Origin of the sequence: Ornithinibacillus halophilus (genome assembly GCF_900129485.1) — a bacterium.
In the GTDB taxonomy this organism is placed as follows: domain Bacteria; phylum Bacillota; class Bacilli; order Bacillales; family Amphibacillaceae; genus Ornithinibacillus; species Ornithinibacillus halophilus.
In genome coordinates, this window is the sequence record NZ_FQVW01000020.1 from 1 (window position 1) to 52,337 (window position 52,337).

At 35.9% G+C, this 52,337-nt stretch carries 46 protein-coding genes, 1 tRNA gene and 1 pseudogene; 35 read left to right on the forward strand and 13 right to left on the reverse strand.

The window, feature by feature from the left end:
- Positions 1 to 80: 80 nt before the first annotated feature.
- The 10 genes and pseudogenes from BUB12_RS09430 (at position 81) to BUB12_RS09475 (ending at position 12,595) form a co-directional block, all read left to right on the forward strand.
- Positions 81 to 154: transfer RNA gene (locus BUB12_RS09430), tRNA-Gly, on the forward strand.
- A 171-nt stretch (positions 155 to 325) separates the two neighbouring features.
- Positions 326 to 2,029 (forward strand): ABC-ATPase domain-containing protein, encoded by a 1,704-nt coding sequence (locus BUB12_RS09435; protein ID WP_072890348.1) that lies wholly within the window; start codon positions 326 to 328, stop codon positions 2,027 to 2,029.
- Between the two features lie 16 nt (positions 2,030 to 2,045).
- Complete coding sequence (queG, locus tag BUB12_RS09440) at positions 2,046 to 3,194, forward strand: tRNA epoxyqueuosine(34) reductase QueG (protein WP_072890350.1); 1,149 nt, start codon at positions 2,046 to 2,048, stop codon at positions 3,192 to 3,194.
- A gap of 11 nt (positions 3,195 to 3,205) precedes the next feature.
- A complete protein-coding gene (locus BUB12_RS09445) occupies positions 3,206 to 3,718 on the forward strand; it encodes a methylated-DNA--[protein]-cysteine S-methyltransferase (RefSeq protein WP_072890352.1) in 513 nt (170 codons plus the stop codon).
- A 58-nt stretch (positions 3,719 to 3,776) separates the two neighbouring features.
- Positions 3,777 to 4,616: an amidase domain-containing protein gene (locus BUB12_RS09450; RefSeq protein WP_072890353.1), complete on the forward strand. Its 840-nt coding sequence runs from the start codon at positions 3,777 to 3,779 to the stop codon at positions 4,614 to 4,616.
- Between the two features lie 47 nt (positions 4,617 to 4,663).
- Positions 4,664 to 5,137, forward strand: a complete 474-nt coding sequence (gene trmL / locus BUB12_RS09455; RefSeq protein ID WP_072890355.1) for a tRNA (uridine(34)/cytosine(34)/5-carboxymethylaminomethyluridine(34)-2'-O)-methyltransferase TrmL — start codon at positions 4,664 to 4,666, stop codon at positions 5,135 to 5,137.
- Positions 5,138 to 5,599: 462 nt separating this feature from the next.
- Positions 5,600 to 8,460: pseudogene (locus BUB12_RS09460) on the forward strand (2-oxoglutarate dehydrogenase E1 component).
- A complete protein-coding gene (odhB, locus tag BUB12_RS09465) occupies positions 8,447 to 9,700 on the forward strand; it encodes a 2-oxoglutarate dehydrogenase complex dihydrolipoyllysine-residue succinyltransferase (protein WP_072890358.1) in 1,254 nt (417 codons plus the stop codon). Before BUB12_RS09460 ends, odhB begins: the two are co-directional and overlap by 14 nt.
- A 274-nt stretch (positions 9,701 to 9,974) precedes the next feature.
- Positions 9,975 to 11,267, forward strand: a complete 1,293-nt coding sequence (locus BUB12_RS09470) for an NCS2 family permease (RefSeq protein WP_200801045.1) — start codon at positions 9,975 to 9,977, stop codon at positions 11,265 to 11,267.
- A 140-nt stretch (positions 11,268 to 11,407) separates the two neighbouring features.
- Positions 11,408 to 12,595: a NupC/NupG family nucleoside CNT transporter gene (locus tag BUB12_RS09475; protein WP_072890360.1), complete on the forward strand. Its 1,188-nt coding sequence runs from the start codon at positions 11,408 to 11,410 to the stop codon at positions 12,593 to 12,595.
- Between the two features lie 714 nt (positions 12,596 to 13,309).
- Here BUB12_RS09475 and BUB12_RS09480 read toward each other — a convergent pair.
- Complete coding sequence (locus tag BUB12_RS09480; RefSeq protein ID WP_072890363.1) at positions 13,310 to 14,653, reverse strand: MATE family efflux transporter; 1,344 nt, start codon at positions 14,651 to 14,653, stop codon at positions 13,310 to 13,312.
- Between the two features lie 91 nt (positions 14,654 to 14,744).
- On the opposite strand from BUB12_RS09480, the gene BUB12_RS09485 reads away from it, so the two are divergent.
- The 4 genes from BUB12_RS09485 (at position 14,745) to BUB12_RS09500 (ending at position 19,404) form a co-directional block, all read left to right on the forward strand.
- Positions 14,745 to 15,815: an undecaprenyldiphospho-muramoylpentapeptide beta-N-acetylglucosaminyltransferase gene (locus tag BUB12_RS09485; protein ID WP_072890365.1), complete on the forward strand. Its 1,071-nt coding sequence runs from the start codon at positions 14,745 to 14,747 to the stop codon at positions 15,813 to 15,815.
- A gap of 423 nt (positions 15,816 to 16,238) precedes the next feature.
- Positions 16,239 to 17,249 carry an ABC transporter substrate-binding protein gene (locus tag BUB12_RS09490; RefSeq protein WP_072890367.1) on the forward strand — a complete coding sequence of 337 codons (1,011 nt, stop codon included), beginning with the start codon at positions 16,239 to 16,241 and terminating at the stop codon, positions 17,247 to 17,249.
- 89 nt (positions 17,250 to 17,338) lie between these two features.
- Positions 17,339 to 18,196, forward strand: a complete 858-nt coding sequence (locus BUB12_RS09495) for an ABC transporter permease (RefSeq protein WP_072890369.1) — start codon at positions 17,339 to 17,341, stop codon at positions 18,194 to 18,196.
- The gene (locus BUB12_RS09500) at positions 18,196 to 19,404 is read left to right on the forward strand and encodes a quaternary amine ABC transporter ATP-binding protein (RefSeq protein WP_072890370.1); all 1,209 of its coding nucleotides are present in this window, start codon (positions 18,196 to 18,198) and stop codon (positions 19,402 to 19,404) included. The genes BUB12_RS09495 and BUB12_RS09500 overlap by 1 nt, the downstream gene beginning before the upstream one ends.
- 53 nt (positions 19,405 to 19,457) lie before the next feature.
- Here BUB12_RS09500 and BUB12_RS09505 read toward each other — a convergent pair whose 3' ends face one another.
- The 4 genes from BUB12_RS09505 to BUB12_RS09520 form a co-directional block, all read right to left on the reverse strand.
- On the reverse strand, positions 19,458 to 20,588 hold the full coding sequence (locus tag BUB12_RS09505) for a Ger(x)C family spore germination protein (protein ID WP_072890372.1): 1,131 nt from the start codon (positions 20,586 to 20,588) through the stop codon (positions 19,458 to 19,460).
- On the reverse strand, positions 20,585 to 21,706 hold the full coding sequence (locus BUB12_RS09510) for a GerAB/ArcD/ProY family transporter (RefSeq protein ID WP_072890373.1): 1,122 nt from the start codon (positions 21,704 to 21,706) through the stop codon (positions 20,585 to 20,587). Before BUB12_RS09510 ends, BUB12_RS09505 begins: the two co-directional genes overlap by 4 nt.
- 8 nt (positions 21,707 to 21,714) lie before the next feature.
- Positions 21,715 to 23,217 carry a spore germination protein gene (locus tag BUB12_RS09515; RefSeq protein ID WP_072890376.1) on the reverse strand — a complete coding sequence of 501 codons (1,503 nt, stop codon included), beginning with the start codon at positions 23,215 to 23,217 and terminating at the stop codon, positions 21,715 to 21,717.
- Positions 23,218 to 23,375: 158 nt separating this feature from the next.
- A complete protein-coding gene (locus tag BUB12_RS09520; protein WP_072890378.1) occupies positions 23,376 to 23,930 on the reverse strand; it encodes a beta-class carbonic anhydrase in 555 nt (184 codons plus the stop codon).
- 919 nt (positions 23,931 to 24,849) lie between these two features.
- Here BUB12_RS09520 and BUB12_RS09525 point away from each other — a divergent pair.
- From BUB12_RS09525 to BUB12_RS09535, 3 genes are read left to right on the forward strand one after another with little or no spacing between them, the layout of a single operon-like run.
- The gene (locus tag BUB12_RS09525; protein WP_072890380.1) at positions 24,850 to 26,598 is read left to right on the forward strand and encodes an ABC transporter ATP-binding protein; all 1,749 of its coding nucleotides are present in this window, start codon (positions 24,850 to 24,852) and stop codon (positions 26,596 to 26,598) included.
- On the forward strand, positions 26,598 to 28,631 hold the full coding sequence (locus tag BUB12_RS09530; protein ID WP_072890383.1) for an ABC transporter ATP-binding protein: 2,034 nt from the start codon (positions 26,598 to 26,600) through the stop codon (positions 28,629 to 28,631). The genes BUB12_RS09525 and BUB12_RS09530 overlap by 1 nt, the downstream gene beginning before the upstream one ends.
- 49 nt (positions 28,632 to 28,680) lie before the next feature.
- Positions 28,681 to 29,502, forward strand: a complete 822-nt coding sequence (locus BUB12_RS09535; RefSeq protein WP_072890385.1) for a S1C family serine protease — start codon at positions 28,681 to 28,683, stop codon at positions 29,500 to 29,502.
- A 262-nt stretch (positions 29,503 to 29,764) separates the two neighbouring features.
- On the opposite strand, the gene BUB12_RS09540 is transcribed toward BUB12_RS09535, so the two are convergent.
- The gene (locus BUB12_RS09540; protein ID WP_072890388.1) at positions 29,765 to 30,004 is read right to left on the reverse strand and encodes a YhdB family protein; all 240 of its coding nucleotides are present in this window, start codon (positions 30,002 to 30,004) and stop codon (positions 29,765 to 29,767) included.
- 171 nt (positions 30,005 to 30,175) lie between these two features.
- Between BUB12_RS09540 and BUB12_RS09545 the strand changes: the two genes are divergently transcribed.
- The 7 genes from BUB12_RS09545 (at position 30,176) to BUB12_RS09575 (ending at position 36,741) form a co-directional block, all read left to right on the forward strand.
- Positions 30,176 to 30,829 carry a YhcN/YlaJ family sporulation lipoprotein gene (locus tag BUB12_RS09545; protein WP_072890390.1) on the forward strand — a complete coding sequence of 218 codons (654 nt, stop codon included), beginning with the start codon at positions 30,176 to 30,178 and terminating at the stop codon, positions 30,827 to 30,829.
- Positions 30,830 to 30,963: 134 nt separating this feature from the next.
- Positions 30,964 to 31,602 (forward strand): class I SAM-dependent methyltransferase, encoded by a 639-nt coding sequence (locus tag BUB12_RS09550; protein WP_072890392.1) that lies wholly within the window; start codon positions 30,964 to 30,966, stop codon positions 31,600 to 31,602.
- Positions 31,603 to 31,626: 24 nt separating this feature from the next.
- Positions 31,627 to 32,088, forward strand: a complete 462-nt coding sequence (locus BUB12_RS09555; RefSeq protein WP_072890393.1) for an S-ribosylhomocysteine lyase — start codon at positions 31,627 to 31,629, stop codon at positions 32,086 to 32,088.
- Positions 32,089 to 32,135: 47 nt separating this feature from the next.
- Positions 32,136 to 33,071, forward strand: coding sequence for a PLP-dependent cysteine synthase family protein (locus tag BUB12_RS09560; protein WP_072890395.1), 936 nt, complete (start codon positions 32,136 to 32,138; stop codon positions 33,069 to 33,071).
- A gap of 2 nt (positions 33,072 to 33,073) precedes the next feature.
- The gene (locus BUB12_RS09565; protein ID WP_072890397.1) at positions 33,074 to 34,207 is read left to right on the forward strand and encodes a bifunctional cystathionine gamma-lyase/homocysteine desulfhydrase; all 1,134 of its coding nucleotides are present in this window, start codon (positions 33,074 to 33,076) and stop codon (positions 34,205 to 34,207) included.
- A gap of 309 nt (positions 34,208 to 34,516) precedes the next feature.
- The gene (locus tag BUB12_RS09570; RefSeq protein ID WP_072890399.1) at positions 34,517 to 35,884 is read left to right on the forward strand and encodes a dipeptidase; all 1,368 of its coding nucleotides are present in this window, start codon (positions 34,517 to 34,519) and stop codon (positions 35,882 to 35,884) included.
- A 35-nt stretch (positions 35,885 to 35,919) separates the two neighbouring features.
- A complete protein-coding gene (locus tag BUB12_RS09575) occupies positions 35,920 to 36,741 on the forward strand; it encodes a (S)-benzoin forming benzil reductase (RefSeq protein WP_234982639.1) in 822 nt (273 codons plus the stop codon).
- 46 nt (positions 36,742 to 36,787) lie between these two features.
- On the opposite strand, the gene BUB12_RS09580 is transcribed toward BUB12_RS09575, so the two are convergent.
- The 4 genes from BUB12_RS09580 to BUB12_RS09595 all read right to left on the reverse strand — a co-directional run bounded on the left by BUB12_RS09580 (position 36,788) and on the right by BUB12_RS09595 (position 39,605).
- Positions 36,788 to 36,892 carry a YjcZ family sporulation protein gene (locus tag BUB12_RS09580; protein ID WP_072890401.1) on the reverse strand — a complete coding sequence of 35 codons (105 nt, stop codon included), beginning with the start codon at positions 36,890 to 36,892 and terminating at the stop codon, positions 36,788 to 36,790.
- Positions 36,893 to 36,943: 51 nt separating this feature from the next.
- The gene (locus tag BUB12_RS09585) at positions 36,944 to 37,078 is read right to left on the reverse strand and encodes a YjcZ family sporulation protein (protein WP_072890402.1); all 135 of its coding nucleotides are present in this window, start codon (positions 37,076 to 37,078) and stop codon (positions 36,944 to 36,946) included.
- Positions 37,079 to 37,252: 174 nt separating this feature from the next.
- Complete coding sequence (locus tag BUB12_RS09590) at positions 37,253 to 38,887, reverse strand: putative ABC transporter permease subunit (protein WP_072890404.1); 1,635 nt, start codon at positions 38,885 to 38,887, stop codon at positions 37,253 to 37,255.
- A complete protein-coding gene (locus BUB12_RS09595) occupies positions 38,880 to 39,605 on the reverse strand; it encodes an ABC transporter ATP-binding protein (RefSeq protein WP_072890405.1) in 726 nt (241 codons plus the stop codon). The genes BUB12_RS09590 and BUB12_RS09595 overlap by 8 nt, the downstream gene beginning before the upstream one ends.
- 190 nt (positions 39,606 to 39,795) lie before the next feature.
- Between BUB12_RS09595 and map the strand changes: the two genes are divergently transcribed.
- The 4 genes from map (at position 39,796) to BUB12_RS09615 (ending at position 42,373) form a co-directional block, all read left to right on the forward strand.
- Positions 39,796 to 40,548 (forward strand): type I methionyl aminopeptidase, encoded by a 753-nt coding sequence (map, locus tag BUB12_RS09600; protein WP_072890407.1) that lies wholly within the window; start codon positions 39,796 to 39,798, stop codon positions 40,546 to 40,548.
- A gap of 251 nt (positions 40,549 to 40,799) precedes the next feature.
- Entirely contained in the window at positions 40,800 to 41,486 is a 687-nt protein-coding gene (locus tag BUB12_RS09605) for an AzlC family ABC transporter permease (protein WP_072890429.1), read from the forward strand.
- Complete coding sequence (locus BUB12_RS09610) at positions 41,483 to 41,782, forward strand: AzlD domain-containing protein (RefSeq protein ID WP_072890408.1); 300 nt, start codon at positions 41,483 to 41,485, stop codon at positions 41,780 to 41,782. The genes BUB12_RS09605 and BUB12_RS09610 overlap by 4 nt, the downstream gene beginning before the upstream one ends.
- Before the next feature lie 57 nt (positions 41,783 to 41,839).
- The gene (locus BUB12_RS09615) at positions 41,840 to 42,373 is read left to right on the forward strand and encodes a GNAT family N-acetyltransferase (RefSeq protein WP_072890410.1); all 534 of its coding nucleotides are present in this window, start codon (positions 41,840 to 41,842) and stop codon (positions 42,371 to 42,373) included.
- Positions 42,374 to 42,407: 34 nt separating this feature from the next.
- Here BUB12_RS09615 and BUB12_RS09620 read toward each other — a convergent pair whose 3' ends face one another.
- Both BUB12_RS09620 and BUB12_RS09625 read right to left on the reverse strand, forming a co-directional pair.
- Positions 42,408 to 43,124, reverse strand: coding sequence for an anti-sigma factor (locus BUB12_RS09620; RefSeq protein WP_072890411.1), 717 nt, complete (start codon positions 43,122 to 43,124; stop codon positions 42,408 to 42,410).
- A 5-nt stretch (positions 43,125 to 43,129) separates the two neighbouring features.
- Positions 43,130 to 43,699, reverse strand: a complete 570-nt coding sequence (locus BUB12_RS09625) for an RNA polymerase sigma factor (protein WP_072890413.1) — start codon at positions 43,697 to 43,699, stop codon at positions 43,130 to 43,132.
- A gap of 120 nt (positions 43,700 to 43,819) precedes the next feature.
- Here BUB12_RS09625 and BUB12_RS09630 point away from each other — a divergent pair, with 120 nt between their 5' ends.
- From BUB12_RS09630 to BUB12_RS09640, 3 genes are read left to right on the forward strand one after another with little or no spacing between them, the layout of a single operon-like run.
- A complete protein-coding gene (locus BUB12_RS09630; RefSeq protein ID WP_072890415.1) occupies positions 43,820 to 44,971 on the forward strand; it encodes a COG1470 family protein in 1,152 nt (383 codons plus the stop codon).
- 3 nt (positions 44,972 to 44,974) lie between these two features.
- Entirely contained in the window at positions 44,975 to 45,931 is a 957-nt protein-coding gene (locus BUB12_RS09635) for an ABC transporter ATP-binding protein (protein ID WP_072890417.1), read from the forward strand.
- Positions 45,932 to 45,944: 13 nt separating this feature from the next.
- The gene (locus BUB12_RS09640) at positions 45,945 to 46,940 is read left to right on the forward strand and encodes an ABC transporter permease (RefSeq protein WP_072890431.1); all 996 of its coding nucleotides are present in this window, start codon (positions 45,945 to 45,947) and stop codon (positions 46,938 to 46,940) included.
- A 765-nt stretch (positions 46,941 to 47,705) separates the two neighbouring features.
- Here the strand turns inward: BUB12_RS09640 and BUB12_RS09645 are convergent.
- Positions 47,706 to 48,572 carry a cation diffusion facilitator family transporter gene (locus BUB12_RS09645; RefSeq protein WP_072890419.1) on the reverse strand — a complete coding sequence of 289 codons (867 nt, stop codon included), beginning with the start codon at positions 48,570 to 48,572 and terminating at the stop codon, positions 47,706 to 47,708.
- Between the two features lie 217 nt (positions 48,573 to 48,789).
- Between BUB12_RS09645 and BUB12_RS09650 the strand changes: the two genes are divergently transcribed.
- The 4 genes from BUB12_RS09650 to BUB12_RS17850 all read left to right on the forward strand — a co-directional run bounded on the left by BUB12_RS09650 (position 48,790) and on the right by BUB12_RS17850 (position 52,187).
- Entirely contained in the window at positions 48,790 to 49,023 is a 234-nt protein-coding gene (locus BUB12_RS09650; protein WP_072890421.1) for an IDEAL domain-containing protein, read from the forward strand.
- A gap of 98 nt (positions 49,024 to 49,121) precedes the next feature.
- The gene (locus BUB12_RS09655) at positions 49,122 to 50,582 is read left to right on the forward strand and encodes a methyl-accepting chemotaxis protein (RefSeq protein WP_072890422.1); all 1,461 of its coding nucleotides are present in this window, start codon (positions 49,122 to 49,124) and stop codon (positions 50,580 to 50,582) included.
- A 151-nt stretch (positions 50,583 to 50,733) separates the two neighbouring features.
- Complete coding sequence (locus tag BUB12_RS09660; protein WP_072890424.1) at positions 50,734 to 52,014, forward strand: MFS transporter; 1,281 nt, start codon at positions 50,734 to 50,736, stop codon at positions 52,012 to 52,014.
- Positions 52,015 to 52,034: 20 nt separating this feature from the next.
- Entirely contained in the window at positions 52,035 to 52,187 is a 153-nt protein-coding gene (locus tag BUB12_RS17850; RefSeq protein WP_200801047.1) for a hypothetical protein, read from the forward strand.
- Positions 52,188 to 52,337: the final 150 nt, after the last annotated feature.

Consider the following 52,337-nt stretch of genomic DNA (forward strand, 5'->3'; position numbering starts at 1 on the left):
ATGAACATCTGAGAATAAGCTAGTAGATGCAGGGACATGATTGAGCGTAAATTAAAACTTAATAATTTTCTATATACCATGCGGGTGTAGTTTAGTGGTAAAACCTCAGCCTTCCAAGCTGATGTCGAGGGTTCGATTCCCTTCACCCGCTCCATAATACATATGTCTTAACGCAGTATTTCGTAATGAGCTTACGAAGTATTGCGTTTTTATTTTCTGATTAATCCCACCCCAAAAGTAACTCATTTCTTTGTTCAACACTTGAACTCACCAAAACTTCAATAGTATGCTATATTTAACAATAAATTAATTTGAGGGATTATCGATGAATCGTTTAATACAACAGTTAAAGCAATTAGATGGAAAAGGCTATAAAGGATACAAAAGTGTTCAAGGTCACTACAAATTTCCAAAATATGATTTATATATAGATTATGTCCAAGGAGATCCATTTGCATCTCCATCCAAAATCAGAGTAGTTATTTCAAAGGAAAAGCGCGCAATCCATTCTGAATGGTTGCTAAACAAGTACCGTAAAGTAGCAACAGAAGACCGACTAGCTAGGGAAGTAGGGAAAGCGGTTCTTCAAAATCGCACGTTCATAAAAGGATCTGGAAAAAGTGGGGCTGTACTTTTTGATACACCTGGACAAGAAATATTAGAAAGAACAGCTGTTCAAATAACTTCATCACAGATTACTATTTGTTTGTCTGTTGGTTTCCCGGCAAATGGTCGACGAATAAATGGGAAGGAAGCAATAAAATTATTGGCAGAAGTTATTCCTTCCATTATTGAGAACTCGATTTTTTCTATTAGTAATGATGAAATTGAAAAAGCAGTAAAGCTACAGGATCAGCAGCAAGCAATTAGAAAAGAAATGGCTGATAAAAACTGGGTGGCTTTTATTGCCAATGGTTCCATTCTGCCTAGAGAAAGTGGAGTAAGCAATCGAACATTGAAAGGTGCTATTCCATTTCAGAGCCCACCAGAAAATGAAGTTTCCATTACAATACCTCATCAACAGGAGCCAATTGTTGGTATGGCGATACCTAAAGGCATTACATTAATTGTTGGTGGAGGATATCATGGGAAGAGTACCTTCCTTGAAGCATTGGAACGTGGTGTCTATACTCATACAAAAGAGGACGGACGAGAATTTGTCTTAACGGATCCAGAAGCAGTTAAAATCCGTGCAGAAGATGGCAGGAAAATAACGGGTGTCAACATTTCGCCCTTTATTAAAAATTTGCCACACGGACAAAATACGGTGAATTTTTCAACAGAAAATGCTAGTGGTAGTACGTCACAAGCAGCAAATGTTATAGAAGCATTGGAAGTAGGTGCATCAACTTTATTGATTGATGAAGATACAAGTGCAACTAACTTTATGATTAGAGATTATCGAATGCAAAAGCTAGTTACACAGGATAAAGAGCCTATCACCCCATTTATTGATAAAATAACACAACTTAAAAGAGACTTGGGAACCTCAACGATACTAGTTATGGGCGGTTCAGGTGATTACTTTGATACAGCCGATACGGTCATCATGATGGATGAGTATGTTCCACGTAATGTTACGGAAAAGGCAAGGGAAATTACACAACAATTTCCTAGTGAAAGAAAGTCTGAAAAAGAGTCTACTTTTGGTGAGATTGTACACCGACAATTTCAACAAAATTCTTTACAAACACAAAAAGGAAAACGATCGAAAACCCAAGCAAAAGGGTTAACAACGATATTAATGGGGAAAACAGAAATTTCCTTTAATCATACGGAACAATTGGTAGATTCTTCACAAACACGAATGATTGCAGAGATGATACAATACTTAGATAGAAAGAAAAACTTAGAGAAGCAATCTCTACATGAATTACTGAATCTAATAGATGATCAAATAGATAAGCATGGATTAGCATCATTTACGGTGAACCGGGATCAACACCCTGGCGATTTAGCAAGGCCAAGACGATATGAAATTGCATCTGTTATTAATCGGATGCGAACAGCAAAAGTGAAACAACTATAGAAAGGGGGCAACCTCTATGAAAATAGAAGACTTAAAGCAAGAAATCATTGAGTATAGTAAAGAAATTGGAATTGACAAAATAGGGTTTGCTTCTGCAGATGTATTTAGTGAATTAAAAGAACGGTTAAGAAGACAACAGGAATTAGGCTATCAATCAGGCTTTGAAAAAGGTTCTATTGAAGAACGGACAGAACCAAAAAGGCTATTACCACAGGCACAATCGATTATTTCTATCGCTATTGCATACCCATCAAGGATGAAAGATGCTCCAAAAGGAACTAAAGAAAATAGACGAGGGATTTTTTGCAGAGCATCATGGGGTGTGGATTACCACCACGTTTTAAAGGAACGTCTTGAAAAATTAGAAGCCTTCATTAAAGACAAGGTAGCTGAAGCTTCTACAAAAATTATGGTTGATACAGGTGAATTGTCAGACCGTGCTGTTGCAGAAAGAGCAGGTATTGGTTTTAGTGGAAAAAATGCATCGATTATTACTCCGGAGTTTGGTTCATTTGTCTACTTAGGAGAGATGATTACAAATATCCCATTTATACCAGATTCACCCGTTGAGGATAGCTGTGGGGACTGTCGCAAATGTCTTGATGCTTGCCCAACAACTGCATTAGTTGATGGTGGTCAGTTGAATGCACAGCGTTGTATTGCCTTTTTAACTCAAACAAAAGATTTTCTACCAGAAGAATTTCGGTCAAAAATTGGCAACCGTGTATATGGTTGCGATACTTGTCAGCAAGTTTGTCCTAAGAATAAAGGGATAGATTTTCATATTCATCCAGAGTTTGAACCTGAACCAGAAGTTGCAAAACCAAAATTAAAACCGATGCTTCGTATGTCGAATCGTGAATTTAAGGAAACATTTGGTCATATCTCTGGCTTCTGGAGAGGGAAAAAGCCGCTACAACGAAATGCTATTATTGGCCTTGGGCATTTTAAGGATAAAACAGCAGTAGAAGAGTTAATTGCTGTTCTTCAACATGATCCACGCCCTGTTATTCGTGGAACTGCAGCATGGTCATTGGGTAAAATCGGTACAGAAGAAGCAATCGATGCAATTAAAGAAGCAATGGAAAAAGAAAAAGATGAGCAAGTATTATATGAAATGGAAAAAGGGTTAGCTTTTCAAGAATCGACTAGTACTCTGAATTAAAGGGGAATTTGATGGTGTTATTTTTTGATGAATTCGAAACACCCGTAGGAACAATGATGGCAATGAGTAATGGAGAACATGTGGTACGATTGGAATATGGTACCTTGGAACAGTTTAAGAAAAGTCGAATGAATTGGCTTGATCAGTATTTTAAAAACTCGGAAATTACACATGACCCTAGTTATTTAGAACAAGTAACAAGGGAAGTGAATGAATATTTTCAGATGAAGCGAAAAGAATTTTCTTTTGATTTTATGTTATACGGCACATCCTTTCAAAAAAAGGTCTGGCAAGCACTATTCGATACAATACGATTTGGCGATACCAAATCATATAAGGACATAGCAAATACTATTGAAAACCCGAAAGCAGTTAGGGCTGTTGGTGGAGCAGTAAATAAAAACCCGATTTCTATCGCTGTTCCATGCCACCGTGTAATCGGAGCCAATGGAAAATTAGTTGGGTATAATGGTGGTCTAGATAAGAAAACATTCTTATTAGAACATGAATCTATGAAACTTTAAAACTAACTATCTTTATACAAGCATCCTCTCCATATAAATATAGTGGAGGGGATTTTACATGGAAAAATTAAAACAATTGTGGTTTGATTTTTTAGAATCTGATCGTAATGATACATGGTGGAAACGTAAAAAAGAACTTTGCTCAAAGAGAGATGTTGAAATCATACAAATCAAAGGAAAAGGGAATATATTCCGTAGAACAAAATACGACCATAAAGAAGAAGTGCATTATTTAATGCATCTTTCTTTTTTAATGAAACAAGGCAAACATTTTTATCTGGAAGAAAAGGTTAGTCCATATCGTTTTTTACTGGATGGGGATACGATATCTAAGCACCAAGAAATACCCGCACAATATTTGACAGATAAGAAATTGGGAACAATAGAGCCAGATACGAAACGAACCGGTGAAAGATTTGATTATAATCGGATGGCTGCCGTACGATATGCAGAACGATGGTGGAATAGTTACAATCCAGAGTTCAGACAATTCGATGTAGATTGTACCAATTATATTTCACAGTGCCTCTATGCTGGTGGTGCACCAATGCGTGGCGCACCAAATCGAAATCAGGGTTGGTGGTATCAAGGAGATAATTGGAGCTTCAGTTGGGCCGTAGCCCACTCTCTAAGGTGGTATTTAAGTGGTTCAACTCAAGGATTAAAGGGAAGAGAAATGAATTCTCCGGAAGAATTAACATTAGGAGATGTAATTTGTTATGATTTTGAAGGAGATGGACGTTGGGATCATACAACTATTGTTGTAGCAAAGGATGCGTACGGGATGCCGCTAGTGAATGCCCACACTGACAATAGTCGCCATCGATATTGGTCATATGAAGATTCAACAGCATGGACAGAAAATATTCAATATAAGTATTTTAAAATTGGTGAGTAATGGTATAATAAATAAGTTCTTAAGATATTTTAAAAGGAGAATGAAAAGTGGGTTTACATGTAGTACTATTTCAACCAGAAATTCCTGCCAATACTGGCAATATTGCTAGAACTTGTTTAGCAACAGATGTAACATTACATTTAATTCATCCATTAGGTTTTTCAACCGATGATAAAATGGTTCGACGTGCAGGGTTAGATTACTGGAAGCATGTTGATATACAAGAGTATAACTCCATTCAAGAATTATATGACCGTTATCCTGAAGGGGATTTTTATTATATCGAAAACTTTGGAACAAAACATTATACAGACTATGATTTTAGTGATGTAGATGAGGAAATCTTCTTTGTATTCGGTCGAGAAACGAATGGAATACCTAAAGAATTACTAGTTGGAAAAGAAGACAAGTGCCTTCGCATTCATATGAATGACAAAGTGCGATCGTTAAACCTTTCCAACACGGCTGCTATTATCATCTACGAAGCAATGCGTCAACAAGGATTTCCTAATTTAACTTAAAAAAAACGTCATGCTGGGTGCATGACGTTTTTTTTATTGATTATGTTTAGGTACTCCTGGTTTTGCTTCGTATCCTGAGGTTAAGCAAGATACTATGAATGTAATTACTACACCAATGATAAGAGCTAGTTTCATGTGTATGTCCTCCTTGTATGTAACGATAGCTTAATTATTATATATATTATTCTCCCCCTATTATAGCGAATATCATTCGTAATGTGAACTGTAAGTATGTAAATTTATTGAACATTTCATAGCACAAGGACATGTAGATAAATTTTCCTAATTAATAGAATATATTATAAATACAATAATTTGCATAAATCGACTAACATATATTGTTCTCCTACATAAAATAAGGTATATTAGTTGATGTAGTAACAGTTGAGTTCTATAATGAAAGATGAATTTGAAAACACCGTTATCAACGGAGAAAGTTCACTTCAAATGGGGGTATAAAACGTGGCACAGAATGATGAATCTGCAGAAAGATTCTGGGGAGAATTTCATGGTCCGAACATGGGGTATGTAGAAGAACAATATGAGTTGTACAAAGAGGACCCTCAAACTGTTGATCCTTCTATTAAGGAATTATTTGATCAACACGGGGCTCCGACTTGGATTTCCCAACCAACTAATATTTCAGAAGGATCTGTCTCTACATCTATCGATAATGTAGAAAAGCTTACCTCAGCAATCAAACTTGTTGAGGCTATTCGTCGTTTCGGACATTTGGAAGCAGACATTTATGCTGTTGGTTTGCATAAGGAACGAAAATCAGAGCTTTTAGATCCAAAAACATATGGATTAAGTGAACAGGACTTGAAAAATATTCCTGCATCATGGCTATGGAAGAAAGCGCCAGCTGGTGTTGACAATGGTTATGATGTTGTAAAAGAACTAAAGAAATATTATACAGGAACAATCACATTTGAATTTGACCATGTCGATGATGAGAAAGAAAGACAGTGGTTATTAGATAGAATTGAGTCAGGTAATGCTAGACTTGATTTATCAAATGATGAGAAAAAAGAATTATTGAATCGCCTGGCTGAAGTAGAAGGGTTTGAAGGATTTTTACAGAAAACGTTCGTAGGGCAAAAACGTTTCTCCATTGAAGGTTTGGAAACGATGGTTCCAATGCTAGATGGAATTGTAAAAAGTGCGGTTCAAGATAAGGTAGAAAACATTATGATGGGGATGGCACACCGTGGTCGTTTAAGTGTACTAGCACACGTACTAGGAAAGCCATTGGATAAAATTTTCTCTGAGTTCCATCATTCACCGAACAAAGAACTAATTCCTTCAGAAGGATCAAGAGGAATTAATTATGGTTGGACTGGTGATGTTAAATACCATTTTGGTGCAGTGAAAGATGTTGATGAATCAGAAACTAGAACACGTATTACATTGGCACATAACCCGTCCCATCTTGAATTTGTAAATCCAGTTGTAGAAGGGTTTGCTCGTGCAGCACAAGAAGACCGTTCCGAACCAGGATATCCAAAACAAGATGTAAATAAAGCGATTCCAGTGCTAATCCATGGGGATGCAGCTTTTATTGGTGAAGGTGTTGTTGCTGAAACATTAAACCTTGCAAACTTACCAGGCTACCGAACTGGAGGTACTCTGCACATCATAGCAAACAACCTTGTTGGTTATACAACTGATCAACAAGAAGGTCGTTCAACTCGTTATGCTAGTGATTTAGCAAAAGGATTTGAAATTCCAATTATGCATGTTAATGCAGATGACCCAATCGCATGTATATCTGCTGTACGTGTGGCATATGAGTATCGACAAACATTTAATAAAGATATTCTAATTGATTTGGTTGGTTACCGTCGTTATGGTCATAACGAAATGGATGAACCACGAGTTACTCAGCCATTGTTATATAAAGAAATTGACAATCATCCAACAGTAGCTAACGTTTTTGCAAAACAGCTTGAAGAAAAAGGCGTTATTACTACAGATGAATTTAATAGTATGAAAGAAAATATCAATAATAACCTTCAAGAAATCTATGATGGAATGAAGGAAAATGATTCAGACAAAGTAACATGTCAACCGATGCCAGAGGCGTTGAATGAGGACCTAGGCAAGTTTAAAACAGCGGTTCCACTAGAAGATTTAAAATCTCTTAATGATGGGTTATTAAAACGTCCTGAAGGGTTTAATGAAAACAAAAAATTAAGCCGTATTCTAAAACGTCGTAAAAATGCTTTAGAGGAAGGCAATAAAGCGGACTGGGGTGCAGGGGAAGCATTAACTTATGCATCAATTCTCCAAGATGGTATTCCGATTCGTTTAACAGGTCAAGATTCCGAACGTGGTACTTTTGCTCATCGTCACGCTGTCTTAAAGGATGTAGAGACGAATGAAAAATATTGTATTATGCATGGATTAGATGAAGCAGAAGCTTCTTTTGATATTCGAAATAGTCCATTATCGGAAGCAGGAGTATTAGGATTTGAATACGGATACAGTGTTCAATCTCCAGAGACTTTAGTACTATGGGAAGCGCAATTTGGTGACTTTGCGAATGCTGGTCAGGTTGTATTTGACCAATTTATTTCTGCTGCTCGTGCTAAATGGGGAGAAAAATCGAATATGGTAATGTTGCTTCCTCATGGATATGAGGGACAAGGGCCAGAGCATTCTAGTGCAAGATTAGAGCGCTTCTTACAAATGGCTGCCGAAAATAATTGGATTGTTGCTTATGTAACATCATCTGCACAATTCTTCCATATCGTTCGTAGACAGGCAGCATTGAATGGTCGTGAAGAAGCTCGTCCATTGGTATTAATGACACCAAAAAGTAGTTTATTACGTAATCAAATCATCGCTTCAGAAGCAAAAGAATTTACAGATGGGAAGTTCGAAGCATTACGTAATCAACCAAACTTAAAAGTTAGCAAAAAGAATGCTAAACGTCTACTAATTGGTAGTGGAAAAATAATGGTAGATATCGAAGAAGCAATAGGTGAATCAGATGAGAAATTTGATTGGCTTCGTGCAGTTAGACTAGAGCAAATATATCCTTTCCCTACTAAAGAACTGGAAAAGGTAATTAAAGACCTACCAAACCTAGAAGAGATTGTTTGGGTTCAAGAAGAGCCTAAAAATATGGGTGCATGGGATTTCGTAGATGATTATTTAAGAGAGGCTTTACCAGAAGGTGTTGAGCTACGCTATATCGGTCGTCCAGATCGTTCTGCACCTGCAGTTGGTGAACCAAATATTCATAAACACGAACAACAACAAATTATACAACAAGCACTTAACTTAGCTTAGGAGGAGATTCTAGTGAAAGAAATTAAAGTACCGGAACTTGCCGAATCAATTACAGAAGGAACTATCGCCGAATGGTTAGTAAAAGTAGGGGACAAAATCGAAAAAGGTGACCCAATTGTTGAATTAGAAACTGACAAAGTAAATGTAGAAGTTAACTCCGAGGTATCCGGTGTTTTAACGGAAATTGTTAGTGACGAAGGCGAGGACGTTGAAGTAGGAGACATTATCGGAAAAGTTGATGAAGCTGGAGTCGCTGGTGGCGATAACTCTGCACCAGCAGAAGCACCGAAAGAAGAACCTAAAGCAGAAGAAAAAGTAGAAGAAGCAGCACCACAAGTACAAGAACAGGAAGAAACTAGCAAACATGATGTTATTGCAACACCTGCAGCTAGAAAACGTGCACGCGAATTAGGTATTGATTTAAGTGCAGTGGCTCCTCGTGATCCACTAGGTCGTGTTCGTCCTGAAGATGTGGATGCAACAGCTAAAGCAGCTAGTCAACCAAAATCAGAATCAAAACCTGCTAAAAAAGAAGCAGCTAACCCAGAAAAAACAGAATTTGATAAGCCGGTAGAGCGTGTGAAAATGACACGTCGTCGTCAAACAATTGCAAGTCGTCTAGTGGAAGCACAGCAAACAGCTGCAATGCTAACTACGTTTAACGAAGTAGATTTGACAAATGTAATGAAGCTTCGCAGTGAACGTAAAGAGAAGTTCATCGATAAACACGGTGTAAAACTAGGATTTATGTCATTCTTCACTAAGGCAGTTGTAGGTGCTCTTAAAGACTTCCCACTGTTAAATGCAGAAATCCAAGGTAATGAACTAGTAATTAAGAAATTCTATGACATTGGAATTGCTGTATCTACAGATGATGGTCTAGTTGTTCCAGTTGTTCGTGATGCTGACCGTTTAGATTTTGCAGGAGTAGAACGTGAAATTTCCAATCTAGGTAAAAAAGCACGTAATAAAGAATTAGGATTAAGTGATTTACAAGGTGGTTCATTTACAATCACTAATGGTGGAACATTTGGTTCAATGCTTTCAACTCCAATCCTAAATGCACCACAAGTTGGAATTTTAGGAATGCATAACATCCAAAAACGTGCGATGGTTATGCCAGATGATACAATTGAAGTACGTCCGATGATGTATTTAGCATTATCTTATGACCACCGTATTGTTGACGGAAAAGAAGCTGTTCAATTCTTAGTAAGAGTAAAACAGTTACTAGAAGATCCATATGATCTTTTACTAGAAGGTTAATAGAAGAATACCAAAGCCTCGTTATGTGGATACTCATAACGAGGCTTTTTCTTGGTAATTAATAACTATAGTTTTCCCTAGAGTCAGTAGATAAAAAATGTTATACTCTGTAAGTGCTGTTTTAGGAAACTATAGTTTATCCATCATGAAACGTGGATTAGACGAGGCCTATCCAATAAGGATAAGTGGAAGAAGCTAGGCCCTTACGAATACCTCTGTAATATATGTGCTCGTAAATTTAACTGAAATTCAAATCTTTTGGAAGGTGTGCATCATGGAACGATTATTTAAATTTAATCAAAATAATACTACGATAAAAACGGAAGTTACAGCTGGTATTACAACTTTTTTAACAATGGTATACATCATTGTTGTAAACCCTGCCATTTTATCATCAGCAGGGATTCCGTTTGAACAGGTGTTTATGGCTACGGTAATTGCTGCTGTGGTTGGTACACTAATTATGGCTTTATTTGCAAACTATCCAATTGCAATAGCACCAGGTATGGGATTAAATGCATACTTTGCTAGTGTAGTAGGTTCTCAAGGGTTATCCTATCAAGTGGTATTGGGATGTGTATTTTTAGCAGGTCTGTTATTTATATTATTAAGTTTAACTAAGCTAAGAGAAACGTTAATCTCTGCTATTCCAGCCTCATTAAAATATGGGATCACATCAGGAATCGGTTTATTTATTGCATATGTTGGTTTAAGAAATGCTGGTATCGTTGAAGCTAACCCTGAGACGATTGTTGGCCTTGGTGATCTGCATAATTCAATGACCCTTTTAACGATTGTAGGTCTATTAATTACTGTTATATTGTATGTTTTACATATTAAGGGAGCACTTTTCTTTGGAATGCTAATCACAGGAATTATTGCTTATTTCACGGGACATTTAGAGTTTACAAATGGTTTCATATCAACACCACCATCACCAGTGTTTTTTGATATGGATATTGGTGGAGTCATTACGAATGGATTGTATACAGTTGTATTTGCATTCTTACTAGTAACGATATTTGATACTACCGGTACCTTAATCGGTGTTGCTGAACAAGCAGGCTTTATGAAAAAAGGAAATCTACCGCGGGCGAAACAAGCGCTTTTAGCTGATGCTACTGCAACAACAGTTGGTTCAATGTTTGGGACAAGCCCATCAACTGCATATATCGAATCTACTTCGGGTGTAGCTGCTGGTGGTAGAACAGGATTAACGTCATTAGTCGTTGCTGGTCTATTTTTCTTTTCAATTTTCTTTACTCCAGTTATTGGTGCAATTGCAGGTATTCCGGCAATTACTGCACCTGTATTAATTATTGTTGGTACATTTATGATGGAGGGGCTTTCGCGAATTGATTGGAAATCGTTTGATGAGGCTTTTCCTGCTTTTGCCATTATTTTAGTAATGCCATTTACTTCTAGTATTGCAACTGGAATCGCAATTGGATTTATCACATACCCAATTCTTAAGTTAGTAAAAGGTAAAGGAAAAGAAGTACATTGGATTCTGTATCTATTTGGACTTATCTTTTTATTACAGATGATTTTTATTCCTACTCATTAACCTAGACGCAGGTCTTACACCTGCGTCTTCGATATTCCTATTGGATTTTTATAGTAAAATATGTCGTTTAGGGCATAACTAAAACTCGATAAACTAATAAACAGTACATAACTTTTTTGAAATATAAGGAGGACTTTTCCGTGGATATACTTCTAGGAATTTTAGCTATCATCGCACTCTTCGGAATAGCTTATTTGATGTCAAATGATCGACGCAATATTAATTTTACTGGGATTGGAATTATGCTCTTAGCCCAGTTATTGACTACTTGGTTTATGTTTTCGACAAGAATTGGTCAGATGATTATAAATGCCATTTCTGATGCTTTTAATAAATTAATCGAATTTGGTACAGAAGGTGTTAATTTTGTTGTAGGAGGAATTGTCAGTTCAGAAGGTGGAGTTTTCTTCTTTAACGTATTATTACTGATTATCTTTTTTGCAACGATTCTCTCTGTTCTTACGTACTTAAGGATTTTACCAACGATAATAAAATATGTTGGTGGATTAATTTCAAAAATTACTGGTTTGCCTAAAGTAGAATCGTTTAACGCAGTAAATAGTATCTTTTTCGGTCAATCAGAAGCCTTACTTGCAATAAAAACACAGTTCCATCATTTGAATGCGAATCGTCTGTACATTGTTAGTGCTTCAGCAATGGGGTCTGTTTCTGCATCAATTGTTGGTGCTTACTTACAAATGTTGCCACCACAATATGTATTAGTAGCATTGCCTCTAAATATGTTCAGCGCCTTAATCTTGGCATCAATTATTGCTCCAGTGAAAGTGCCAAAAGAAGAAGATCACGTTGATATTAAAGATGTTTCAGAAGATAATAGTATTTTTGAAGCGATGGCCAATGGAGCATTAGAAGGTGGTAAAATTGCACTTATCGTTGCAGCTATGCTAATTGCATTCATTGCCTCACTTGAATTAGTGAACTGGATTATTCAATTAGTATTTGCTGGATTAACTCTTCAAGAAATATTAGGATACATCCTTTCTCCAATTGGTATCCTCATGGGAATTCCAACTAGTGAAGTTGTGGAAGCTGGAGGAATAATGGGAACTAAAATCGTTACTAATGAATTTGTTGCGATGCTTGATTTCCAGAAAGTGATGCATGAGATGTCAGAAAAAACAGTGGCTGTCGTTTCTGTATTTTTAACTAGCTTTGCTAATTTCTCTTCAATTGGTATCATTGCAGGAACTGTTCAAGGTATCGACGCTAAAAAAGCTGGTGCAGTTTCTGGGTTCGGTCTAAAATTATTAATCGGAGCGACACTTGCATCTATCCTGTCTGCAACGGTTGTTGGATTGTTTGTATAATCTTTAAAGTAAAAAACTCATTAGCAATAATTGCTAGTGAGTTTTTTGTTATGTCATGTGCTTTTATAGGTGGTCTCGATGCCGGAAGAGGAAGAAGAGAGTAATTTACGGTAATCGAGAGAGTGTGTCGATGCCGGAAGAGTAAGGTGAGAGGATTCTACGGTAATCGAGGAGTAGTCTCGGTGCCGGAAGAGAAGGAAGAGAGGATTCTACGGTAATCGAGAAGGAGTCTCGATGCCGGAAGAGAAGGAAGAGAGGATTGTACGGTAATCGAGAAGTGGTCTCGATGCCGGAAGAGAAGGAAGAGAGGATTCTACGGTAATCGAGAGCGGGTTTCGATGCCGGAAGAGGAGGAAGAGAGGATTGTACGGTAATCGAGAAGTGGTCTCGATGCCGGAAGAGGAGGAAGAGAGGATTGTACGGTAATCGAGGAGTGGTCTCGATGCCGGAAGAGAAGGAAGAGAGGATTGTACGGTAATCGAGGAGTAGTCTCGCTGTCCGTAGAGGAGGGAGCAAGGGTTGTACGGTAATCGAGGAGTAGTCTCGCTGTCCGTAGAGGAGGGAGCAAGGGTTGTACGGTAATCGAGAAGTCGTATCAATGCCCTTTGAGAAAGAACGAAGAGTTAAAAGGTGATCGAGCATGTACCCTCAACCCCTTTAGAGAAAATAAAAAAATCTAAGGTAACTGATCCAGCTACCTTAGAAAAAAAAGAATTAGTTATATTTTTTCTGTAATTGAAGAAGCCTGAATAATAATGCAATCGCGCCACTACTTAGACCAACTATTATTCCGACCCAATACCCAAATGGTTCGAGTGAGGTATAATTTGCTAAAATCCAACCAGTAGGCAACCCTATAAACCAATAAGAAACTAGTGCAATAACAAGTGTCATGTTAACATCTTTATAGCCTCGAAGTGCCCCTTGAATTGGTGCACCAAAAGCATCAGCTAACTGATAAAAGATAGCAAAATAAATAAATTGCTTCGTTAACTCAATTACAGCTGGGTCACCGTTATATAATCTCGCTACGGCATCATCAAATATAAACAGAATAATGCCATTAAAGATGGCAATAAATAATCCACCACTAATTCCTATTAATCCATAAGTTTTCGCATCATTTAGACGCCGTGCACCAACCTCAAATCCAACAGCAATGGTTAATGCCATACCGACACTTAGCGGAATCATGTATAGTAGTGATGCAAAGTTCATTGCAGCTTGGTGTGCGGCAATTGTATTTGTGCTATAGACACTCATTAGTAGGGTGACTGCTGAGAAAATACTAGTCTCAAAGAAAATAGCAAAACCAATTGGGATACCTATTTTTAACTGTTCCCACCACTCACTAAAAGCTGGCTTAACCCAATTGGAGAAAATGCGATAGTTACGCAATGGTCGTACTTTGTAAATAACAGCAATCGTTATAATACATACGAGCCAATAGGTTAAAGCTGTTGCAATTCCAGAACCAATACCTCCAAAGGCTGGAACACCGAATTTACCAAAGATAAAAATATAATTAAAAAGAATATTAATTGGTAAGGATATTAAAATAATGAACATGGAAATTCTTGTTTGACCGAGTGCATCGATGAAACAGCGCAATGTATTAAAAATAAATAATGGGATAATTCCAGTACTTACTGCTACTAAATAATAAAAAGCAATGTTGCGTACTTCTGATTCTAAGTCCATTAAATTCAATATGGGTTTAAGCACGATAATACCTAATAAAACAATGGCAACTGCTAATGCAATAGCCAAATAAATAGCTTGTTGCACTTTTCTAGGAACGTCATCATTTGCTTTAGCCCCAGTAAGGTGAGCTATAATAGGAGTAATTGCTAACAAGATTCCATTGATTCCTGTGAAGATTGGCACCCATAAGCTTGAACCGATCGCAACACCTGCCAAATCTTCTGCACCTGCTTGACCAGACATCACCGTGTCGAAGAAGTTCATCAAATACATACCGACTTGGGTAATTAAAATAGGCAACATAATAATCGTAAATAATTTTATTTTTTCTCTAATTGTTTTTGTTTCGTACATAAAACTCTTCCTTTTTTTATATTTTTCTAATAGGATAGAGAAGGAAATCACAAATTTAAAATAGGTATTTGTAAGAAAGGATTCCTAAATAATGACAAATAAACGTATTCTTTTTACCGGTGGTGGTACTGCCGGCCATGTAATTGTTAATTTAGCTCTAATTCCTATGTTCCAAAAAGCTGGCTGGGAAATTGATTATATTGGATCCAAAGATGGCATTGAAAAAAAATTAATTGAACCATTAGATAATGTAACATACTATCCGATTTCAACTGGAAAGTTAAGAAGGTATATGTCAAAAGAAAACTTTAAGGATCCGTTTAAAGTAATGAAAGGTACAATGCAGGCAGCACGAATTATCGGTAAACGAAAGCCTACCGTTATTTTTTCAAAAGGTGGGTTTGTATCTGTTCCCGTAATTTTTGCTGCGAAGATGCGCCGAGTACCGGCGATAATCCATGAATCTGATTATACTCCAGGTCTGGCGAATAAGCTAGCTATCCCTTTTGCGAAAAAGGTATTGGCAACATTTCCCGAAACGATGAAATATTTACCTGAACAAAAAGCCGAATATGTTGGGGCTGTTATTCGTGATGAATTATTTGAGGGACGTAAAGAAGATGGATTAGCCCTGTGTGGATTTACAAAAGAAAAACCTGTCCTATTAATTATGGGAGGAAGTGGTGGAGCACAGAAAATTAATGAAACGGTTAGAGCTAGTTTAGATGAGCTGCTCCCGCATTTTCAAATCGCCCATATATGTGGACATGGTAAAACTGATGAGAACGTTAAAAGAGAAGGTTACGTCCAGTTCGAATATGTAAACGAAGAACTAAAGGATATTTTCGCTTGTACAGACTTTGTTTTGTCTCGTGCAGGCTCGAATGCAATCTTTGAGTTTTTAGCTCTACAGATTCCGATGTTGCTTATCCCACTTTCAAGAAGTGCGAGTAGGGGTGACCAGATTATCAATGCTAATTCCTTTAAAGAGAAAAGTTATGCACGAGTGCTAGAGGAAGAGGATCTAACCCAAGAAAGATTAGTAGAAGAATTAGAAAAACTAAAGAATCAAGCTCCTGTGATTACAGATAATATGAAGAAATATAGTAGTGAGAAATCAAGAGATCGTGTGATTGAGTTAATAAAAGAAATAGCAAAATGATGGGAAGCGGAATAAGGATTTCAACTGAAAATGTTGAGTTTCCTTATTCCGCTTTTTGTTGGTGGGACAAAGGGAAGGCAACTTGTCTCACCAACAAATCTTTAGTATATCCGAGTTATGTAGAGTATAATGCGCAATCTATCTATTATCGTTAAATTATCGTAGTTTAAATAATAATATTCATAAATAATCAAGAAATATCCGAGTTTATCCAGTTTGATTATATCTTGTGGGTTTTATAACATTATAAGTGTTGCTTATTACTATCCTTTCTACTTTCCGCATTCACTATTTTATTTTCCGTTTACTAATCGATTAATTTTTCAACTTAATATACTTAATATGCTAAAGGGTAGCAAATTTAGTGTGCGTATTTTCTGAAATGGATAGGCCAATTTAACTAAACAAAAAAGGGGATTTTTCATGAAGAAAGTAATAATATTTCTAGCAGCCACTTTGTTAGTTGTACTAGCTGCTTGTGGTTCAGAAACAGGATCAAACAATGATTCAGATAAAGGAATAGATACTATCACTCTTGCAGATGCTGGTTGGGACAGTATTCGAGTACATAACAGCATTGCACAAACAATTTTGGAAGAAGGCTATGGATATGATACTGAAGTCACTTCCGGTTCAACAGCTGCAACTGTACAAGGTTTACGCGATGGAGATATAAATGTCTACATGGAAATTTGGACAGATAATATTAAAGAAGTATATGAAGAAGCAACGGAAGCGGGAGACTTTGAGACTGTTTCAGTAAACTTTAATGATAATGTACAAGGTTTATATGTACCAACTTATGTAATTGAAGGTGATGAAGAACGTGGCATTGAACCTTATGCACCTGAATTAAGAACAGTAGAAGATTTAAAAAAATATCCGGAAGTATTTGAAGACCCAGAAGACCCTGGTCGTGGACGTGTCATCAATGCACCAAGTGGTTGGGCAGTAAATGAGGCTATTACTGAAAAGTTTGAAGTATATGGATTAGAAGAAACAATGAATAACTTTATGCCTGGTTCTGATGCAGCAGCAGTTGCTGACTTAGTAGACTCTTATGAGGCTGGTGAACCATGGGTAGGGTATTATTGGTCGCCTACACTAATTACTGCAAAGTATGATTTAACTCTATTAGAAGAGCCAGAATATGATGAAGCAACTTGGAATGAAACAAAAGCAACAGAATTCCCACCGAATGATGTAGTAGTTGCTGTTCATAAGGACTTCCCTGAACAAGCTCCTGAAGTATATGAGTTTCTACAAAACTATGAAACTAGTAGTGAGCTAACGGGTGAAGCATTAGTCTACATGGACGAGAATGGTGTAGAGCCAGACGAAGCAGCTAAATGGTGGATGACACAACATGAAGATTTATGGACTAGTTGGGTACCAGAAGATATTGCTGAAAAAGTGAAAGATGCTCTACAGTAAGTAAAAAAGAGCAGCTAGCCTTTTGGTTGGCTGCTTTTCTACATTAATAAAAAAAGAGAGGTGAATGGGCTGCATATGCAGTCTGACCTATGGGAAGTTTTCCAGATATAAGTACAGAGATAGGATTATATGTTAAAAATATAGTTGATTTCTTAGATGATTCATTAGAGGGTTTATTTGATTTTATAGCATTGATGTCGTCAAGAACCATTAATGGAATAGAAGACTTTTTAGTTTGGATGCCATGGTGGAGCTTTATTTTAGTTATCTTTTTATTGGGATGGTATTTCAAAACAGTATTTGCTGGAGTACTTTATGGATTTTTTATTTTCTTAATCGGTACATTTGGTTTATGGGAAGATATGATGACTACCATAGCCATCATTCTAACAGCAGTACTTATTTGTTTAATCATCGGAATACCATTGGGTGTCTGGATGGCTTTTAGTAAAGGATTCTCAACCGTCATGAGACCACTACTAGATGCGATGCAGACGATGCCAAGTTTTGTTTATTTAATACCTGCAATTTTCTTCTTCGGTTTAGGAAATGTTTCCGCTATTTTTGCTACATTAATCTATGCATTACCTCCAGTGATTCGTCTAACCGAACTCGCTATACGTGGTGTGGATAAAGAAGTAATTGAATCTGCACAGTCCTTTGGTTCTTCTAGATGGCAAATGCTAAGAAAAGTACAGCTTCCACAGGCATTACCTACAATTATGGCTGGGGTAAACCAGACAACGATGATGGCATTAGCTATGGTTGTTATTGCTTCAATGGTAGGTGCACAAGGGTTAGGAGAACAAGTACTCGTTTCAATTAACCGTATTGATATTGCCTTAGGATTTGAAGCCGGAATTAGTATTGTATTTTTGGCCATCATTATTGACCGAATTACGAATGGTGTTGCTGGGAAATTTCAAAAGCATCGGGGGGTAAACTAATGACTACAAAGATTAAAATTGAACATGTATCTAAAATATTTGGGCCAAAACCAAAGACAGTTATTCCTATGGTTGAATCTGGTAAGTCAAAAGAAGAAATCCTATCGGAAACAAATCATACCGTTGGTGTATATGATGCATCATTGGAGATAAAAAAAGGTGAAGTGTTTGTCATCATGGGTTTATCCGGTAGTGGGAAATCTACATTGATACGTTGTTTCAATTTATTAAACAAACCGACAGCTGGGTCAATTTATATTGATGATGAGGATATTGTTAAATATGATAAAGAACAACTTAAAAAAGTTAGGCAAGAAAAGATTGCCATGGTGTTCCAACATTTTGGTTTATTTAGTCACCGTACGATACTGGCAAATGTGGAATATGGACTAGAAATTCGTAATATTCCTAAAGAGGAACGCCGAGAAATTGCCTTGAAAAATATTGAAATTGTTGGTTTAAAAGGCTATGAAGATAAATATCCAGATGAACTCTCTGGGGGAATGCAGCAACGTGTAGGGCTAGCTCGTGCTCTAGCAAATGATCCTGACATATTATTAATGGATGAACCGTTTAGTGCCCTTGATCCATTGATAAGACGGGAAATGCAATTAGAATTGTTAGACATACAAGATCGTTTACAAAAAACAATCGTCTTTATTACCCACGATGTAAATGAAGCATTCCAAATTGGAGATCGAGTTGCAGTGATGAAAGATGGGCACGTCGTACAAGTTGGTACACCAGAAGAAATAATCGATGCACCAGCTAATGATTATATCTCTGAGTTTATTAAAGACATCGATCGTTCTAAAGTTGTTCAAGCAGAACATATTATGATTAAACCTAATGCGCTAGTCTCCGAAAAAGATGGACCTAAAGTAGCAATTAGAGAGATGGAAGAAAACGGGATATCTAGTGTGTTTGTTGTTGATCGGGGACGACGTGTAAAAGGAATTGTCACCATTGACGATGCCATTGAAGCAGTAAAAGAGAAAAAGGGACTACAGGATATTTTACGGAATGATTATTCTATCGTTCACAAAGATGAGTATATTAGTGATCTGATTCCTAAAGCACTCGAGTCAAAATATCCACTAGCTGTAGTGAATGAAGAGGATAAGTTAGTAGGATTCATATTAAGAGTTCACGTACTTTCTGGATTAGTTTCAGATGATGTTACAGAAAGTGATGAATATATTGTATAAGGATGATAAAACGGTATGGTGGAGCTTCTACCATACCGTTTACTTTGCTTCTCTTAATTTGTTATTCCATGTCTAATGATGTTAGTTTTAATTTTGAAATCCACTTTTATGTCTGGGTATATTTCACTCCATTCTTCAGTTGTTAATTTGCCGTCTTTCTTTTTAATTCGATAGAGTACTCCGTAATCAAAAGGATCTGCATTTAATTCTTGAAGCGTTGAAAAAATTCTTTCATAATCACTTTGAATCTTTTTATTAACTTCTTCTTCCAATTTTTTACGTACTTCTTCATTATCTAATGGAATCTCGGCTGATATTTCAAACAAATTTACATCCATCATAACTTCAGTCTCGTACTTCAGAGACTTTTTTTCTTTTAACTTAGACTTACTATCACCTTTTATGATATTAAAGGCTAGATGTAATTCTTCCTCATCTTTAGGCTCGTTTTTTAGAAACTCTTTAAATGGTTCCATTGATAAGGATATTTCTAACCATCTATCCTTTATATTGCCTTCCATTAGATTTATATACAAGAGGTCTCCATTTGGTAATTCCCCAACTAACTTATCCTCTTTAAAGACACCAATCCCAGCTATAAATGGTTTGTTATCCTGTAAATCGATTATTGGCAATAGAGGATCTTGGCCATCATCATAAAAAGTGGTGATAAAATCCTGTAATGATACATTTGGGAACTTCTGACCAGTACCATTTTCTTGAATTAAATCATGAAGAAATTGACCAATGTTCATCGAGATATTCTGTTCTTGGATATTAATCATGTCTTTAGCAGGGGTATTACTGACAGCAAGCAACATCGTATCGGGAATGTTCGCATCTCTTTTAGCCGTGTCAAGATAAGGAAGTATACCTTTTTCTGCAGTCTCTTTACCAAAAAGATCTAATTGAATTTTTCCGGGTGCAAGAATGAAATTGGTTTCTAATCCTGCATTTACAACTGCCCCTTTAATGGTACTTCCCTTTCCTGAAACAACTTTGGTGAAGTTCTGTGATTGTGCTTCAAATTGAAAAATAACTAGACTTAATTCGATTTCACCTTGATCGGTTATATCAATCCCTCTTGTATTGATAACACCAAGCCTTTCAATTTCTTGACTAGATAAGCAACTGGTAAGAAATAAAGAAGACAGGATAAACACTAAAATCATTCTATAATTCATTTAGCATCACTTCCTTTTTTCTTTTTAGAAAGCCATTTCTTCTTAATCAACACAATAGGAAGCAAAATGAGTGGATACACGAATATAAGCCAAAAGCTCACTTGACTAACGTAATCTGTAATCTTGTATATTATGTGGTTTTCCTTAATAAATCCGACTAAGACAATTAGCACAACGAAAGTTACATGAAGAGATGACTTTTGTTTTATGCGATAAAGTCTTTTTAACCCATAAGAACTTGCCCACAGTAAAATAACTAGGTTCGGTAATATAACCATCATCCATCCAACAACAACAATGTAATCAAGACGTTCGATAAATGGATAAGATACACTCTTGAAGAGAGTTAATGTTGCCCAATCATCCTTTTTCAATTCATCAGGACTAAAATAACCAATTGAAATAATCATAAAAATTAACAACAATATTGTTGTGGCTGTCACACCAAATAACGCTGGCTTTAATACCTTATTCTTTTTTGTAAGAAACGGATAGAATACAAATAATATTTCAAAACCTGTTAAGGTATAGGTTGTTGATTTTGCTCCCTTTAATAATTCTGGGATTGAGGATTGGAATACGGGCAGAAAATGATACCAATCCATTCTCGTAATTGGATCATACAATAAAAACAATAACCATAAGGGTAACACACTAAATAAAAAGGCAGCTCCAACGACAGAACGTACACCACCTATTACACAATAATGGGCTAATAAAAGAACAGAACTCCCAATAATTATAGGTGGAAAAGTTGGGTATAGAAATAATTGAATTACATTGACATACGTTAGTAGGACAGATAATAGGCTCGCTAAAAAAAAGAGGATATATATTGTTCCTAGTATGGACCCAACCCATTTACCAAACAAATCAACTTGGATGCCGAAAATATCAGCGTTAGGGTATTGCTTTAAAATTTGAAACATAACATAAATAACAATTACCATTGCAGCCCATGCAATTAATATGGAAATCCATGAATCTTGCATGGATTCCATAAAAATAAAGCGAGGTGCCCCCATAATTCCAACACCTACCTGTAAACCAAAAATCATAAATAGGATATACAAGGGGCGCACCTTTAAATTGTTTCTTATTTTTGGACTAATATCCATGTATTCACCTACTCATCTATATCTTTCCTCTTTTCTGCTTCTTGTTTACTAAAACGAATTAAGTCTTTTGGGCGATAGGATCTCGCACGTTTGTTCAAATGATTAAATGGAGTTCTAAAAAATACTTTATTAAAATCTTTTAGTTGTAAAGGGTATAATGGAACTAGATATGGTCTTCCTAATGATTTTAAGTTTAGTAAATGAATGATTAAGAAACATATACCAAATATAATTCCATATAAGCCAAATATTCCTGCTAGGACAATCATTGGAAAACGGATAAGACGAATAGTTGTCCCTAGTAAATAGCTAGGTGTAGTAAAAGATGCTAATGCACTCATAGCAATAACGATGATTAAAATATTACTAGTTAAACCAGCTTCTACTGCTGCTTGGCCAATAACAATACCACCTACTATACCCATGGTTTGACCAACTTTAGTCGGTAACCGAGCACCCGCTTCCCGCAATAGTTCAATTAAAAATTCAAGAATTAATGCTTCTATAAGAGGAGGAAAGGGTACTGCAGCCCTAGATTGACCTAAGGAAATAAGTAATTGTGTCGGTATAATTCCATATTGATAAGTCACAACTGCGACATAGGCAGGAGTAACTAAAACTGAGAAAAACATGGACATAAAACGTAAAATTCTTAGAAATGATCCAGCTTGCCACCTCATATACAAATCTTCCGTAGACTCCAAGTAACTAAACAAGGTAGCCGGTGCTACAATACCTGTTGGACTATTCTCCATTAAGACTCCTATTTTTCCTTTAGTCAGTCCATAGGTGAAACGATCTGGCAATTCTGTTGAATCAAACTGAGGAAATAAATTATTTTGAGAATCCTCTAGATACTGTTTTAAAACAATGCTATCTTCAACCTCGTCGATATCTAAATCTTCTATTCGTTGACGCATCGTATTAACATCAACTTCATTAGCAATGGATTTCATGTAGACAAGCCTTACACCAGCTGGAACAGTCTTACCTACTTTTAATTCTTCGACAACTAGGTCTGTTGATTTAATACGCCAGCGAATAATGTTTAGATTTGTTTTTAAAGACTCTGTAAAAGATATTTTAGGACCGAGAACAAGAGATTCAGTTTCTGCTTTCTCTAATGAGCGGGTCTCTTTCTTAACGATAGAATATGAAACTGCCTCCGATTCTCCTTCAACATAAATAAACACATGGCCAACTATTAAACCTTCAAGTATTTTTTCTAACTCTGTTTCTTTATTTGGAGAAGTTAATGGAATATGATTGATTAATTCATCATTTGTCCAGTCTTTTTTGATATGTAAAATTGGACGCAATAAATAGTTCTGAAGCATATCGGAATCTGCTTGATATTCAATATAAAACAAAACAAGTTTTTTTCCATTATGCTCATGTTTCGATATTTTTAAATCATCATTACCTTCAAACTTACTTTGAATTGTTTCTAATAATTGATCGATAGGAAGTGGAAATATACTGTTTTTACTTCTCTTCTGTTTCTTTCGCATAACAACCTCCTACTATTCCTAGTAACTTTTAGTATGCCTATTATTGGTTACTATTATGAGGAGGAATTTTTGAGGGTATCGAGAGAAGAAAAAAGCCAAGAGTATAATAAAATGACCTAAATAATGGGTGCATTTCATCAACTCTTAGCTTTTCTTAATTAATCTTCTCTTGTTACTACATCAACTTTTCCTGTTGCTGGATCAATGACTAAGCCGTGAACTTTAACATGAGATGGAAGTAGTGGATGGTTACGTATAATAGAAACACTTTGGGCAACGGATTCTTCCACCGTTTCGAACCCATGAAACTCATCATGAAAATCAATCCCACCATTTTTTAATGTATCAATTGTATCTGGACTTATCCCTTTCTCAATCATCGTTTTTGTTAACTCATCAGGATTCGTCCGAGACATGCCACAGTCATGGTGGCCAATTACTGTAACTTCTTCTGCTTTTAATGCGTATATGGCAACAAGGATACTTTTCATTATGCTATCAAAAGGCTTACGAATAATGGCCCCAGCGTTTTTCAGCATTTTAACATCACCATTTTGTATGTTCAGGGCCTTAGGTAACAGTTCAACTAAACGAGATTCCATACAAGTGAACACTACCATCCGTTTATTTGGTATACTGTCCGTTTTATATTTTTCGTAATTCTTCCCTTCGACGAATTTCTGGTTGTATTCTAACATTTTATCTAAATGCATAAAAACAACTCCCTTATTATTATCTATTTGAGGTATCTTAGGTTACATTTTATAGCTAATAGAAAACTCAAAGTTAGAGCTTAGTTGATTTGCACTGCTGGTAGTCGCTTTTTCTTCCAGTAAAGAGTTGACTGCCATCGGCTCCAATCAAAATTCATATTGAATTAATAAAAAATGATATAGATGCTAAACTAGCGAAGGAAATATACGTAGACTCCTGCGGGAGGAAAGGCATAGGTGAGACCCCACAGGACGAATGTCCGAGGAGGCTCACCAGCCGCCCGCGGAAAGCGAAGTGTATTTCCGTAGCGATCGAATTCACGCCTCCACTATGAAAACCTAATATTGAGACTCATTTAACTAGAATCGTTTGCTTTTAAAGAGCATATAGTTGGATATACCCTAGGCTCTTTTCTTAAAGTTAAAAAAGCATAAGTTCAGATACTTTAATACGCTCTACGCTTTTTATTAAAATATAGCAGGTTTGATGTAGCATGACAAAAATAAACTCAGGAAAAATAGTTGAAAATATTTATTGACTTTAAATTTTCCTAATAATATAATTGTTAGGAACAAAGTTGAAGATATAAAAATAATTTTATATGTTAACACAACATTGTTAATAAAAAATGGAAAAGGAGGTTGCAAAATGAGAATTTTAGATATGAACCAAAAACAAGAGAATTTAATATGTATTGTGGCCTTCGGTGGATCCATTTAATATGATAATCAATTGATTACATAATAAATTTGGTATTTAAGGGTCACAAGCGTTCTGTGGCTCTTTGTAATATTATAGGTGGATTTTGCATTTTTGTATTTGCAGTAATCTTACCGTCATTGCATGCGTCATAGACGTGTGTTTTTTTTATGCTTACATTATCCACTGAAGGAAAAGACAGAGATAGGGTGATAACACATGTTTCAAGTATTTAAGAAATTAAGCTGGTTTTTTAAACATTATTGGAAAAGATATACATTTGCAATCGTTACATTAATAATTGCTAGTGCTATTGGATTAATTCCACCAAAATTAGTAGGTTACTCCATCGATCTCATACAATTTGAGACGATGACAAGTCAAATTCTTGTTATGTTAATTGTTGCGTACCTGGCGTTAACATTTATTCATTACACGATTTCATTTTTCTGGGATTATACATTATTCGGGGGTGCAGCAATTTTAGAACGCTGGCAGCGCAGTCGATTAATGAATCATTTTTTGAAAATGACACCGACATTTTTTGGAAAGCACAAAACTGGTGACTTGATGGCTCGAAGTACGAACGATTTGAAGGCAATTAGTATGACAGCAGGTTTCGGCGTACTTACACTGGTCGATGCAACAACATTTATGTTTATGTTAATTGCAATGATGGGCTTTACAATTAGTTGGTCCTTAACATTAGCAGCATTAATTCCATTACCAATTATGGCAATAGTGATGAATAAATACGGTGCTGCAATTCATAAACGATTTACGAAGGCACAATCAGCATTTGGTGATATGAATAATAACGTACTTGAATCAATTCGTGGTGTTCGAGTTATTCGAGCATTTGTACAGGAAAAACAAGATGCCAATCGTTTTTATGATATGACAGAAGATGTTTATCAGAAGAATATTGCAGTGGCAAAAATTGATGCCTTGTTTGAACCGACGATGACGATCTTAATTGGACTATCTTATACGATTGGTTTAGGTTATGGAGCTATTCAAGTATTCGAAAATAAAATTTCTTTAGGTGACCTAGTTACCTTTAATGTCTATTTAGGGATGTTAATTTGGCCGATGTTTGCGGTCGGAGAACTAATCAATGTCATGCAACGAGGAAATGCGTCGCTTGATCGTGTTAATGAAACGATGGATTATCAAGCAGATGTAAAAGATGTAGAAAGTCCAGTGTATGTCGATTCAGTTGAAAAAATTGATTTTGACTTTGTGACTTTTTCATATCCTCATACCAAATCCAATCAGCTAGAAGGTATTAGTTTGCAAGTGAAAAAAGGTCAGACAATTGGTGTTGTTGGTAAAACTGGTGCTGGTAAAACAACTCTATTTAAATTACTTCTACGTCAGTATCCAGGAGTCCAAGGCAGCATTAAAATATCAGATGTTGACATTGATACGATTAGTCTAGATCAGATTCGTGAATGGATTGGTTATGTTCCACAAGACCAAATGATGTTCTCTAAGTCTATCCGTGAAAACATTCAATTTGGTAAAGAAGATGCGACAGACGAAGAGATTTATCGTGTTATGGAATTAGCCCACTTTTTAGAAGATATTAAAACACTACCAAAAGGATTGGATACACAAGTTGGTGAGAGTGGTGTCACGTTATCTGGTGGTCAAAAACAACGTGTTGCACTTGCGAGGGCATTTATTAAAGATCCTGAGATATTAATATTAGACGATTCTTTATCTGCTGTAGATGGAAAAACTGAAGCAAATATTATTGCACATCTACGAAAAGAGCGAATGAATAAAACAACATTTATTGCTGCACATAGGCTTTCTGCTGTAACACATGCGGATCATATTATTGTGCTAGAGGATGGGAAGATTTCAGAGGAAGGTACCCATGAAAAGTTAATGGCACAAGGAGGTTGGTATAAAGAGCAGTATGAAAACCAGCAGCTAGATGATGGGGAGGTGATCTCCTAATGAAGAAGAGATCAACAGAAAAACGATTATTACAATATGCACTTCAATTTAAACGTAGCATTATTTTTGGGATTATTTGTTTGGTTATCGCAACTGGACTGGAACTAGCTGGACCGTTAATTGCGAAAACAATTATTGATGACCATATTTTAGGAATTGAAGGTACGTGGGAAGAAGTAGAAGGAAACAACGATTCGGATACGGTTAATTATCAAGATAAATACTTTAAGCGATCCGACCGGGTAACAGAAAATGATCATCCTGTAGCGACCGTTAGCTTGCTACAAGTAAATCGAGATTATTACTTCATTGAAGAAGAGATCCCTTTACAAGGTCAACGAACGGTAGAAGAAGGAATGATATCCATTGAATTAGCTGATGAAACAGTAACCGTTGAGGGAGAAAAAATCGCTTTATCTGAAGTTTACGCGTTCTTTAAACCTGAACAGAAGCCAATCTTGCTATTACTTGGGTTATATATGGGGTTATTAGCGATTGCGGCAGTATTTCAATTTTATCAAACATTTATTTTGCAAAAAGCATCGAATCAAATCGTTAAGAAGATGCGTAATGATGTATTTGCTCATACTCAACGAATTCCAATTAATTACTTCGTAGATCAACCAGCTGGAAAAATTGTAGCTAGAATTACGAATGATACAGAAGCTATCAGAGATTTGTATGAACGAGTACTTTCTATTGTTGTGACGAGTATTGTATATATGGCTGGGATATTTATTGTACTTTTCATTTTAGATGCAAAGTTAGCGGCATGGTGTTTATTGTTAATTCCACTGATAATCGTTTGGTCTAAAGTGTATAAATATTATGGTACGAAATATAACAAAGTCATTCGTTCTACCAATAGTGAAATTAATGGAAATATAAATGAAGCGATTCAAGGAATGACAATTATTCAGGCATTCCGTCGTGAGAAGAAAACAAAAGAAGAATTTGAAGTATTGAATGAAAGGCATTTTAATTACCAAAGGAAATTAGTAAAACTAAGTGCACTTACTTCATGGAACTTAGTTAACGTTTTCCGTAATTTAGCGTTTGTTGCATTTATATGGTACTTTGGTTCATCATCTTTAGGACCGGAATCGATTATATCCATTGGGATGCTCTATGCTATCGTTGATTTGTTAACTCGATTATTTGAACCAGTGAATGATATCGTTAACCAATTGCCACTAATTGAACAGGCGAGGGTAGCTGGTGGTAGAGTATTCGAATTAATGGATCTTGATGGAGAAGAAGTAGTAAATGACAAAATACCAAGATATGATGGCAATATAAAATTTGATAAGGTGTCCTTTGCTTATGAGGAAGATGAATATGTACTAAAAAATATTTCATTAGAGGTAAAAGCAGGGCAAACAGCAGCTTTTGTTGGTCATACAGGCTCTGGTAAAAGTTCAATCATGAATTTATTATTCCGTTTTTATGACCCACAAAAAGGAAAAATAACAATCGATGGTAACAATACTAAAGAATGGTCTAGACAACAAGTACGTAGTCATATGGGCATTGTGTTACAAGATCCATTCTTGTTCTCGGGGACAATTATTTCAAACGTAACGATGAATGACCCTTCCATTTCACGAGAAGCTGCAATTAATGCATTGAAAGCTGTTGGTGCCGAACGATTTATTGAAAAACTCCCTGGTAAATATGATGAGAAAGTGACGGAAGGTGGAAGTACCTTCTCGTTAGGGGAAAGACAATTAATTTCTTTTGCTAGAGCTTTAGCATTTGATCCAGCAATCCTAATACTAGATGAAGCAACAGCCAATATTGACACAGAAACAGAGAATATTATTCAGTATGCTCTAGATATATTGAAAAAAGGAAGAACGACACTTGTTATTGCCCATCGCTTATCAACGATTCAGCAAGCAGATACCATATTTGTACTTGAAAATGGTACAATAAAAGAACAAGGAAACCACAATAAGTTAATTGATGAAAAAGGAATTTACTATCAAATGTATCAAATGCAAAGAGGTAGTACACAAAAAGCAGTGGGTTAATCCCTATCAAATTGTGAGATTCCAATAAGTGATTACAGGTGGGAAATGAATGCGTGATGATGAACAGTATAAAAACGATATTATTGATGAAGACCTTTATGAAGAACTTGATGAGGAAACGCTTCTAGAGCTGGTTGAAGAGGAAAGGAAAAAGGCATTATTACGAGCGAGGCAAGAAAAGAATCAAAAGCCCAAAAGCCCTTTTCCTAAATGGGTATTTTGGTTAATTGCATTAGCGATGTTACTTAATGTAATAGCACTATTGCCTCAAACTGTTTCCATACCAGCAATAGAATTTATCAAGACATCTACGAGGCTATCTGCTCAAGATGATATCAAAATGTATAAAGAAGCCGTTGTTGTCATTGAAACGAATGATAGCAAAGGTACAGGATTCTCAATCGATGCTGAAGGAACCATCATCACGAATCACCATGTAATTGAGGGAGAAGAAAAGGTAACGGTCGCTTTTCCAGAGCAGGGACTATTTAGTGGAGAAGTGGTAGCGACTTTTCCTGAAGTTGATTTAGCAGTTGTAAAAACAGATGGAGAGGGATTTCCCTATTTAAGTTTGGCTGATAAAACGGAATTTGAGCCAGGTGAGGCCATTTACTTTATTGGTAATCCACTAGCATTTAATGGAATAGCAAATGAAGGGACAATTTTAGATTATCTTCAATTATCCAGTTGGCCAGAAAATACAGAGGTTATTATGATTGAAGCCCCAGTTTATCGGGGAAATAGTGGAAGTCCAATAATTAATAAAGATGGAAAAGTAATTGGTGTTATCTTTGCCACATTGAATCATGATGATTATGGGAAAGTCGGCTTGTTTGTACCAATTGATTATTATTATGAGAAAATTAGGTAATTGTATAAATGACATGGACATTTAATGCGTTATTCTCACAATCAAGCCTTATTTATTAATTATATGGACATATGGTACGTTATTTAACAAAGATTAGGGGGAAATAGTCCTCTCTTTGGCAAATAAAGGAATAAATGTCCTTGAAAGTCAAAAAAAAGTCATTTTGTCACTAATAACGGAATAGATGTCCGTTTGTAATCATAAAACGAGATAAAAAATGAACAAGGGGCCATCCCTTGTTCATTTTCTTATCGTTCAAACATTAGACTTCCATTATTGCTTGTGGTACTTGGTGTTTCATTGCATGGTCAATATAATAAAGTAAACTATCGTGTGAACTTAATATTTTTTGTTCATCTAATGAATAATGGTAAGCATGTAAAAAGTGTTGTATTTTTTTGGATAACAAATCGTCATTGGTTCGAACCATTAATACTAATAAATCATCCCATTGGCCCCAAAGCGTGTAATACAAAGCTTTGTCATAATCTGGAATATCCATTAATTCCCCTCCTTAATCCAAGGGTAATTATAGTTTCCCCGTATTATATATATATTTGCAAAAACAATTTGGTGTACCTACCAATTTAAGGTTTACGGGACTCAAACAGTATATTCCCCAAGTTTACGTTTGATACTAATCACAAACCTAAAAGGAGGAATGGATTGATTTATGAAAAAACAAATCATTAGTGCTCTTGCCGTTACAAGCTTGTTAGCAGGTTGTGCCGATAACGAAGAAGGTCAACGATATAACCCTGATGCTTTGAATGACAATAATAATGTGCAACCGACACGTTTTGGTGGTGAAGATGGAAATCAGCTAGAAGAGCGTAATTACACGATGGAGCGTGGAATGGAACGCAATTTTGACAGAAACAACAATAATAATCGTAACAACAATTTTATAAATACACGAAATCGCGAAAATACAAATGGACAAGCCGACCGATATGATGTAGCCGAAGAAGCTGCAGAACAAATTTCTAATAACGTTGAGGAAATTGACCGTGCCTATGTATTAACAACTGACAATAATGCATATGTAGCTGCTCAGTTGGATGTTAATGAGCGTAATAATGGAAATGGCAACGTAAAAAATAATAACAATCGTGGTGACGATTTAACAGATGAAGTTAAAGAAGAAATCGCTGATATTGTAAAGTCGGTGGATAACGATATCGATAATGTATATGTTTCCACTAATCCAGACTTTATGGATTTGACAAATAATTATGTTAGGGATGCGAATAATGGTGAACCTGTAGAAGGGTTTTTTGATCAAATGGGAAATATGATTGAACGACTATTCCCACAAAATCGTTAATTTTCTAATGGGTGCTACTTAGTGTAGTACCCATTTTTTAGTCTTTTGCCGAAAACTTAAACATATGCTAATGTTATACATATAATTCATATTAAACATAGCTTATTACTATGATTAATATGGGAGTTGAAAAAATGGGAAGAGAATTCCTAGGGATTTTTGAAGAATGGGCAGAAAGTTATGATCAAACAGTTATAGGAGCTAACCCACAATATGAAGAAGTGTTTAAAGATTATGATATAATTTTGGATAAAGTTGTAGAAAACACTTATGGAACAGTCTTAGAGTTTGGAACAGGTACGGGAAATTTGTCAAAAAGGCTTTTAGAAGCGGGACATCAAGTGATTGGAATTGAACCCTCTACAGCAATGCGTGATATTGCTCAAGAGAAAATTCCAGATTTAGAAGTGCTTGATGGAGATTTTATTAATTTTCCTGAACAATCAGTTCCTATTAATACAATAACAAGTACCTATGCGTTTCATCATTTAACTGATTATGAGAAGGAAAAAGCAGTAAGTCAATTCTACGATATTTTATCAACAGATGGGAAAATCGTGTTTGCTGATACAGTCTTTGAATCAATGACAGCAAAGCAAAAGATGATACAGGATGCAATCAATAAAGGATTTAAAGATTTAGAAGCAGATCTCAACCGAGAATATTATCCTACTCTAGACGTGATAGAACGTATTTTTACAACGAACAACTTTGAATTAACGTATCAACAAATGAATGATTTTGTATGGTTGCTCATAGCTAATAAGAGATAATGATTTTAAAAGGGAGAGAATGCAATGACTAAGAAAATGAATGTAGAAAGCTTCAACCTAGATCATACAAAAGTGAAAGCACCATATGTGAGATTAGTTGGTGTAACAGAAGGGGCAAACGGCGATAAAGTATATAAATACGATATTCGTTTCAAACAACCTAACAAGGAACATATGGAAATGGCAGGGTTACACTCCATCGAGCATTTAATGGCCGAAAATATTCGTAATCATATGGATAATGTCCTTGATATTAGTCCTATGGGTTGTCAAACAGGGTTTTACTTGTCAATTTTGAACAATGATGATTTCGATGCAGTGTTAACAACATTAGAAAAAACGTTAAAAGATGTGATAGCAGCTGATGAAGTTCCCGCATGTAATGAAGTGCAATGTGGATGGGCAGCTAACCACAGCTTAGAAGGTGCAAAAGAAATTGCACGCGACATGTTAAACAAAAAAGATGGATGGCGTGAAGTCTTTTAGGTTTTCATTTGGCAATAACAATACGATAAGTATGAGAAGGGGAAATCATGACTATTTATCATTCGATTCAAGAGTTAATAGGTCATACACCTTTACTAAAGATAAAGAATTTCCCTATTCCTGAAGATGTTCATATTTATGCTAAGCTGGAATTTCTCAATCCTGGAGGAAGTGTGAAAGATCGCTTAGGTGTCGAATTGATCCGTGACGCACTTTCTTCAGGAAACTTAAAGCCAGGTGGCACAATAATTGAACCAACTGCAGGAAATACGGGAATTGGATTGGCAATTGCAGCGAAAGAATATGATTTGAACGTTATTTTTTGTGTACCAGAACATTTTAGCCAAGAAAAACAAGTGATTATGCAAGCACTAGGAGCTGAAATCGTTCATACACCTAAAGAACATGGGATGAAAGGTGCAATCGAAAAAACAACTCAATTATTGAAACAAATTCCACACAGTTACTCTCCACAACAATTTTCAAATCAAGCAAATCCCAATGCGTATTATAAGACCTTAGGACCTGAAATATGGAATGACCTTGAAGGCAAGGTTAATGTCTTTATTGCAGGTGCCGGAACAGGTGGTACGTTTATCGGCACTTCTAAATTTCTAAAAGAAAAAAATCCAACAATAAAAACGATCATTGTAGAACCAGAAGGATCAATAATTGCAGGTGGTGAACCAGGACCACATCGTACGGAAGGCATTGGAATGGAATTTTTACCATCGTATATGGAGCCGAATTATTTCAATGATATTTACACTGTTTCCGATGATCATGCTTTTCAAATGGTGGAGGATTTAGCAAAGTTTGAGAGTCTACTTGTAGGCAGCTCTTCAGGATCAGCAATGTATGCTGCACTTGAAGAGGCAAAAATGGCGAAAGCTGGAACAACGATTGTAACGGTTTTTCCTGATGGAAGTGATCGTTACATTAGCAAAAACATCTATCAAGAAGTAGAAAGTAAAGAGGTGTAAAAATGAAAGCAAAAACAAAAATGGTACATGGAGGAATCACTCGTGACGAACAAACAGGTGCTGTTTCCGTACCGATCTATCAAGTAAGCACTTATAAACAAGATGGGGTTGGAAACTTTCGGGGGTATGAATATTCACGGACAGGAAACCCAACTCGTCATGCCTTAGAAGAAGTGATCGCTGATTTAGAGAATGGCCATGCTGGATTTGCATTTGGTTCAGGAATGGCTGCAATCACTTCTGTTATGATGCTTTTTAATTCAGGAGACCATATTGTAATGACAGATGATGTTTACGGTGGTTCGTATCGTTTGATGACAAAAGTTTTGAACCGCTTTGAATTAGACCATAGTTTTGTAGACACAAGTTTTCCAGAGCAAGTAGAAAATGCAATCCAAGAAAACACGAAAGCACTATTTATAGAAACGCCTACAAACCCACTATTAAAAACAACAGACATTCGTAAAATGGCTGAAATTGCTAAGAAGCATAATCTACTATTAATTGTGGATAATACTTTTGCAAGTCCATACTGGCAGCAACCTCTAGATTTTGGTGCGGATATTGTACTTCATAGTGCAACCAAATATATTGGTGGTCATAGTGATGTTGTTGCAGGACTTGTTGTTGTAGGTACAGAAAAATTAGCAGAAGATCTTCATTTTATTCAAAACTCAGTTGGAGCTGTTTTAGGGCCACAGGATTCGTGGCTGCTACTGAGAGGAATAAAAACCTTAGCATTAAGGATGGAAGCAATTGAGAAAAACACAAAAGACATTATAGAATTTTTACAAAAACATGATAAAGTAACTAAAATTTATTACCCTGGACTTGAAGACCATCGCGATCATGAACTAGCAAAGTCCCAGACATCTGGCTTTGGAGGTATGGTCTCCTTTGACGTAGGAAGCGAAGAACTAGCAGAACAAGTTTTAGCAAAAGTGAAGTACTTTACTTTGGCAGAAAGCTTAGGAGCCGTTGAAAGTTTAATTTCACTACCAGCCAAAATGACCCATGCATCCATCCCAAGAGATCGTAGAATTGAATTAGGGATTACAGATGGATTAATTCGTGTATCTGTAGGAATAGAAGATAGTGAAGATCTAATTGAAGACTTAAAACAAGCGATGAAATAACTAAGGCAGCCTTGATTTGGGCTGTCTTTCTTATAAAAGAGGACATTTAATACGTTATACTATTAAATTCGGGCATGTAAAATTTTAAGAGGACAAATGATGCGTTATTTAGCTTATTTTGCATTAATTCAGGCTGCTTAGAGGTAAATAGAGGAAAATATGTCCGAAAAGTTCAAAATAACCCATTAATAAAACAAATAACGGAACGAATGACCGTTACATTAGTCTAGGTTTGAGGTCTACCACTCTTCCAATTCAAATAAATTATGCTAAAATAAGGGAAATGATGAAAAAGGGGTTGTAGATAGTATGAGTGAACAAGCATTACAGTATTTAACTGAGAATCGCGAGCGTTTATTAGAAAAATTAAATCACTTTTTATCCATTCCAAGTGTAAGCACAGATAGTGTACATAAAGATGACATCAAGAAAGCAGCAACATTTCTTGAAGACTACTTAAATGATATTGGCTTTGAAAATGTTAGCCAACAAGATACTGGTGGACATCCATTAGTATATGCAGAATATAATGGAGCAGGTCCAGATGCACCAACCGTATTACTCTACGGTCATTATGATGTTCAACCAGTAGATCCAATTGAATTATGGGATAGTGATCCTTTTAAACCAGAAGTTCGTGATGGACGTTTATATGCCCGTGGCTCTAGTGATGATAAGGGTCAAGTGTTTATGCATTTAGCTGTTTTTGAGGCAATCATGAAAACAGAAGGGAAGCTCCCACTTAACGTAAAAGTTTGTATTGAAGGGGAAGAAGAGATAGGCTCAGAAAATCTCTATGAAATCCTTCAAGAGAAGAAAGATCAGTTCCAGGCTGATTTTGCAGTAATTTCTGATTCTGGAATGGTTGCTAAAAACCAGCCTACTATTTTATACGGCTTAAAAGGCTTTACAGGAATTGAGATTACTGTAACAGGACCAGACCATGATCTGCATTCTGGTATGTATGGTGGGGCAGTAAGAAACCCAATTATTGCTTTATCGCACATTCTAGCTTCTATGAAAGATGTAGATGAGGTTGTTACTGTAGATGGTTTTTATGATGGAATCGAACCTTTATCCGATGAAGAGCGTAAATTAATTGAGCAAGTTCCAGGAGAAGATTTTAAAGCGGCAACAGGTATCACAGAGACTGCTTCTGAAAAAGGGTATACTCCAAAAGAACATACGATGGCTCGTCCGACATTTGAAGTGAACGGTATATATGGAGGTTATCAAGGTGAGGGAACAAAAACAATTATCCCAACATCTGCAACAGCCAAAATTACTTGCCGTTTAGTTCCTGGACAAGATCCAGATACCATCCAATCCTTATTAGAAGAACATGTTCATAAAGTTGCACCAAAAGGGGTAACAGTTGAAGTTGTGAAAGAGCGACTTTCTGCTAAGGCATATAAAGTTTCACCAGATCATCCACTAATCCAGAAAGCAGCAGATAGCTATACAAAGGCTTTTGGAAAAGAAACAGTATATGTACGTATGGGTGGATCAATCCCAGTTGTTGAATGGATTGAAGCTATTTATAAAATGCCAATTGTACTTTTAGGTTTCGGTACTCCAGAAGATCGATTGCATTCTCCAAATGAAAGTTTTCCATTAGATAGTTATGACAAAGGAATGGAAACATTAGTATATTACTGGGATTCTATCAAAGAATAATTTAAAAATCTCCTCGAAATAGGGGAGATTTTTGTATGTATGTTCCGTTAATAATTAATAATAATTGTATTGAATTATTGTATAGAGGGGTTGCAGGGATGAAAATTGCTATCGTTACAGGTGTGTCTAAAGGCCTTGGAAAATCAATTGCTGAGCTATTTATGGAGTCAGGGATTGATGTTATTGGAATATCTCGCTCCGAAACTAAGTATTTAGAAGAACATGCTCAAAAACATCAAGTTACATACTATCATCATAAGTGTGATCTAGCAGATTTACTGAGTATAGAAGAGGTGTTAGCTCAAGTTGTAGAGCAGATAAAAGAACCGGAGATAAGTACCATATATTTGGTTAATAACGCAGCGACATTGGATCCGATTGAACAAGCAAATAATATTAAAAGTCAAGAATTAGCAAAGCATGTACAAATAAATACAGTCGCACCAATGGTCATTCTGAATCGACTACTGCACGAAATATCTGAAACAGATGCAAACTTATTTGCTGTAAATATAACCTCAGGAGCGGGGGAACGTCCTATTTATGGATGGAGTGCTTATTGTAGTACGAAAGCAAGTATTAATATGTACACGAAGACTGTTGCCTTAGAACAAGGTAAGCAGACTACAGGGAACAAAGTGATTGCATTTAATCCTGGCGTTATGGACACTAATATGCAGGAAAAGATTCGCGCAAGTTCACCAGATGCATTCATTGATGTAGAGAAATTTAAGGCATACAAAGAAAATAATGAATTAAAAACTTCCCATGAAGTAGCTCAAGTGGTAGTAGATATAATGACAGACGATATAAATATGGAAAATGGAAAAATATATTCTATTAAAGATTATGTATGAGTATAAAGCAGCAGACAATATTAGCGTGACTGCTGCTTTTCTCTTATTAATAAACTCTGCCGTATCCTCCTGCACCTACGATGATAAGCAGAATAAATAAAACGACAATTAGCGCAAAACCACCGTTAAAGCCGCCACCTGAATAGCCCATTTATGTCACCTCCAGTTCAAGTATTGAACTAAGATAAAAGTGGTAGTTGGATTACCACCAACCGCCACCATAACCGTAATCGTATCCACCATAGCCACCAGTGTATCCACTAGCTCCTACGATAATTAACAGAATAAGCAACACAACGATGAAGGCAAAGCCGCTTCCATGATTTTCTTTACTCATCAATCCCACCTCCTCTAATGTAATTTATGCATAGACTAAAGTAACGACCGGGCTAATGTGTAGATTTGGGTAAATAATTATTACTAATATTGGCTGTGTACCTTATAATAAAGAACAAAAAAAGCCGAACGATTATGAATAAATCGCTCGGGAAAATGATCGAGTTATGTGAGATTAAATTTTTAGGTGGTCTCCATTAGATAATTTTTTCATTAGTACATAATGTACGACTCCAATAGCTATGAACAGTACGATAAGTAGAACAATAGTTGTCGGCATTATACCCTTAACTGCATCCATTTTCCAAACTATCATTCCTATGATCCCAAATGGCACAAATTCTATTAATAGAGCAATAAAGATGACCATTCTCGATTTAAACACTTCTTGTTCGTCGGTCCAATTTAGTTTAGGATATGTAAAGTCCAAGTAAGTCCCCAACGCACTAGTAAACCAACTTGTTAGTAAAGCTATGACTAACCATATGATGGTATATTCAATCGGTAGCTTTATAGCAAATAATAATATCCCTAGAAATAGTCCAACAGTAAACAGGTTGATAATCCAAGCTGTAGCTATTTTACTATAAAAGACTTGTTTCATGTTAATTGGTAAAAATAGATTGGCAGACCAACTAGCTCCATCTCTAGAAATACTTGATATTGCTGTAGCATTCGCGACAAATACAAATAAAGTTACTAAGAATAGAACTAACAAAATCTTTTTCGGGTCAAATGAATCCATGACAAAACCTAATGAATTTGTATCCAACATCATAATGATGAATAGAAAAATTGGTGCAAATAGACTTTGAATAACACATTGCATAAAAAATGTAGGAGTTCTAAAAATAATTCGTAATTCTTTTAATATAAGTGTAGTAAAAACATTTCTATTTTTGACCCTGGTTAGTATTTTACTAGTAGTAATATTTTTCTTGTTTCCTGAGTTTACCCCTAATACTCCTTTAAGGTAAAACCGTTGTCCTGCCAAAATAAATAAAAGAAAGATTAGGGCAGTCAATAGAAGGACACCTACAAACGATAAAATACTTACCAATGAAAAGTCTCCTAAAGCCTTTGCACTTATATAAGCAGGTGGGTAAAAAGCTGTTATCATGGAAAGTAATCCATCCTGTTTCTGGATAAATGAAGCAAACTTCTCCATAACATCTTCGGTATTCGTATTGAGTCTAATAGCAACATTAAATAAAATAATAATCAATAACGTCAGTATTCCAGCAATCACTTTTGACCGGTCTTTATTTTTAGCGATATTAACAAATCGCATAATAAACATTAGAATAATTGCAGCAATCGTAAATGGAATAACTGGTAATAATACTGCTAATATAATTCCGAATAGGTAATAGAAAATGGATCCTCCACTAACACTTCCGTAGAAGAAAAAGACCGGTAAATAAATAGCAATGACCGTGAAATATAAATAGATAAATGGTGTTGTTGCTTTTCCTAATAAGAGCTGATATGGCTGTAGTGGATATGGAATAAATGACTCAATATCCTCAGCGAAATAAAATGCACTAAGTACTGTAATAATACTTACAATAAATAAAAGAAGATGTAATGTTAGAAATAACATCCCAAGTATCGATGAAGCTTGTCCTAATGGTTCTAAAAATTGATAAAGGGCAGAGACAGCATTTCCAACCAAATTAATATATAAAAATAGTACCGGTATTAACATAAGCCCGGCAAGGAGAAGGAGCATTAATTCTGTATTTTTCTTTCCTGCTCTGGAATAATGCATCTTTAACATGGTTTTCATGACTAGCCAGGTTTTATTCATTGTTGGTCAACTCCAAGAAGACTTGCTCTAATGATTGATTCGATTCGTATTGTTTTCGCATATCATCTAAAGAACCGTAGAACAGAAGTTTTCCATTATTTATTATTGCTACTTCATCACAAAGTTGTTCAACAACTTCTAAGCCATGACTAGAGAAAAACACAGTTTTCCCCTTATTTGCATGTTCTCTCATCATTTCTTTTAAGGTGTAGGCAGATTTAGGATCTAGCCCTGTTAACGGTTCGTCTAAGATCCATATTTCTGGCTCATGAATTAGTACACCTGTGACTATAATTTTTTGGCGCATTCCATGAGAATATGTTTGAATATAGTCTCCAAGTGCATGATCAATCGAAAAGAGTTGCGTTAACTTTGTAATTCGTTTTCTTCTAATTTCAGTTGGGATGTTGTAAATGTCTCCAATGAAATTGAGGTAATCGATTCCTTTTAAACGTAAAAACATATCTGGTCGGTCTGGAACATAACCAAATATCTTTTTCGCGTCCATCGCATTTTTTTCGATATCAAAGCCATTCAATGAGATGGTGCCTTGGTCGATCGGTAAAATACCAGTCATCATTTTTATAGTTGTTGACTTTCCAGCACCATTAGGTCCCAAGAATCCTATGATTTTTCCATCGGGTATGGTTAAATTAAGTTGGTCAACTGCTCTTTTTTTACCAGCAAAATCTTTTGTCACATTATTAATCTCTATCAAGATTTTCTCCCCTAACTTGAAATAAGTGGTTGTTACTGAAACAAATTTTAATATATGATAAACTTGATAACGTGAATCTTAAGAGGATATGTATTTTCATGCTTTAGCATAGTGTAATCTAGTTATCATGATAAGTTAAGGTTACCATAATATAGATTTTTCTGTAAATACGATTGAAAGGAAGATTGAATTGATTACAAGAAAGAGTAAGCGCGAAATTGAACAGATGCAAAAAGCGGGTGACTTACTAGTTGCTATTCATAAAGAAATTGCTAAGATGATTAAACCAGGTATCTCTACGTTAGAAATCGATACATTTGTGGACAAATATTTAGAAGAACATGGTGCAACTCCAGAACAAAAAGGGTACAATGGCTATCCGTATGCAACTTGTGCTTCTATCAATGATGAGATTTGTCATGGATTTCCTCGCGAGGACAAATTACAAGATGGAGACATCGTAACGATTGATATGGTAGTAAACCTAAATGGTGGTTTAGCTGATTCTGCTTGGACTTATGCTGTTGGTAATGTAGATGAAAAAGGGAAACGTTTAATGGAAGTGACTAAAACTTCTCTTTATAAAGGAATGGAGCAGGCGAGAGCTGGTAACCGTATTGGTGACATCGGGCATGCCATCCAAACATACGCTGAAGGGGAAGGCTTCTCTGTAGTACGTGATTTTACTGGTCATGGAATTGGCCCAACTATCCATGAGGATCCACATATTCCACATTTCGGCCTACCAAATAAAGGGCTTCGTCTAAAAGAAGGTATGGTTATTACGATCGAGCCTATGATTAATGAAGGTAGCTGGGAAAGCAAAATGGATAGTAATAATTGGACAGCAAGAACAATTGACAAAGGTCGTTCAGCGCAATATGAACATACTTTAGTAATTACAAAAGGCGAACCAATTATTATTACTGATCAGGATAAGTAATAGGATAAAATAAACGTAAATATCTAGCATGTGGTGGTAACCATATGCTAGTTTTTTTAATTGATTATTATTTGTGAAGAGAGCTAAAAGTCCGTACGTCGCAAAGCGGGCACTCTCTAGCTTTTCTTAAGTGTTAATTCTTTTTAATTTTAGAAAAATCAGTTATAATGTTATTTAATTTTTAGTAAAAAGGGGAAATCAGTGTGGATACAGTTGATGTAGAGAAGCAGCAGGCATCACCGTCTTGGTTCATGATAAAAAGAGGCATTACCGTAGGATTTCCTATCATGTTAGGGTACTTACCAATTGCAATTACTTATGGTGTTCTAGCAAAACAAGCTGGGATGACGCTTACGGAGTTGACATTAATGAGTGTCTTCGTGTTCGCTGGTGCATCACAATTTATGGGGGCAAATATGATTGCAGTTGGAGCTGGTGCAGTAGAAATTATTATTGCAACGTTTGTCCTTAATTTTCGGCACTTCGTGATGAGTTTGTCGTTTATGAATCGTTTGAGAGGAATCGGCATGAATTGGAAATTTCCGTTATCAATGGGATTAACAGATGAGACATTTGCCGTATCTGCATTACATACGAAAGAAGCAAAAATGAAGAAAGGCCCACTATTTTATACTGCATTATTCTTAACAGCTTATATTGCTTGGGTAGGTGGCTCTTTATTAGGGGGAATACTAGGGGAAGTAATACCTGAAAAACTAAGCCAAAGTATGGGCATTGCTTTGTATGCCATGTTTATAGGTTTATTAGTTCCTTCTGTAAAAAAAGAAATGCGAGTGGGTATGATCGCCATCATCGCTATGCTTATTAATTTCATATGTGTCCAGTTTATGAGCACTGGGTGGGCAATTGTAATAGGAACAGTATTAGGTGGACTGAGTGGCGTGTTTCTATTGAAAGAGGAGGAGGATCCGGAATGATATTTCTTATTATAATTGGTATGTCTCTAGCTACAATGATTCCTCGAGTAATACCTGCGTTCATTGTGGATAAACTACAATTTCGAGATTGGGTGAATCGTTGGTTGAATGCTATTCCGTACGCTGCTTTGGGTGCCTTAATTTTCCCAGGTATTCTATCAGTAAAAGAAGATCAACCAATGATTGGATTAGCTGGTGGTTTAGTAGCAATCGTTCTTGCATACATTGGTTTAAATATTATATTAGTTGTGATCGGAGCAATTGCAACTGTTTTCCTCCTATCAAGCGTGATATAGTAGAGATAGAAAATTCCAGGAAACGACAGTATCAGTACTGTGTCTAGGAGGGGAACCATGTATTCTATTCGAGAAGCTAACTTTGAAGATGCTGCTTCCATAGCAAATGTTCATGTTAGTAGTTGGAAAAGTACCTATCAAGAGTTACTGGAAGAGAAAGACTTATCGAACATGACGTATGAAAATAGAAAAACCCTTTGGGAAACCATATTAAAAATCCAAAAAGATAATCAACGTACATATGTGATGGAAAGAACTCATGATAATAAAATTGTTGGTTTTATTTCCGGAGGTCCAGAACGCACGAAAAGGTTTGACTTTGATGCTGAAATTTATAATATCTATCTACTAGATGAATTTCAGAAAAAAGGGTTAGGTGCACAATTATTACATAAATTTACATTAGAAATGAAGAATTTGGGGTTCGAATCGATATTAGTTTGGGTGTTAACTCGAAATCCTTCCAGCCGATTTTATGAGCGTTACCAAGCTAAACCGATAGGAACAGAAGATACAACGATTGGAAAGGGAACGTATCAAGAGACGGCATATGGTTGGAAACAACTAGACAAGCTTCTTGAGTTGCTATGAAGAGAGAGTATTCCAATCTGGAATACTCTCTCTTTTAATTATTCAAATCAATATAAAATGTCTCTGGTCCTGTTGGGGTTAGGCTACCACCGAGTGGCTCTACACTTACTTTTACTAGTTTTAATTCTGTAATATCTCCCATTTTATAATAAACACGTGCTTTTCCATTACGTAACTGTAGAATGTCACCATTCCAATTATTGTTAGAGTGTACCAACCATAACTGATAATCTTGTTGTTCTAGAGGGACAAGACCATCTACGAAAAGCATCATTTCATTAGTTACTTCATTTAACCATACGTCACTCTTTACATTTGAGTTGGTCGTGACAGGAAGAATATCTAAGCGGTTCGTATCAGGGTTTTCCAAAAATTCATGCTCAGGAATTGAATCATGTTGAGCAGTAATATATTGTGTGGTTGATTGATTATTTGGTCCATCTTGAACGATTTGATAAAGTCCGATACTCATTAAGATTAGAGTAGCAGCTATTGCAGTTATGAATTTAGGCGTTTTCCATTTTCGATATTTTGAATTCATTGCTTTTTCATCAATGGTTTGAAGGAGCTTTGCTTGAATAGCCGGTCTAGGTGCTTCATTTTGTTTCATGGATAGAGACTGCTCCCAGTAATCATATATTTGTTGACAAGCACTACATTGATTCAGATGTTGATTCATTTTTTCTACTTGTTCATCATTAAGATTTCCCATTATAAAATCAACAATTGTCTCCTCTGAAAAATGCTTCATCCTCTTCACTCCCTATCCATTTTTGCCCATTGTAGTAGTGTTTTTTGTTTACGTAAATTATTTAAACCATATCGAATAGAAGACTTAATCGTTCCTAGTGGTTTATTGAAGTCTTCTGCCAATTCTCGCTGTGTTTTCCCCTCAAAATATACTGCATATATGATATCTCTTTGCTTCTCAGGTAATTGGTCTAATGCATTTAATAAAAGTTTGTTCTCAATTTGGTTTAAAACATGAATTTCTGTTTTAACGGCTTCTTCTGAATCTAGTTTTTCTAATTTCTGAACAAGAATCGGTCTTTTCTTTCTTAATCGATCAATACAACGACTCCTTGTTTTCACAGCAAGCCAAGCTTTAATACTTCCTTTTGATTGTTTATATTGATGTGGCTTCTCATAGATTTCAATAAAAATGTCATGACAAACATCTTCGGCTTCCGTTCTGTCACCTAATACTTGGATAGCAATAGTTAGAATGAAAGAAATATGGTCCTGATAAAATTGATTAAATGCAGCCTGTGATTTTTTACCAATCAACTTTAACAATTCTATATCTCTACTTTGTTTGTCATCCATTTTTCTCCCCCCTTTAAAAATTGAAGTTAGAAAATATTTCTAAAAAAATTATAAAAAAACAAATCCATTTCTTCAATATTTTCGTATCATGTTTGATTATAAAAAAGGAGGATTTGTAACATGGTGAAAAAAGTGATTTCTTTATTACTAGTTTTGTTGATGGGGGGATTAACAGTAGGTACAGTAACATCTCACGCTGATGTTACAGTGTATACTCCTTTAACAGGTTTATCTGTTACACCTGGGGAGGATATAGAATACAGTGTAGATGTAATTAATGATGGGAATGAGATAGAACATATCACTTTTGATGTTGAAGGATTACCTGAGGATTGGGATTACTCAATTACAGCGAGTGGCTCTAGTGTTAGTCAACTTTCCATTCGACCTAATCGCGAAGAAGATATTCTTGTGGCAGTAACGGTACCACTTCAAGTAGAAAAAGGAACCTATGAATTTGATTTGATAGCAAATGGGAATGGTGATAATCGTGATGCGTTACCAATTGTAGTGAATGTAACGGAAGAAGGAACTTTTAAAACGAATTTGACTGTTGAACAGCCAAACATGCAAGGACATGCAGATTCTACATTCAGATACAGCACAACATTAAAAAATCAGACGGCAGAACAGCAGCATTATTCACTTATATCTCAGGAACCACAAGGATGGAATGTTCAATTTAAAGCAGATAGTAAAGGAGTTACTTCTGTTACTTTAGAGCCAAGTGAAGAAAAAACAGTGGAAGTAGTCGTTACCCCTGCAGAAAATGCAACAGCCGACTCGTATACAATACCAATTCAGGCATCAGCTGGGGCAACATCCAGTGAAATAGAATTAGAAGCTGTAATAACTGGTGAATATGGGGTGAATTTAACAACTCCTGATGGAAAGTTAAGTGAGGACATTACAGCTGGTAGAGATCGTAAAATTGAGTTAGTTGTAGAGAATACAGGGACCGTAGATCTTACGGATATTCAATTAAATTCATCTACGCCACCTCGATGGGAGGCAACATTTGATAACGATACGATTCCTACACTAGAAGCAGGACAATCGACAACTGTTACAGCTACTTTAACAGCACCAGATGATGCGATTGCTGGTGATTATGTTACAACATTTCGCGTAGAAACAGCTGAGGCATCATCAGAAGCTAACTTCCGGATGTCTGTGAAAACATCGACCACTTGGGGATTTGTTGGTGTTGCAATTATTTTAATAGTAATCGGTGGACTTTACTATATCTTTAGAAAATATGGGAGGAGATAATCCGTGAGTGAGGCAATTATTAACATAAAAAACCTGACAAAAATTTATGATGACGTGCCTGCCGTCGAACAATTATCTCTTTCTATTAACAAAGGAGAAATCTTTGGATTACTAGGTCCAAATGGAGCCGGTAAATCGACTACTATTTTTATGTTACTCGGTTTAACCGAACCGACAAGTGGTAGCATCAAAGTTTGTGGCATAGATTCAACAAAAAGTCCTTTAGGTGTTAAACAACGAGTAGGGTATTTACCGGATGATTTAGGATTCTATCAAAATATGACAGGTCTTGAAAATTTACTCTATACGGCTCAGTTAAATGGAATATCTAGAGAAGTGGCAGAAAAGAGAGCACACCATTTACTAAATCAAGTTGGATTAGAAGATGCTATTCACAAAAAGACTGGTAAATATTCTAGAGGGATGAAGCAACGATTAGGACTAGCTGATGTTCTAATCAAAGAACCCGAAGTAATTATTTTGGATGAACCAACATTAGGAATTGATCCCAAAGGTGTACGAGAATTACTTCATCTCATTAAAAAACTAAATCAAGAGAAAAACCTTACTGTCTTACTCTCCTCTCATCATTTACATCAAGTGCAACAAGTATGTGATCGAGTAGGAATATTTGTTAAAGGTAAATTGCTTGCAAAAGGAACATTGAACGAACTTGCATTACAGTTATTTGGTAATGATAATTATGTAGTGCATGTAGAAGCAAACCCAATAACAGAACGATTGCTGAATGAAATAAAAGAACTTCCAGAAGTGACGTATGTAAATCAAATAACAGCCACGTCCATTGATGTTTTTTGCAAGAAGGATATTACACCAACGATTGCTAAGAAGTTCATGGATGATGAAATAGAATTATCGAATATTAGCAAGAAAAACTATGGATTGGATGAAATTTACCATCGCTATTTTGAAGGGCGTGAGTCAAATGAAACTGCCTAATCTAAATAAAATAATGGAAAGATTTCAATCTACCGAAAAGAAAGAGAGTAATCCATCCGTTTTTTGGTCGATTGTTCGAAAGGAATTTACTGATTATCTAACAAGTTGGCGAATTATAATTTTATTACTAATCATTGTGTTAACTTGTGTTGGTTCCTTATATACGGTGATAGTTACTATTAAAGAGGCATTAGATGCTACAGAACAAGCGAAAGAAATTGCAAAAGACTCCCATCTTTTCTTAAAGTTATTTACATCATCTGATGGCTCATTGCCACCATTTATTACGTTTGTAACGTTTCTTGGTCCATTATTAGGAATTGCTCTTGGATTTGATGCAATCAATTCTGAACGAAATAAAGGAACATTAACAAGATTAATGGCACAACCAATCCCTAGAGATTATGTTATTAATGCAAAATTTGTTGCTGCCTTACTCATTAACGTTGTTCTTTTCTTTTCATTAGGGTTTTTGGTAATGGCATTTGGCATATTACTTCTAGGATTGCCTATTACTTTTGAAGAGTTTATCCGTATCATCTGTTTCTTATCTTTATGTATTGTATATATAGCATTCTGGTTAAATTTAGGCATTCTGTTTTCTGTCCGTTTCAAGCAAGCAGCGACATCAGCACTTGCAGGAATTGCTGTTTGGATTTTCTTCAGTATCTTTTACAATATGATTATTGATTTTATAAGTAAAAGCTATTTAGAAGCTGTAACGAGTGCAGAAGAAATGGTTAACCGGCAAGGAGTGCTATTAAATTTAATGCGGTTATCGCCGAATTATTTATTCTCAGAATCTACAACAACCTTACTTTCGCCTGAAATTAGGAGTTTAGGGCCTTTAACGATGGAACAAACGGTAGGTGCTTTAGCTGGACCACTACCATTAGGTCAAAGTATATTATTGATTTGGCCTCAATTAACTGGAATGATTGCTGCAACATTAATTTGTTTTGCAATATCGTATATTTTATTTATGCGCCAAGAGATACGTACAAATTAGAAGTGAGTACCCTTTTAATAGAATTTGTTCGGATTTTTTGAAGTTACGAGCAATTCTTAGTCGTGGTGTTAATTCGACCGCTACGGAAAATACACTTCGCTTTCACTTCCAGCACAAGTGCGACATCTGTTCAAGTTTCCTTCGGTCACTTTCACAGTGTCTTCTTTGCCGCGGGCGGCTGGTAGCATAATCATCGCACGAAGGAAATTGGTCTTCATTTCTGAGGAGTCTTCGTGTATTTCTTACGCTAGTAAGTATTCTTAGACAATAAGAATTATGGTTCTACTGCAATATCACTAGTTGAGTGGAGCAGAGGGCAGTCGACTCCTTGAAAATGCAATTACATGTGCATTTTCTGCGTGCGATGCATCGCTACCACAGTTTTCCTTGGGACTGCGATTACTCGCCCCACCGAAAACATTTGTCCTGAGGGAATAGCACGGTCCGAAGACCCCCAAGAGATATACCTGCGTCTACTAGAAATTCTAAGAAGTCAATTCCTCGGTACAAGGCAACAAAGAAGTTTATTCAAGTAGTCGCCTGGCTGAGTCCATGCCCGCAGAAAGCGACTGTCCGCAGTGTAAATCAACAAAGCAGTTACATCAGATTGAATAATTCATTGAAAATTAGACTTCCCTAAAGACTAACATTCTAACTACCTTCATGGTAATTGTTCGAATTATAGAGGTTAAGTAATGTCACAGCCCTTTATGTTTAATCGGACTTTTTCAGCAGCTTCATCTTTATGGCTGTTTTTCTAATTTACTATTTGGCCGGTTCAATATGAATATGAGTATAGGTTATATCGTGCTCATCGGCTAACATTCGTTCGATATTGACTGTAATATCATGACTTTCTTGTACGGTTAATTTTGGATCTACCAAGATGATAATATCAATAAAAGGCTGGTTCCCATGGATCCTTCCCTTAATATCTTTCACCTTTATCACTTGTGGCTCTTTTTTTACGGTTTCTCTAACTTCTTCGATTTTCTCAATGTCAAACCCATCCGTTAATGTATGGGATGATTCTCTAAATATATTCCATGCTGTTTTACAAATTAAGAAACCTACTACAAGACCTGCTAATGGATCTAACCATAAGAGGCCGAATTGTGCACCGACAATACCTATAAAAGCACCTATACTTACCAATGCATCTGTTCGATTGTCTTGAGCAGCTGCATAAATAGCACTACTATTTATTTTTCGAGACAACTTGAGATTATATCGATAGACAATCAACATCACTAAAGCAGCACCTAAAGCAGTCCAAGCTGTTAGCATTTCTGGTTGAGTTGCTTCATTGTTCATAATTTGTTTGAACGTACCAATTATGACTTGTATACCGACTGTAATCATAATAAAAGATGCCAGCAACGAAGCAATTGTTTCTGCCCGGTAATGCCCATAATGGTGATTCTTGTCTGGTGGTTTTCTAGATATTTTTAAACCAATTAAAATCGCAATCGATGCGATGACGTCTGTTGAATTATTTAACCCATCTGCTCGCAATGCTTCAGAGGAACCTATGTAAGCTACGATTAATTTAACTACGGATAAAACGAGATAAGCAAAAATGCTTAACCAAGCGCCTTTTTCTCCTTGTTTAAGATTATCAGAGTGATTCATTTACTTGGCCTCCATCAAAAACTTCATCATATATGCGTATAACAGTCTACCAAAGTAGTATTGCCTTAGTCTAGAGAAACATTCAAGCGTATATAAACATCAATTTCCCAATCCAAAGAATGTTTCGCTTAGTAAAAGTTCATTTTTCTAATTTTATCATTGCAATTATTCTTAAAATTTAGGATAATAGAGTAAAGGAGCAAAGGGGCGTTGAGCCATGAAAAAAGAAAAAGTGGTATATCGCTATTTTCCTTATAGTGGTAAGGTCCTTCAAGCAAGAAGAGAAATTCCGTTTGAAATGAGATTAACAGCACAAATGGTATTAGATGAATTGTGTTTTAATTGGAACAAGAAACAGTTGGAAGCGGAACTGAATAGCTCCATTGATAAAGGAAACAAGGAAAAGTTTAAAGAATTAAGTGAAGCATATATGGATTATATATGGGAATGAATGAGACCTTATAGCATGAGTTCTTAACTAGCCTTACCCAAGTATGGTGAGGCTATTTTATTGAAATAAAATAAGTGTAATAAATGTAGGAGGTTACTATGGACCAAAACGAAGCAATTAGACATCGACAAAATAAAATACTATTCTTCATACTACTTTTTTCATTGTTCTTAGGTCTTGGTGCTGAGATTGTTGTAGGTGCTCCCTTAATAAATAAACTTACACTTGGTGGCGGTGGAGCATTAGCCGTATTAATCATTGGGCTTTTTTATTATAAAAAAATATATAGTAAGGTCATCCCTTATATAGCGATTAGTAGTTTAGCTGGAATTGCATTCGTAATAATTGTTAGTTCAGATTATGTTACGAATATGTTATTTGTGTTTTATGTACTTGCTGTCGCAGCGATTGCTATTTCAAGAGCAGTATTAGTAACTGGTGGAGTATTAGGATTAAGTTTGTTAACTTTCTTTGTCATAGAAAAAGGACCACAATTAGGCTTTGATACACGCGCAACGGCGATAACGATTGTATTCTTTATTTTAATATTCCTTGTATTATTTACTCAAGTTAAAGTTGCACGCGATTTATTAACAGATTTACAATTAACTCTTAAAGAAAGTAACCAACAGTCAAAAATACAAAAAGAGCAATCAGAGCTGATTAAGACTGGTGCATTCAATGTCAGAGAGCAGATGAATATCATTGAACAAGATAGTAATTCCAATACACAAGTTATGAATGAGATGCGTGAAGGATTCCAAGAAATAACACAAGCAAGTCAAACGCAATCAGAAGCGGCAGCAACCATCTCCGATTCAACGAATAAGACAACCCAATTATTAGATCAAATGATTGAATCTTTTTCAAAAACGACACAAGATGGAGAAGAATTAATTAGCTTGTCTACAACAGGAAAGCAATCCATGGAAAAACTTTCTGACACGATTAATGGCTTCCAACAATCTTTCCATAAATTAACCGACAATATGGAGAATTTGGTACATAAAATTCATGAGAACAATACGTTTGCAACGAAAATCCAAGAAATTGCTGAACAAACGAATTTGTTAGCTTTAAACGCTAGTATTGAAGCAGCTCGTGCTGGTGAATCCGGCAAAGGTTTCGCAGTTGTAGCAGGTGAAGTACGTAAATTAGCTGAAGTATCCCAGCAAACTGCTAAGCAAATTAGTGAAAACCTATCCATGGTTGAATATGAAGCAAAAATGGCTCAAGAAGAGGTCAATCACAATAAAGTACAAATACAGACGAGTGAAGAACATACAATAGAAGCAAAAGACAACTTTGAAAAAATACTTAATCAAGTAACGCAGTTCATCAATTATTTACAGTATTTAAATAACCAGGCAGGAGAGATTCAGCAATCATCGGAATCCATTGACAACTCAATCGATCATCTAGCTTCAATCATTGAGGAAACAACAGCTACTATAGAGGAATTAGAGGCGATGGTAGACGAACAAGTTAATCGAACTGTCAGTTTAGCAAATGCTATTGAAAAAACAAATCAAACGGCAGCAACATTAGAAAAATCATAAACTATTGTTCAGATTACATCACATCACTGAAATTCATACTGAACTTTTAACAAAACGAGGTTTTCACTTATTAGACCTCGTTTTTTGTTTACAAAATCTTAACGCTACACTTAACAAAATTATGGTATGTTTTGGTAAAGGGGGCTTATTAATGGAGAAGAACAAAAGGAAGACACAGCTTAGTTGGGCATTATACGATTTTGGAAATTCTGCTTTTGCTACAACAATGATGGCTGCAGTATTACCGATATTTTATTCTCAAGTTGCTGCAAACAATCTAAGTGATGGATTAGCAAGTAGTTATTGGGGCTATACCAACTCAATTGCAGTATTAATAGTAGCAATACTAGCACCGATTTTAGGTGCAATCGCTGATTTCTCAGCAGCAAAGAAGAAGTTTTTGCGATTTTTTGCTTTTATGGGAATTATAGGTAGTATTTTATTAGCTTTTGTAGGGGAAGGGGATTACATACTCGTCTCGTTCCTATTCATCATTGCTTCGATAGGGTTTTCAGGAGGGAATGTTTTTTACGATGCATTTCTACCTGAGATAACGGATGAAAAAGATATCGATAAGGTTTCGTCTAAAGGTTTTGCTCTAGGCTATGTTGGTGGAGGAATCTTATTATTAATCAATGTTCTAATGATTTTACAGCCTGGTTGGTTTGGTTTACCAGATGTTGTTATGGCAATGAAGGTTTCCTTTGCAACTGTTGGAATATGGTGGTTAATCTTTTCTATTCCACTCCTTAAAAATATTTTCGATGAGAAAAAGGCACCTGTAAAAAAAGATAAATCTTATATTTTGATTGGATTCTCAAGAATAGGAAATACGTTTAAGGAAATAACTCAGTATAAGCAACTGCTGATCTTTTTACTAGCTTTTTGGCTATACAATGATGGAATCTCGACTATTATAAGGATGGCAACCATATACGGGACTGAAATAGGGATAGACCAAAATTCATTAATTATCGCGCTATTGATTACTCAATTTGTTGGAATCCCATGCACCTTTTTCTTTGGTTGGTTAGCAACAAAACTAACAGCTAAAAAGGCATTAATGATTACTTTAGTTGTATATTTAGGAATTGTATTATTAGGCTACTTTATGTCAAGTGCACTTCATTTTTATTTATTAGCCATTTTAGTAGGGACCGTACAAGGTGGGGCACAATCACTTAGTCGTTCGATTTATGGAAGAATGATTCCAGATGGAAAACAAGGAGAGTTTTTTGGATTCTATGGTATTTCATCCAAATTTGCTGCAGTATTTGGACCATTTCTCTTTGGTTTGATTGGCCAGCTTACTGGTAACCCTCGACTAGGAATTCTATCTTTAGTTGCATTCTTTGTTATCGGCATCGTATTATTAACCTTTGTAAATGTTGAAAAAGGGATGAAGGATGCTAAAAAGATGTCAGAGGCTTAGACGTTATAGGAGGATTCTCGATGAATATAAATAAATTAAGAAGAAACTTATATAGAATTGCTCGTATTTTAGGTGATATCAACGCTGTAAAAAAAGGCAATGTAGGAAAACGTGTTGGTAGAAGAGTAGCCGGTAGAGCGACTGGAAAAGTATTGAGGAAGTTATTTAAATGAGGATTGTTGTAGATATTATGCAATAACAGTGACGCTTGAACTAGCGAAGAAAATACACGTAGACTGCGGGAGCAGAGGCATCGGTGAGACCCACAGGGCGCAAGCGCGAGGCTGCTGAAAAAGTCCGATTAATAAAAAAGTCATACACAT

Bases quoted from the DNA above. Each gene is read 5' to 3' on its own strand.
- BUB12_RS09435 (WP_072890348.1), top strand. From the start codon at position 326: ATGAATCGTTTAATACAACAGTTAAAGCAATTAGATGGAAAAGGCTAT.
- queG (WP_072890350.1), top strand. From the start codon at position 2,046: ATGAAAATAGAAGACTTAAAGCAAGAAATCATTGAGTATAGTAAAGAA.
- BUB12_RS09445 (WP_072890352.1), top strand. From the start codon at position 3,206: ATGGTGTTATTTTTTGATGAATTCGAAACACCCGTAGGAACAATGATG.
- BUB12_RS09450 (WP_072890353.1), top strand. From the start codon at position 3,777: ATGGAAAAATTAAAACAATTGTGGTTTGATTTTTTAGAATCTGATCGT.
- BUB12_RS09470 (WP_200801045.1), top strand. From the start codon at position 9,975: ATGGAACGATTATTTAAATTTAATCAAAATAATACTACGATAAAAACG.
- BUB12_RS09480 (WP_072890363.1), bottom strand. From the start codon at position 14,653: ATGTACGAAACAAAAACAATTAGAGAAAAAATAAAATTATTTACGATT.
- BUB12_RS09485 (WP_072890365.1), top strand. From the start codon at position 14,745: ATGACAAATAAACGTATTCTTTTTACCGGTGGTGGTACTGCCGGCCAT.
- BUB12_RS09490 (WP_072890367.1), top strand. From the start codon at position 16,239: ATGAAGAAAGTAATAATATTTCTAGCAGCCACTTTGTTAGTTGTACTA.
- BUB12_RS09495 (WP_072890369.1), top strand. From the start codon at position 17,339: ATGGGAAGTTTTCCAGATATAAGTACAGAGATAGGATTATATGTTAAA.
- BUB12_RS09500 (WP_072890370.1), top strand. From the start codon at position 18,196: ATGACTACAAAGATTAAAATTGAACATGTATCTAAAATATTTGGGCCA.
- BUB12_RS09505 (WP_072890372.1), bottom strand. From the start codon at position 20,588: ATGAATTATAGAATGATTTTAGTGTTTATCCTGTCTTCTTTATTTCTT.
- BUB12_RS09510 (WP_072890373.1), bottom strand. From the start codon at position 21,706: ATGGATATTAGTCCAAAAATAAGAAACAATTTAAAGGTGCGCCCCTTG.
- BUB12_RS09515 (WP_072890376.1), bottom strand. From the start codon at position 23,217: ATGCGAAAGAAACAGAAGAGAAGTAAAAACAGTATATTTCCACTTCCT.
- BUB12_RS09520 (WP_072890378.1), bottom strand. From the start codon at position 23,930: ATGCATTTAGATAAAATGTTAGAATACAACCAGAAATTCGTCGAAGGG.
- BUB12_RS09525 (WP_072890380.1), top strand. From the start codon at position 24,850: ATGTTTCAAGTATTTAAGAAATTAAGCTGGTTTTTTAAACATTATTGG.
- BUB12_RS09530 (WP_072890383.1), top strand. From the start codon at position 26,598: ATGAAGAAGAGATCAACAGAAAAACGATTATTACAATATGCACTTCAA.
- BUB12_RS09535 (WP_072890385.1), top strand. From the start codon at position 28,681: ATGCGTGATGATGAACAGTATAAAAACGATATTATTGATGAAGACCTT.
- BUB12_RS09540 (WP_072890388.1), bottom strand. From the start codon at position 30,004: ATGGATATTCCAGATTATGACAAAGCTTTGTATTACACGCTTTGGGGC.
- BUB12_RS09545 (WP_072890390.1), top strand. From the start codon at position 30,176: ATGAAAAAACAAATCATTAGTGCTCTTGCCGTTACAAGCTTGTTAGCA.
- BUB12_RS09550 (WP_072890392.1), top strand. From the start codon at position 30,964: ATGGGAAGAGAATTCCTAGGGATTTTTGAAGAATGGGCAGAAAGTTAT.
- BUB12_RS09555 (WP_072890393.1), top strand. From the start codon at position 31,627: ATGACTAAGAAAATGAATGTAGAAAGCTTCAACCTAGATCATACAAAA.
- BUB12_RS09560 (WP_072890395.1), top strand. From the start codon at position 32,136: ATGACTATTTATCATTCGATTCAAGAGTTAATAGGTCATACACCTTTA.
- BUB12_RS09565 (WP_072890397.1), top strand. From the start codon at position 33,074: ATGAAAGCAAAAACAAAAATGGTACATGGAGGAATCACTCGTGACGAA.
- BUB12_RS09570 (WP_072890399.1), top strand. From the start codon at position 34,517: ATGAGTGAACAAGCATTACAGTATTTAACTGAGAATCGCGAGCGTTTA.
- BUB12_RS09575 (WP_234982639.1), top strand. From the start codon at position 35,920: ATGTATGTTCCGTTAATAATTAATAATAATTGTATTGAATTATTGTAT.
- BUB12_RS09580 (WP_072890401.1), bottom strand. From the start codon at position 36,892: ATGGGCTATTCAGGTGGCGGCTTTAACGGTGGTTTTGCGCTAATTGTC.
- BUB12_RS09585 (WP_072890402.1), bottom strand. From the start codon at position 37,078: ATGAGTAAAGAAAATCATGGAAGCGGCTTTGCCTTCATCGTTGTGTTG.
- BUB12_RS09590 (WP_072890404.1), bottom strand. From the start codon at position 38,887: ATGAATAAAACCTGGCTAGTCATGAAAACCATGTTAAAGATGCATTAT.
- BUB12_RS09605 (WP_072890429.1), top strand. From the start codon at position 40,800: ATGATAAAAAGAGGCATTACCGTAGGATTTCCTATCATGTTAGGGTAC.
- BUB12_RS09610 (WP_072890408.1), top strand. From the start codon at position 41,483: ATGATATTTCTTATTATAATTGGTATGTCTCTAGCTACAATGATTCCT.
- BUB12_RS09615 (WP_072890410.1), top strand. From the start codon at position 41,840: ATGTATTCTATTCGAGAAGCTAACTTTGAAGATGCTGCTTCCATAGCA.
- BUB12_RS09620 (WP_072890411.1), bottom strand. From the start codon at position 43,124: ATGAAGCATTTTTCAGAGGAGACAATTGTTGATTTTATAATGGGAAAT.
- BUB12_RS09625 (WP_072890413.1), bottom strand. From the start codon at position 43,699: ATGGATGACAAACAAAGTAGAGATATAGAATTGTTAAAGTTGATTGGT.
- BUB12_RS09630 (WP_072890415.1), top strand. From the start codon at position 43,820: ATGGTGAAAAAAGTGATTTCTTTATTACTAGTTTTGTTGATGGGGGGA.
- BUB12_RS09640 (WP_072890431.1), top strand. From the start codon at position 45,945: ATGGAAAGATTTCAATCTACCGAAAAGAAAGAGAGTAATCCATCCGTT.
- BUB12_RS09645 (WP_072890419.1), bottom strand. From the start codon at position 48,572: ATGAATCACTCTGATAATCTTAAACAAGGAGAAAAAGGCGCTTGGTTA.
- BUB12_RS09650 (WP_072890421.1), top strand. From the start codon at position 48,790: ATGAAAAAAGAAAAAGTGGTATATCGCTATTTTCCTTATAGTGGTAAG.
- BUB12_RS09655 (WP_072890422.1), top strand. From the start codon at position 49,122: ATGGACCAAAACGAAGCAATTAGACATCGACAAAATAAAATACTATTC.
- BUB12_RS09660 (WP_072890424.1), top strand. From the start codon at position 50,734: ATGGAGAAGAACAAAAGGAAGACACAGCTTAGTTGGGCATTATACGAT.
- BUB12_RS17850 (WP_200801047.1), top strand. From the start codon at position 52,035: ATGAATATAAATAAATTAAGAAGAAACTTATATAGAATTGCTCGTATT.